The sequence below is a fragment of the Acinetobacter sp. 24-47-64 genome (assembly GCF_057737055.1).
Genome location: NZ_CM173215.1, coordinates 691,093 through 748,763 on the forward strand (window position 1 = coordinate 691,093; position 57,671 = coordinate 748,763).

At 39.3% G+C, this 57,671-nt stretch carries 55 protein-coding genes (1 of these 55 running past the window's edge); 38 read left to right on the plus strand and 17 right to left on the minus strand.

The features are described 5' to 3' along the window. Positions 1-104 precede the first annotated feature (104 nt). Entirely contained in the window at positions 105-1,196 is a 1,092-nt protein-coding gene (gene hisC / locus AC1M85_RS03355) for a histidinol-phosphate transaminase (RefSeq protein WP_035268929.1), read from the plus strand. A gap of 48 nt (positions 1,197-1,244) precedes the next feature. On the opposite strand, the gene pabB is transcribed toward hisC, so the two are convergent. Beyond that, complete coding sequence (pabB, locus tag AC1M85_RS03360) at positions 1,245-2,591, minus strand: aminodeoxychorismate synthase component I (protein ID WP_488213550.1); 1,347 nt, start codon at positions 2,589-2,591, stop codon at positions 1,245-1,247. Between the two features lie 246 nt (positions 2,592-2,837). On the opposite strand from pabB, the gene filA reads away from it, so the two are divergent. The 6 genes from filA (at position 2,838) to filF (ending at position 10,854) form a co-directional block, all read left to right on the plus strand. After that, complete coding sequence (gene filA, locus AC1M85_RS03365; protein WP_092768589.1) at positions 2,838-3,707, plus strand: putative pilus system protein FilA; 870 nt, start codon at positions 2,838-2,840, stop codon at positions 3,705-3,707. 183 nt (positions 3,708-3,890) lie between these two features. Continuing rightward, on the plus strand, positions 3,891-4,724 hold the full coding sequence (gene filB, locus AC1M85_RS03370) for a putative pilus system C39 family peptidase FilB (RefSeq protein WP_481588027.1): 834 nt from the start codon (positions 3,891-3,893) through the stop codon (positions 4,722-4,724). A 65-nt stretch (positions 4,725-4,789) separates the two neighbouring features. Further along, on the plus strand, positions 4,790-5,998 hold the full coding sequence (gene filC / locus AC1M85_RS03375) for a putative pilus system protein FilC (protein WP_488213551.1): 1,209 nt from the start codon (positions 4,790-4,792) through the stop codon (positions 5,996-5,998). A 12-nt stretch (positions 5,999-6,010) separates the two neighbouring features. Next, entirely contained in the window at positions 6,011-7,678 is a 1,668-nt protein-coding gene (gene filD, locus AC1M85_RS03380) for a putative pilus system OmpP1/FadL family transporter FilD (RefSeq protein ID WP_180000164.1), read from the plus strand. Next, positions 7,678-8,934 (plus strand): putative pilus assembly protein FilE, encoded by a 1,257-nt coding sequence (filE, locus tag AC1M85_RS03385; RefSeq protein ID WP_488213552.1) that lies wholly within the window; start codon positions 7,678-7,680, stop codon positions 8,932-8,934. The genes filD and filE overlap by 1 nt, the downstream gene beginning before the upstream one ends. A gap of 12 nt (positions 8,935-8,946) precedes the next feature. Next, a complete protein-coding gene (gene filF, locus AC1M85_RS03390) occupies positions 8,947-10,854 on the plus strand; it encodes a putative pilus system protein FilF (protein ID WP_180000168.1) in 1,908 nt (635 codons plus the stop codon). A gap of 35 nt (positions 10,855-10,889) precedes the next feature. Here filF and AC1M85_RS03395 read toward each other — a convergent pair whose 3' ends face one another. Next, on the minus strand, positions 10,890-11,438 hold the full coding sequence (locus AC1M85_RS03395) for an NUDIX hydrolase (protein WP_035268253.1): 549 nt from the start codon (positions 11,436-11,438) through the stop codon (positions 10,890-10,892). Positions 11,439-11,568: 130 nt separating this feature from the next. Here AC1M85_RS03395 and AC1M85_RS03400 point away from each other — a divergent pair, with 130 nt between their 5' ends. From AC1M85_RS03400 to AC1M85_RS03440, 9 genes are all read left to right on the plus strand, one after another. Next, a complete protein-coding gene (locus tag AC1M85_RS03400; protein WP_035268255.1) occupies positions 11,569-12,183 on the plus strand; it encodes a CoA pyrophosphatase in 615 nt (204 codons plus the stop codon). A gap of 27 nt (positions 12,184-12,210) precedes the next feature. Beyond that, a complete protein-coding gene (locus AC1M85_RS03405; protein WP_035268256.1) occupies positions 12,211-12,741 on the plus strand; it encodes a gamma carbonic anhydrase family protein in 531 nt (176 codons plus the stop codon). 122 nt (positions 12,742-12,863) lie between these two features. Further along, positions 12,864-13,529 carry a tRNA (adenosine(37)-N6)-threonylcarbamoyltransferase complex dimerization subunit type 1 TsaB gene (gene tsaB / locus AC1M85_RS03410; protein ID WP_092768604.1) on the plus strand — a complete coding sequence of 222 codons (666 nt, stop codon included), beginning with the start codon at positions 12,864-12,866 and terminating at the stop codon, positions 13,527-13,529. A 12-nt stretch (positions 13,530-13,541) separates the two neighbouring features. Beyond that, positions 13,542-14,366: an undecaprenyl-diphosphate phosphatase gene (locus tag AC1M85_RS03415; protein WP_035268259.1), complete on the plus strand. Its 825-nt coding sequence runs from the start codon at positions 13,542-13,544 to the stop codon at positions 14,364-14,366. Continuing rightward, entirely contained in the window at positions 14,360-15,178 is an 819-nt protein-coding gene (locus tag AC1M85_RS03420) for a class I SAM-dependent methyltransferase (RefSeq protein WP_481595143.1), read from the plus strand. Before AC1M85_RS03415 ends, AC1M85_RS03420 begins: the two co-directional genes overlap by 7 nt. A gap of 118 nt (positions 15,179-15,296) precedes the next feature. Then, the gene (locus tag AC1M85_RS03425; RefSeq protein ID WP_180028728.1) at positions 15,297-16,721 is read left to right on the plus strand and encodes a C13 family peptidase; all 1,425 of its coding nucleotides are present in this window, start codon (positions 15,297-15,299) and stop codon (positions 16,719-16,721) included. Positions 16,722-16,752: 31 nt separating this feature from the next. Continuing rightward, positions 16,753-17,589 (plus strand): S-formylglutathione hydrolase, encoded by an 837-nt coding sequence (gene fghA / locus AC1M85_RS03430; RefSeq protein ID WP_180028727.1) that lies wholly within the window; start codon positions 16,753-16,755, stop codon positions 17,587-17,589. A gap of 219 nt (positions 17,590-17,808) precedes the next feature. Next, positions 17,809-18,819 carry a YjgN family protein gene (locus AC1M85_RS03435; RefSeq protein WP_228133269.1) on the plus strand — a complete coding sequence of 337 codons (1,011 nt, stop codon included), beginning with the start codon at positions 17,809-17,811 and terminating at the stop codon, positions 18,817-18,819. 11 nt (positions 18,820-18,830) lie between these two features. Further along, the gene (locus tag AC1M85_RS03440) at positions 18,831-19,856 is read left to right on the plus strand and encodes a M48 family metallopeptidase (RefSeq protein ID WP_481588035.1); all 1,026 of its coding nucleotides are present in this window, start codon (positions 18,831-18,833) and stop codon (positions 19,854-19,856) included. Between the two features lie 29 nt (positions 19,857-19,885). Here the strand turns inward: AC1M85_RS03440 and AC1M85_RS03445 are convergent, their stop codons facing one another. Continuing rightward, positions 19,886-20,176, minus strand: coding sequence for a DUF2218 domain-containing protein (locus AC1M85_RS03445; protein ID WP_481594038.1), 291 nt, complete (start codon positions 20,174-20,176; stop codon positions 19,886-19,888). A gap of 229 nt (positions 20,177-20,405) precedes the next feature. Here AC1M85_RS03445 and rpe point away from each other — a divergent pair, with 229 nt between their 5' ends. From rpe to AC1M85_RS03470, 5 genes are all read left to right on the plus strand, one after another. After that, a complete protein-coding gene (gene rpe, locus AC1M85_RS03450) occupies positions 20,406-21,092 on the plus strand; it encodes a ribulose-phosphate 3-epimerase (RefSeq protein WP_481610419.1) in 687 nt (228 codons plus the stop codon). A gap of 606 nt (positions 21,093-21,698) precedes the next feature. Further along, positions 21,699-22,016 (plus strand): DMT family transporter, encoded by a 318-nt coding sequence (locus AC1M85_RS03455; protein WP_481588038.1) that lies wholly within the window; start codon positions 21,699-21,701, stop codon positions 22,014-22,016. A gap of 54 nt (positions 22,017-22,070) precedes the next feature. After that, a complete protein-coding gene (sugE, locus tag AC1M85_RS03460) occupies positions 22,071-22,388 on the plus strand; it encodes a quaternary ammonium compound efflux SMR transporter SugE (protein WP_180000188.1) in 318 nt (105 codons plus the stop codon). A 31-nt stretch (positions 22,389-22,419) separates the two neighbouring features. Next, positions 22,420-22,908, plus strand: a complete 489-nt coding sequence (locus tag AC1M85_RS03465; protein WP_180028722.1) for a methylated-DNA--[protein]-cysteine S-methyltransferase — start codon at positions 22,420-22,422, stop codon at positions 22,906-22,908. Positions 22,909-22,944: 36 nt separating this feature from the next. Continuing rightward, complete coding sequence (locus AC1M85_RS03470) at positions 22,945-23,613, plus strand: nuclease-related domain-containing protein (protein WP_488213553.1); 669 nt, start codon at positions 22,945-22,947, stop codon at positions 23,611-23,613. A 33-nt stretch (positions 23,614-23,646) separates the two neighbouring features. Here AC1M85_RS03470 and AC1M85_RS03475 read toward each other — a convergent pair whose 3' ends face one another. After that, the gene (locus AC1M85_RS03475) at positions 23,647-24,414 is read right to left on the minus strand and encodes a hydroxymethylpyrimidine/phosphomethylpyrimidine kinase (RefSeq protein WP_035268321.1); all 768 of its coding nucleotides are present in this window, start codon (positions 24,412-24,414) and stop codon (positions 23,647-23,649) included. An 83-nt stretch (positions 24,415-24,497) separates the two neighbouring features. Between AC1M85_RS03475 and AC1M85_RS03480 the strand changes: the two genes are divergently transcribed. After that, positions 24,498-25,145: an HAD-IA family hydrolase gene (locus AC1M85_RS03480; RefSeq protein WP_180028720.1), complete on the plus strand. Its 648-nt coding sequence runs from the start codon at positions 24,498-24,500 to the stop codon at positions 25,143-25,145. Between the two features lie 54 nt (positions 25,146-25,199). Here the strand turns inward: AC1M85_RS03480 and AC1M85_RS03485 are convergent, their stop codons facing one another. Further along, positions 25,200-25,664, minus strand: a complete 465-nt coding sequence (locus AC1M85_RS03485; protein WP_035268295.1) for an Lrp/AsnC ligand binding domain-containing protein — start codon at positions 25,662-25,664, stop codon at positions 25,200-25,202. 138 nt (positions 25,665-25,802) lie between these two features. Between AC1M85_RS03485 and AC1M85_RS03490 the strand changes: the two genes are divergently transcribed. The 4 genes from AC1M85_RS03490 to AC1M85_RS03505 all read left to right on the plus strand — a co-directional run bounded on the left by AC1M85_RS03490 (position 25,803) and on the right by AC1M85_RS03505 (position 30,184). After that, the gene (locus tag AC1M85_RS03490) at positions 25,803-27,062 is read left to right on the plus strand and encodes a D-amino acid dehydrogenase (RefSeq protein ID WP_035268298.1); all 1,260 of its coding nucleotides are present in this window, start codon (positions 25,803-25,805) and stop codon (positions 27,060-27,062) included. Between the two features lie 46 nt (positions 27,063-27,108). Beyond that, positions 27,109-28,212: an alanine racemase gene (gene alr, locus AC1M85_RS03495; protein WP_180028719.1), complete on the plus strand. Its 1,104-nt coding sequence runs from the start codon at positions 27,109-27,111 to the stop codon at positions 28,210-28,212. A gap of 56 nt (positions 28,213-28,268) precedes the next feature. Continuing rightward, positions 28,269-28,628, plus strand: coding sequence for a RidA family protein (locus AC1M85_RS03500; RefSeq protein WP_035268302.1), 360 nt, complete (start codon positions 28,269-28,271; stop codon positions 28,626-28,628). Between the two features lie 134 nt (positions 28,629-28,762). Then, complete coding sequence (locus AC1M85_RS03505; protein WP_092768649.1) at positions 28,763-30,184, plus strand: amino acid permease; 1,422 nt, start codon at positions 28,763-28,765, stop codon at positions 30,182-30,184. Positions 30,185-30,237: 53 nt separating this feature from the next. Here the strand turns inward: AC1M85_RS03505 and AC1M85_RS03510 are convergent, their stop codons facing one another. Continuing rightward, on the minus strand, positions 30,238-30,690 hold the full coding sequence (locus AC1M85_RS03510; RefSeq protein WP_481588043.1) for a CopD family protein: 453 nt from the start codon (positions 30,688-30,690) through the stop codon (positions 30,238-30,240). Positions 30,691-30,718: 28 nt separating this feature from the next. Then, entirely contained in the window at positions 30,719-31,948 is a 1,230-nt protein-coding gene (locus tag AC1M85_RS03515) for a beta-ketoacyl synthase N-terminal-like domain-containing protein (protein WP_035268310.1), read from the minus strand. Between the two features lie 275 nt (positions 31,949-32,223). Here AC1M85_RS03515 and AC1M85_RS03520 point away from each other — a divergent pair, with 275 nt between their 5' ends. The 7 genes from AC1M85_RS03520 (at position 32,224) to rimI (ending at position 40,047) form a co-directional block, all read left to right on the plus strand. After that, positions 32,224-33,651, plus strand: a complete 1,428-nt coding sequence (locus tag AC1M85_RS03520) for an EcsC family protein (RefSeq protein WP_488213554.1) — start codon at positions 32,224-32,226, stop codon at positions 33,649-33,651. Between the two features lie 171 nt (positions 33,652-33,822). Beyond that, positions 33,823-34,197, plus strand: a complete 375-nt coding sequence (rpsL, locus tag AC1M85_RS03525; RefSeq protein ID WP_004648013.1) for a 30S ribosomal protein S12 — start codon at positions 33,823-33,825, stop codon at positions 34,195-34,197. Positions 34,198-34,377: 180 nt separating this feature from the next. Next, positions 34,378-34,848, plus strand: a complete 471-nt coding sequence (gene rpsG / locus AC1M85_RS03530; protein ID WP_004648014.1) for a 30S ribosomal protein S7 — start codon at positions 34,378-34,380, stop codon at positions 34,846-34,848. Between the two features lie 131 nt (positions 34,849-34,979). Next, positions 34,980-37,115, plus strand: a complete 2,136-nt coding sequence (gene fusA / locus AC1M85_RS03535; RefSeq protein ID WP_035268315.1) for an elongation factor G — start codon at positions 34,980-34,982, stop codon at positions 37,113-37,115. Positions 37,116-37,207: 92 nt separating this feature from the next. Continuing rightward, on the plus strand, positions 37,208-38,398 hold the full coding sequence (gene tuf, locus AC1M85_RS03540; RefSeq protein WP_481592547.1) for an elongation factor Tu: 1,191 nt from the start codon (positions 37,208-37,210) through the stop codon (positions 38,396-38,398). Between the two features lie 204 nt (positions 38,399-38,602). Then, on the plus strand, positions 38,603-39,484 hold the full coding sequence (locus AC1M85_RS03545; protein WP_481597976.1) for a metal-dependent hydrolase: 882 nt from the start codon (positions 38,603-38,605) through the stop codon (positions 39,482-39,484). Positions 39,485-39,588: 104 nt separating this feature from the next. Further along, positions 39,589-40,047: a ribosomal protein S18-alanine N-acetyltransferase gene (gene rimI, locus AC1M85_RS03550; protein WP_481597975.1), complete on the plus strand. Its 459-nt coding sequence runs from the start codon at positions 39,589-39,591 to the stop codon at positions 40,045-40,047. A 14-nt stretch (positions 40,048-40,061) separates the two neighbouring features. Here rimI and AC1M85_RS03555 read toward each other — a convergent pair whose 3' ends face one another. From AC1M85_RS03555 to trxB, 3 genes are all read right to left on the minus strand, one after another. Continuing rightward, positions 40,062-40,877 carry an arginyltransferase gene (locus AC1M85_RS03555; RefSeq protein WP_481610353.1) on the minus strand — a complete coding sequence of 272 codons (816 nt, stop codon included), beginning with the start codon at positions 40,875-40,877 and terminating at the stop codon, positions 40,062-40,064. Between the two features lie 17 nt (positions 40,878-40,894). Next, positions 40,895-41,626, minus strand: coding sequence for a leucyl/phenylalanyl-tRNA--protein transferase (aat, locus tag AC1M85_RS03560; protein WP_488213846.1), 732 nt, complete (start codon positions 41,624-41,626; stop codon positions 40,895-40,897). Between the two features lie 115 nt (positions 41,627-41,741). After that, on the minus strand, positions 41,742-42,689 hold the full coding sequence (gene trxB / locus AC1M85_RS03565; RefSeq protein ID WP_035267378.1) for a thioredoxin-disulfide reductase: 948 nt from the start codon (positions 42,687-42,689) through the stop codon (positions 41,742-41,744). Positions 42,690-42,950: 261 nt separating this feature from the next. On the opposite strand from trxB, the gene AC1M85_RS03570 reads away from it, so the two are divergent. Further along, a complete protein-coding gene (locus tag AC1M85_RS03570) occupies positions 42,951-46,103 on the plus strand; it encodes a DNA translocase FtsK 4TM domain-containing protein (protein ID WP_488213555.1) in 3,153 nt (1,050 codons plus the stop codon). Positions 46,104-46,148: 45 nt separating this feature from the next. Here AC1M85_RS03570 and AC1M85_RS03575 read toward each other — a convergent pair whose 3' ends face one another. Continuing rightward, positions 46,149-47,018 carry a helix-turn-helix transcriptional regulator gene (locus tag AC1M85_RS03575; RefSeq protein ID WP_035267383.1) on the minus strand — a complete coding sequence of 290 codons (870 nt, stop codon included), beginning with the start codon at positions 47,016-47,018 and terminating at the stop codon, positions 46,149-46,151. A 467-nt stretch (positions 47,019-47,485) separates the two neighbouring features. Between AC1M85_RS03575 and AC1M85_RS03580 the strand changes: the two genes are divergently transcribed. Continuing rightward, complete coding sequence (locus AC1M85_RS03580; RefSeq protein ID WP_488213556.1) at positions 47,486-49,897, plus strand: YadA-like family protein; 2,412 nt, start codon at positions 47,486-47,488, stop codon at positions 49,895-49,897. Between the two features lie 111 nt (positions 49,898-50,008). On the opposite strand, the gene AC1M85_RS03585 is transcribed toward AC1M85_RS03580, so the two are convergent. The 6 genes from AC1M85_RS03585 to yihG all read right to left on the minus strand — a co-directional run bounded on the left by AC1M85_RS03585 (position 50,009) and on the right by yihG (position 54,466). Beyond that, positions 50,009-50,296: a PA4642 family protein gene (locus tag AC1M85_RS03585; RefSeq protein ID WP_035267385.1), complete on the minus strand. Its 288-nt coding sequence runs from the start codon at positions 50,294-50,296 to the stop codon at positions 50,009-50,011. A 188-nt stretch (positions 50,297-50,484) separates the two neighbouring features. Further along, on the minus strand, positions 50,485-50,757 hold the full coding sequence (gene minE, locus AC1M85_RS03590) for a cell division topological specificity factor MinE (protein WP_035267388.1): 273 nt from the start codon (positions 50,755-50,757) through the stop codon (positions 50,485-50,487). Between the two features lie 2 nt (positions 50,758-50,759). Then, positions 50,760-51,572 (minus strand): septum site-determining protein MinD, encoded by an 813-nt coding sequence (minD, locus tag AC1M85_RS03595; protein ID WP_035267390.1) that lies wholly within the window; start codon positions 51,570-51,572, stop codon positions 50,760-50,762. Positions 51,573-51,633: 61 nt separating this feature from the next. Continuing rightward, complete coding sequence (gene minC, locus AC1M85_RS03600) at positions 51,634-52,347, minus strand: septum site-determining protein MinC (RefSeq protein WP_180000266.1); 714 nt, start codon at positions 52,345-52,347, stop codon at positions 51,634-51,636. A 116-nt stretch (positions 52,348-52,463) separates the two neighbouring features. Beyond that, positions 52,464-53,501 (minus strand): preprotein translocase subunit SecA, encoded by a 1,038-nt coding sequence (locus AC1M85_RS03605; RefSeq protein WP_488213557.1) that lies wholly within the window; start codon positions 53,499-53,501, stop codon positions 52,464-52,466. Positions 53,502-53,536: 35 nt separating this feature from the next. Further along, positions 53,537-54,466, minus strand: coding sequence for a 1-acylglycerol-3-phosphate O-acyltransferase, YihG family (gene yihG, locus AC1M85_RS03610; protein ID WP_488213558.1), 930 nt, complete (start codon positions 54,464-54,466; stop codon positions 53,537-53,539). 244 nt (positions 54,467-54,710) lie between these two features. On the opposite strand from yihG, the gene AC1M85_RS03615 reads away from it, so the two are divergent. The 3 genes from AC1M85_RS03615 to dut form a co-directional block, all read left to right on the plus strand. Next, positions 54,711-55,364 carry a YiaD family glycine zipper/OmpA-like lipoprotein gene (locus AC1M85_RS03615; RefSeq protein WP_092768184.1) on the plus strand — a complete coding sequence of 218 codons (654 nt, stop codon included), beginning with the start codon at positions 54,711-54,713 and terminating at the stop codon, positions 55,362-55,364. Between the two features lie 139 nt (positions 55,365-55,503). Further along, positions 55,504-57,543, plus strand: a complete 2,040-nt coding sequence (locus tag AC1M85_RS03620; protein ID WP_035267404.1) for a UvrD-helicase domain-containing protein — start codon at positions 55,504-55,506, stop codon at positions 57,541-57,543. Between the two features lie 24 nt (positions 57,544-57,567). Further along, on the plus strand, positions 57,568-57,671 hold the beginning of the coding sequence (gene dut / locus AC1M85_RS03625) for a dUTP diphosphatase (protein WP_035267418.1). 349 nt of this gene lie beyond the right edge of the window; only the first 104 of its 453 coding nucleotides appear in the window; it begins with the start codon at positions 57,568-57,570; its stop codon lies off the right edge, out of view.

The window sequence follows — 57,671 nt, forward strand, 5'->3', positions numbered from 1 at the left end:
TAAGCATTGCTTGAAATCGAAATGCAAGTGAGGTTAGGTGAAGGTAATTAAAAAATCTCTCCCTAACCTCCTTAGTCAGTGAGGGGAATTTAGAGAATTTAAAAATGAATATTACAGTAGAGCAAATGCGTTTTTGGAGTCCCGAAGTACGTGAACTAGAGCCTTATGTGCCTGGTGAACAACCCAAGATCCAAAATCTTTTAAAATTGAATACCAACGAGAACCCGTATCCACCATCTCCAAAAGTTGTAGAAGCGGTACAACAAGTTTTAGCAAATGGCGCGGATGTTTTACGTTTGTATCCTGACCCTGACGCATCGGAATTAAAGCAAGCAATTGCGAAACAGCAACATGTTCCAGTGGGACACGTGTTTGTTGGTAATGGTTCTGATGAGGTTTTAGCTCATATTTTTAAGGCATTTTTTGTTCAAGATTTGCCAATTCTTTATCCAGATATTACCTACAGTTTCTATCCTGTTTATAGCCAATTTTTTGGTGTGAAAACTCAAATTTTGCCTTTAAACGAAAAATTTGAAATTGTTGTGGATGACTATAAGCAACCAAATGGCGGCATCATTATCACCAATCCAAATGCCCCTACCAGTATTGCACTTGGTTTGTCTGCAATTGAGGAAGTACTTCAATCGAACCCAAATTCAGTGGTTGTGATTGATGAAGCATATGTAGACTTTGGTGCTGAATCTGCAGTGGCTCTCGTAGAAAAATATGACAACTTGGTGGTCTGTCAAACAACTTCGAAATCACGTTCGCTTGCGGGATTACGGGTCGGGTTTGCGATTGCACAGCCGCATTTAATTGCAGCGTTAGAAGCGGTAAAAAATAGCTTCAATTCATATCCAATGGACCGTTTTGCGATTGCCGCTGCAGTGGCGTCTTTCGAGGATCAAGCCTATTTCGAAGCGCAAAATGCCAAAGTGATTGCTAGTCGTATAAAGTTAGTTGAGCAACTGAAATCCTTAGGGTTTGATGTGTTGCCTTCTGCCGCAAATTTTATATTTGCAACACTGCCTAGCAAAGATGCAGGTCAGCTTGCAAATGAATTGCGAGAGCGTGGCATTATCGTGAGATATTTTAATAAACCACGTATTAATCAGTATTTGCGTATCACCATTGGTACAGATGAGCAAAATCAACGTTTAGTAGACACCTTGAAGAATGACATTTTAAAAGTGTGAGTGCTGCAAATTTTTGTTGTTGAAAAAGCGACCAGATAGGTCGCTTTTTTATGATTCGTACCATTGATTCATCAGTTTTAGCATGGCTTCAACCTTATCAAAGCATTCTTGATATTCTGCATCGCAATCTGAACTGATTGTGACACCACCACCAGCCCAAATAGACACATCTTGCTGATATTTTTGAATTGTTCGGATCAAAATATTCCAAGAACCAGTACCATCAAAATTGAAATAACCAATAGAGCCACAGTATGCACCGCGTGGGGACTCTTCAAGTTCTTCAATAATTTCCATCGCTCGAATTTTGGGTGCCCCCGTTATTGAACCGCCGGGGAGCGCTGCGTGTAAAACATCTAATTGATGAACATCGGATTTTAACGTCGCTTCAATTTCACTGACCATGTGGTGGACTTGATTAAAGCTTTCAATGTTAAATAATTTTGGTGTCTTGACAGTGCCAGTTTCTGCATAAATGCTTAAATCATTTCTGAGAAGGTCAACAATCATTAGATTTTCGGCTTTATCTTTCTCAGAGTTGATGAGTGTTTGTTTTGATTCTTGGTCTTTTTGAGGATCTTTAAAGCGTGGCATGGTGCCTTTGATCGGTTTAGTGATCATTTTTTTATTGGGTCTAAACTCGATAAATAACTCAGGTGAACAGCTCAAAAGTTCAAGGTTATCAATTTTAAGATAAGCAGCATAAGGAGCATTTGTGAGTGCCCAAAAAGGTTTAACTATACTCAGTAGCTCACCTTCAGCTTGTGCTACAAATTCTTGAGTTAGGTTAATTTGGTAACAATCCCCAGCAACAATGTAATCTTGTACTCGTTGAAATGCAGTTCGATATTGTTGTTTAGTCCAACGTGCTTGCATGGGTGAACTGAGTTGAAATGATGATGGACTAGATTGCTGAAAACAGTCTAATAATCGTGTATAAAGGCACTCGGCATTATGTTCAGTGCTATAGAAAACCCAATCATTATTTTCATAAATCAAATAGCTTTCATACAAGCCAAAAAACAATTGTGGTTGTTTTTTTACCTTGGTGTTGATTTGAAAATTTGCTGCAAAATTATAATCATAGTAACCAATGTAACCGCCTCTGAAATAATGGCTTGCAGAATCTGGAAGTGAATTTTCGCTACATTGAACAAAATCTTTGAGTGAAGAAAATTGGCTTTCATACTGATAATTAAAATCAGAGCAACGCACAAATTGACTGAATCCGCCGTTTATATAAACGCAATATTTTTTTGGCAAAAATCCGATAATCGGTAAATCCTGATTTTCAAGATATACCAATCCTGTCAATGAACCAATTTTTTGCAAAAAATCAGCTTTACTTAGTCCTGAAATTTTTAAGTTTTGTTTAAAAAATGAAGCACTTACCATTTGTGACTTGTTACACTCTTTTTAGAAAATTTGCATCACCCATTTAATACTAGTTCACACTTATGCCATTTATCGGGAATAGGTCGAATTTTCTTAACAGATATTGATCATAAGATAACATAAGGTTAACTTAATACTGCAAAGCGAACTGCTCAAGGATGAAGTTTCAGTCGTTAAATTATAAAAACTTCAGAAACACGGAGAGCAGTCAAAAAAATGAAAAAAATGCTCTTGGGAGAGTACATAATGAAATTATTCACAAAATTGGCTTTAGTTTCTTCAATGGCGGTGAGCGTGAATGCTATGGCGATGCAGGCAATGGATGATGCATCACTCAGCGCAACGACTGGTCAAGATGGTATTACTATTGCCATTGATACAACTGCTGGTATCGAAATCGATAAGTTATATATTCATGATAATGATGGTTTTACAAATAGCGCTTTGACATTCGGTGATACGACCATTAATACAGCTGGCACTGCTGATCCAACAATTGGTGCTGGTGCAATCACGGTTAACGGTTTAACGATTTCAAAGGGTACTGGAAATACTCAAAACTTAGCAACGTTGAAAGTTGATGCCGCAGATGTTGGTGGTCAAGCGGTACTTAATGTTCTTGCTGAAACTGGTGCTTTAGACATCAATGTTGGTTCTATTGGGGTTGCAAGCTCTGGCACTTACAGTTCTGATGACAATGTTCGTGGTGTTGTTGAAGGTTCTGAAAAACAAATTATTACAGGTTTAACATTATCATTGGGTGCAACCAAAGCAAACGTTCAATTAGGTAATGCACCTCAAGGCGCTATGATTGTCGTTGATTCTGAAATCACTGGTGGTTTATCTACAAGCTTAACTATTAATGATACATCTACATCGGGTGGTGGTAGCATTGGAATCGAGGGCTTGAAAGTTACAAGTTCAGGCAGTAAAAACCTGAATGCTGATGCCAAAATTGGTGTAACAAAAGATGGATTATATATCAGCCCAGCTCAATCACCATTGAATGCTTACATCCAAAAAGTTTCTTTAGGTGAAGCTAATAAGAGTATCGGTTCAATCGAAGTTCAAGGTTTGAATTTGGGTAGCACTTCAATCAAAATTTCTGGTCACTAAGTTTTTATACAAAAAACGCGTGTTGATCACGCGTTTTTTAAATTTTGCGAATTTGAAATTAAAAAGTAAAAGTACTGTATTTTTAGGATGAAAAAGGTATTCTGAATATAAGAATAAATGTGAGTGCAAACTCCAACTACAGAATCATAAAGGCAAGTACGCCGAACTAGAACAGTTAACATTATGATAGAAATTACTTTAGGCTCTGCAATCATGTATTTTTTTGCGAGTCATGCTCTCGAAATTAAAGAAAAACCACGCGAAGCAGTTTATTACAGTGAGATTGCAGACTCACGACATCTATCTTATACAAAAAATCACCGTGAACCTGTAGCTATCAAGCCGGCTATCGAAAATCAGTTTAGAGGAATAGTCCGTCAAGCGTATGACTATAGTTGTGGTTCTGCGGCGTTGACGACAGTTCTTAATGGTCACGCTGGTCTAAATTTGACAGAACAACAAACCATGGAGGGATTGTTGCGATTTGGCGAGTATGATCGAATCATTGAGCGTAGAAGCTTTTCATTATTGGATATGAAGCGCTTCGTCACTGCTTTAGGTTATGAAAGTGGGGGTTACCGTGGTGAATTCAAAGACCTGATTAAACAGACACAACCTGCTATTGTTCCAATTCACTATGCAGGTTTTAAGCACTTTGTTGTATACAAAGCATATAAAGATGGAAGGGTTTATGTTGCTGACCCTGCATTAGGAAATATCAGTTTTGATGAAGCACGATTTAAAGAAATTTGGGAAAACAATACCTTATTTTTAGTGAACGTTCCTGAATCTCAACAGAAAGATCTATTGGCATTACAAGAAACAGATTTAAGACATGTCGATGATGCAACAATTAACCGTTACGCCTTAGTTGATGCACAATTTTCGTCAGATTATATGAATAAAATCGCAGATAAAGCCTCAACTATGCGTAAAGTATTAGATCTTGATCCCAAATCTCCAACGTATAATCAACCCATTACAACATATATGCGGCTTTACTATAAACGTAAGTAATTTAAATGCAATTAAATTGAATTGAAACAAAATCCAAATAATGAAGAATTGTGGTAGGAAGTAAAATGAATAATCAATGGACGAAAAGAACGCTACTCGCAATCAGTATTCAAATGATTGTCACAGGCGTCTATGCAGCACCCGAAACAGTTGAAGCTCCATCAGAAGAGAATATTTCTCAAGATACTCAAAATAATACTGAAAATAGTTCGGCGACCCAGCTTGAACAAGCACAATCAAGTTATACGGCAGAATCTACTGAAAATGTTGATGCAACACCTTCTCTTAAGCCAGGTGTTGAAGGGCAGGCTGCAAATGCGCTCCAACAAAAAGAAGGTGATGCGACGCAAGAGACTAACTTGCAGGAAGTTTTTTCCTCTAATGAGCGACAATATTCACTGATTAAGCGTGGTGAGTTTTCAACGTTCTATGATCTTGATTATTCGTACTATCGGGATTCACAAATAAATGCTTCGATCGATGAAGGACAGTTGTATCAACTTCGTATTGATGAAGATGCAAATCATACGATTACCAATACCATCACAGCGCAATATGGTTTAAGAGATAACATCACGCTAAACGCTTCAATTCCATTGGTTGCAAAGTCTGATAGTGTCAAAGATACGACCACTGCTGGTTTGGGTGATATTAGTTTAGGGGCGCGTTGGGAGCCATTTCCACTGAAAGAAGGTCGTTTGCCACTTATTTTGTTTGGTAATCTATCGACAAAAACAGGTGATAGCCCCTATGAAATTAATCCTTTGACGGATCTCTCAACAGGTAAGGGGTATTATTCAGTTGGTGTTGGTGCAAGTACAAGAAAATATATTGATCCAGTTGTATTGTTTGCGTCAGTATCAACAAATTATGGTTTTAAAGAATCTGGCTTAAATCAAATCCGAGGGGGAGGAAATACTCAAGGTGAAGGTTTAACTGGGCGTAACCGTGTTTTAGATACTTTTGAACCCGGTGTTACGGCTGGATTCTCGTTCGGGTTTGCATATTCATTTAACTATGATGTCTCCTTGACCATGTCTTATCAGCAATCGATGAACATGGGTACCAAATTTACATATGATACAGGTGAATATTACGAGCCTGTGACTCAGACCAGCTCTATGTTTGCGGTGGCACTCGGTGTACGTGTTAGTCCGAAGACGATTGTCAATGGAACGATAGGTATCGGTTTAACTGAAGACTCTCCAGATGTTTCTCTCGGCCTATCGTTCCCATTAGATATACTTGGCTTCGGTAAGAAAAAAGCAAGCTAAAGGAGTTCGGAAATGAGTCAATTCCGTTTGCATCCTTTAGTTACAGCAATTGTTCTGAGTGGATGTAGTACGCAAGTCTTTGCACACCTTGGGCAGAATTTATCTGTAGATGTACGCTCATTATCAATGGGTAATGCTGTCACTGCAGATCCACCCGGGATTAGTGCAATTCACTTTAACCCTGCGGGTTTAACCAAACTCAAAGGGTTACAAACCGACGTTCAAGGCTTAGTTGCTAATTTTGATATTCAGCGTGAATTTTCCGCGCCATCAGGTTATGACGTCTTTGGATATTCTGATGATCCATTAATCTGTAATGATGCGCTTGATAATCCATCAAACCTCTGTACTGATTTTAAGGATTCTGTGAGAGGTGATGTCGAGTACGCATCCTTATATATTCCTATATTGAAAAAAATGGTGGATTTAGGAGAAGGATGGCCAGTAGCAGCTCCAACTGGAGGGATCTCCTACAACCCACCAGGATCTAAGTTTACTTTCGCTACAGCAGTTTATGCACCAATGGTTGCAGGTTTCGGTGCAGAAGATGGTAATCCGGGTAACTTCATGGGGCAGCAAGTTGCCATGGAGCGTATTACATATTTATCACCATCGATTGCATATCAAGTAAATGATGAACTTTCAATTGGTGCTTCAGTGGGCATGTCTTATCAAGCCATTGCCATGAAAACAGATTTACGTTTTCCAAATGAAATGATTGGTCTTCTTCGGATGGTGGATGAGTCTGTCTGTGCCCCTTTCCGTGGAGGGAATGACAATATTGTCACGAATATTTTGTTATTCGGCTTATGTAATACCAATGAGGGCATGAATCCATTTTCAACTTTCGGGAAAATCAATGTTGAAATGGAGCAGAGTTTATCACCAAGCTACAACTTAGGTGTCTTGTGGGAACCCACTGAAGAGTTTGGTTTGGGGCTGGTTTACCAAAGCGGTGCTAAAATGCGCTTGAAGGGTAAATATATTGTAGAAAATGGAAACGCATCCCGAGAATTAATCAAAGGACTAAACTCCTCACCTACGGGGCAAGTTTTGGCAACCATACTTGGTTTTCCGAACTATGTACCTGCGATTGAAACTGGTCTAATGTCTATGGATTTAGAATATCCAGCACATTTCCAAGCAGGGATTAAGTACAAAGTATTCCCGGACTTACAGGTAAATTTCGATGTGGGATGGACTGACTATGCGGCTTGGGATAAGTTTAAATTTGAGTTCGATCGTCAAATTTCTGCTCTGAAAATTGCAAAACTGTTATCTAATGATGTAACAGACTCATCTTTATCTCTGCCTCTAGGTTTTCAATCTCCATGGAGTTGGGGCGTTGGCGTTGAATATTCTGCCAATGACCGTTTGAAATTCCGTGCTGGTTATGAACCTAGAACAAGTGCGATCCCAGATGGAAAGCGGAATACAATGGTACCGATCAATAATGCACAATTGTTTGGATTGGGTATTGGTTACCGTTTTGATGAAGATACAGATATTGATTTATCAGTCGGGTTCCTTCGTAGCCGCGATAGAATTCCAGCGGGATCAAGTAGCCTAGCCAATCTAGACGCCGTGGATAATTTATTACTTAATCCATATGCTGGCTTAAATGTATCGACGAATACCAAAGTTACGATTTTAGGTATAAATTATAGAACGAGATGGTAATGGACTTAAATCTTGAGCAATTTAAACAAATAAAGACAAGAGTAAGCCAGTCTCTCGGTTATGTCTTATGCGCAGGTTCTTTTTTAATATGTCCTACATTGAATGCCCAAGACTTTTACACAATTATAGGTCCAGATGGTAGACCGATTGTCATCGAAAGATCTGCATCTAGTGCTCAAAAAAACGAATCTATTAAAAATCGAAAATCAATTCAAAGAGAAAATGTTCAGCCAAAAATCATTCAAAAAAAACCAGCAGATGAGCCTAAAAAAATACTGGTTGAAATCGCTCAGCCGAGTATTAAAGCTCCTACAGCGAGCAAATCAGTTGGGCGCAGTCAAAATGACAATGTTGAACAATCAACAGTGAGTGTTGAAATAAAGACTCAAGATCAAATGACGAAAATTGATCTTGCACAGACTAAAGTCAATACGAAACATGAGCAGTCATTAACAAAAAATAAATCTACACACGATCAAAATTCTAAAGAAAAAGTTCAACGTGTTGAGCAGATTTCAGATAGCAAAAAAGCAGGTGGTTTACTGAAAGTTGAAACAGGAAGTCCTGTAACTCTGATTGATGGTGTTGAATACATTGATCATGAATATCTTGAGGATCATGAGTTTAATCTGGAAGGAAGAAAACGGTTTTATGTAGTTCCTGATACGCAGGGTGTAGGTGCAGCTCGTTTTGAAACGATTGAGCGTCAAAAAGGGATTGCCAAAGCCGTTTTATCTCAGTTCCTACAGCCGACAGAGCCTGCAGCGAAAGAAGCAATGGCTTTATCGAGTACGTACATGCGTATTGAAGCAAAAGATCTTGCAGAATCTCTGGAACATACATGTTTTCAAGATAAAAAAATTCAGAAAGCTAAGCGATTGAAGGGCGCTCAAAGTGAAATTGGTTTATGGCCAGTTGCGCCATTGAAAGAACGTTTTGCTTACGAGGTGGTGGAGTTAGATGAATCAATTGATCAGATTCAAATTCAATCATTTGCTTCATCTCAAAATAACCCAACTTTTTATTGGCCGATTGCAGTATTTTTGGATCAGCAAGGTTGCATTTTAGAGGGAGCGACTGGTTTTAAAAGTACAAATACTCAAGCCAACGTCACGACCTATTCTGCACTCGAAGGTATATTAAAAAAACCACCTCAAACACGATATTTATTACTCACCCCTTTAGTCGAATCAATTGATATTCAAAATCAAAAACTCGTGAATACTGGTCAGCTAAAGCTCAAGGCCATCAAATAAAAGAGAACTATAATGAAAAAGTCTAATATTATCCCATTCACGTTTTCCACGCTTTTTTTAGCATTGACTGGATGTGGTGGAGAGAGTGCTAAAATAAATGAAGATCCTAACCGTGGTTCCGTTACAACCTCTAATGGTTGTTTAACCTCAAATGATGCTAATTGTCTGGGATTTGTCTTGGACTATCCTGTAGAGGGACTAAAGTTCGATTGTAGTACTGACAAATTGAATCACTATCGAACTGAACTCGATCCTAATGTTGCGATTGGTTCATGCAAAGTGGGAGACAAAGTTACATTTTATATTCAGGGTGAAGCCAGTGCTCGAAAAATTGAGTTAGGGACGGTCGATTTAGGTTCAATTGTGCCTAAGAAAATGAGCGATGTTTATATTCAGATTGGTGTGCAAGATATGGCTCAAGGGCTAACTGGTAAGCCAATTGAAAATTTTAATATGTCCGATCCTACCTATAACGCAATGGTCGGAATTACACGAATTTTGCAAACATTAGGTGTAGATCAAATCAGTAATGTGCCTGGTGATATACAGCAAGTTGTGCTGTCAAAAGACAATTTGGATGGGCTTCAAGTGATCAGCCAAAATATAACGGCAAATGAGTTCAAAAATGGCAGTTATGTTCAGATCCTGAAACCATGGTTAGATGTCGATAAGGTATCAATTGATGATGCGGAAAAAGTAGCACAACAGATCATAAGAATGAGAAGTGTGGGTATTTATCAGGCCAATCACTTACTCTTTATTGGACAAAATACTAATTTCGCAGGGTTTCACGGCTCAAGCCTAAACAATAATCAAGCAATTGCTGATATGAGCGTAATTACTACGCGCGAAGGTTATGCGAGTGGTTATCTCTCACAGTGGAGAGGGAAACCAATTGTTACGGGTAGTAATACTTCAGAAGAGTTAGCACGAGTATTATTAATCAATCAAGTACCACCTGAAAAATTAGATGTCGTTTCTAATTCAAAAGATTGGTTGAATAATATCTCACAAAAAATACAAAAACCTTTAGTTTTTAAAAGTATTGAATCTTCAAATGACAAATTAGAAATCTATAAAGGAACTCTGTTTGGTCAATCCATTATTCCTGGTAATCAGTATGCTTATCAAGGATTCTTAGGCAGCAAGGATACACCTACAAGCACTGAGGTATATGGGGAGTGGCGTCAAGATGTCAATTCTGAGCGCTATACAGGTAAGCTTGATATTCTAAAATACAGTCCAGTGAGCTATTTAGATCGTAAAGTGTTCAAAACACGTAAAAATGTTGAAGCTGGGGATCAAATTATTTTCCCATTATACGCAGATTTAGTGTTTAACTTTAATGATAAAACGATTCCATCACAAACAGTGAGTATCGTCATTGATGAAAATGGAGATATACGAACCAATCGTACTGCATCGAGTTTAAAATCTACCACTTGTCCAAGCATTAAGAATACTTCAACCATGACCGATGAATTGGATGTTCAACAATTCATTATTGGTACGACAGGCACAACATATTCAACTGCAAATGATAAATCTCTGACAATACGTATGATTCTAGCGAATCCAATTTTTGGGAACCTAAATGGGGTCAGAGCTGGACTAAATAACAGACCAGACTTTGGAGTCGATTCTAATAGTGAACTTGTGTCATCTGGAGGTGTACGTTTAAATTTACAAAACTTAATCGTAAATAATGACATAAGAGCGGGTATTAATATCACGAGTTGGGATACTAAGGGCTCTACAGCCGCAGCTGAATGGGTGAATACGCATGCGACATACCAACACACGTACAATTCGATTCCAGAGAATAAACCAACGACTGAACAACTTAATCTAGCAAAGCTTAGAACAGGAACAATTGAAATTGCTTTAACACCTTGTTATCAAATAGGTCGAAAAGCTTAACCAAAAAAACTCCATCTTATGAGATGGAGTTTTTTTTAACCTGTTTGATCAAGTCGAGTACCTAAGGTCTCTAAGTGTGTAGGAAAATGATTCGATTTTCGGTCTTCAAAATAATGACGAAGCGTTCGTTCAACACTTGGGAAAGCTAAACTATCCCATGGAATCTCGTGTTCTTCAAATAAACGACTTTCGATGGTTTCTTCACCAGCTCCAAATTTACCTTCAACAAGGTGAGATTTAAATAATACGTAAATTTGACCAATACGAGGGATATTGTACATACAGTACAATTGCTCAATTTCCACTTCAGCTTCAGCTTCTTCACGAGTTTCACGAGCTGCACCTTGCTCCATTGTCTCGAAGAGTTCCATATATCCTGCTGGTAGCGTCCAAAGACCATAGCGCGGTTCAATCGCTCTACGACATAAGAGTACTTTATCTTCCCAAATCGCTAAGGCTCCACAAATGACCTTCGGATTCACATAGTGAATGGTCTTACAATGCGTACAGACTTGGCGTACTTTATGATCACCTAAAGGAATCTGTTCGGTCGTCGGTTGCCCACAGGCCGTGCAAAAAGGCATATGCTGTCAAGTAAAAATGAGATGATTCAGCATACCCCAAAAAAATAACTTTCGCATCATTTATAGCCTTATGCACAAAATTTCATATATGATGGGATGAGAATAAAAAAGAGAGATCGAGCTATTCAAGATGATGGATCATTCATTAACATTGCAACTGCAACAACACCTTAGGTTTTCTAAACGCATTCAAAAAGCTGATGCTGCAGTATTACTTGCAATCACTAATGAAGATGATCCTAAAATTCTGCTGACGCGTCGCTCTATTTATATGAATAATCATGCGGGTGAAGTGTCATTCCCAGGAGGAAAAAGAGATCCGAACGACACCAGTAATATTGTTGTTGCACTCCGAGAAGCGTGGGAAGAAACGGCTTTGAATCCGTTCGATGTAAAGTTGCTAGGTGATCTGCCTTCAGAGCGCTCGAAAGCGGGTGTTTTAGTAAAACCTGTGGTTGGATTGATACCGCCTAATGTGAAGCTTGTCCCACAACCTACAGAAATCGATCGTATTTTTTTTGCTTCAATCCGCGAAATGATGGATGCTCGCCCAACACCTTATGAAGTTCGATTGGCTAAGCAATCAATCTATTTTCCAAGTTTAAGAGTTGAGAATGAGGTGATATGGGGTCTTACAGCAAGGATCCTGATTTCGTTGTTTCAGTATGGCTTAAATTATAAAAAAAACTGGCCCTTTTTGCTCAATTCCCCAAGTTTTAAATCTTCAATTTTCAAACAACATTAAAATATTAAATGCATAGGATTGCTGCATATGATGTACAAATTTCAAGACAAAACCCCTTCAACGACGATTCAACCATGGAATGGATGGATTGCAGAAAATGCCACTGTGATTGGCGATGTTGAACTTGGACAAGAGGTGAGTGTTTGGTTTGGTGCGGTAATACGCGGGGATAACTGCAAAATTCGTATTGGTGATTTCAGTAATATTCAAGAAAATGCCGTCTTACACACTGATCCCGGCATTGAATTGAATGTTGGGCAATATGTCACCATTGGTCATCAAGCAATGTTACATGGTTGTACGATTGGAGATAATAGTTTGATTGGTATCAACGCCGTCATATTAAATAATGCTGTAATCGGTAAAAATTGCATTATTGGCGCGAATGCGTTGATTCCAGAAGGTAAAATCATCCCAGATAATTCATTGGTGATGGGCTCTCCTGGCAAAGTAATTAAAACATTAGATGAGTTTGCAGAAGCTAAACTCAAAATGAGTGCGATGCATTATGCGCATCATTTCAAAAATTTCACTCAGCTTGAAAAATTTGAATTTTAAATATAAGTGTTGAGATTGATACCAGCGTTCAATAATCACTAAATCTGAACAGATCTGCTCTCGCAGGAATAATTCGAGTGGAGTATGATTAGCACCATTTTTAACGATTTATAGGGGCATGCATGAAATTGCTTGCATTAGAAACTGCCAATGAGCAGTGCTCAGTTTCGTTAATTGATGAGAATCAAGTACTTTTTTATAAACTAGATGATCGTGCAAAAGCGCAGACCCAATCTATCCTCCCAATGATTGAAGCAGCTTTTCAGCAAGCTGAAGTACACGTTTCAGATTTGGATGCGATCGCTTTTAGTCGTGGTCCTGGCTCATTCAGCGGTGTGCGTATTAATGCAGCAGTCACTCAGGCACTTGCATGGTCACATGACGTGCCTGTGATTCCTGTTTCATCCCTTCAAGCTCTGGCACAGGCTGCTTATCGAATGTATCAACTGACAGAAGTTACGGCTGTACTTGATGCAAGAATGAGTGAGGTCTACATCGCAAGTTTTCAGTTAAATGCTCAAGGTTTAATGCAGTTGGTGGATGAAGAGCAATTATTAAATTATGAAAATGCTGCAGCCTATCAAAAGTTTCAAATGATTGGTTCGGGAACAAAATGTATTCATCCCGAATTAAATGATTATTCAAATGTCCAAGCAACTGCTGAGGATATAGCGACGATTGCACGTGAACATGCTTTAAAAAAACACTGGCTCAGTGCCGATCTCGCACTACCCGTTTATTTACGTGACAATGCGTGGAAAAAAATTCCAGAACAAGGCAAAGCATAATTAGGAATTTCTATGGATCTTTTACTGCTGCTTAAAGCGGCAATTATGGGTATCGTTGAAGGTATTACTGAGTTTTTACCCATTTCTAGTACAGGCCATTTAATTTTAGCCGCTGAACTCATGAATTTCTGGACCAAGGAAAAAAGTGATGTCTTTGTGATTGCCATTCAAATGGGGGCAATCGCAGCGGTTATTTATGAATATTGGTCGCGCTTATGGGGTGCTGCAACGGGTATGGTCACTGGCGAAGCACAAGGTAGAAGACTCGGATTTGGTTTAATCTTGGCTTCAATCCCAATTGTTGCAATAGGTTTGACCTTTGGGCAAACAGTAAAAGAGCTATTATTTAATAACTACGCGATTGCAATTGGCCTGATTGTGGGTGGTTTAATTATCATTTGGGTAGAAAAAAATCCCCCAAGAATACGTGTCAAAGAAGTTGAAGAGCTCAGTTATAAAGATGCAATTTGGATTGGTTTAATTCAAGTGCTCTCTTTGATCCCAGGTACATCACGTTCTGGTGCTACGATCATCGGGGCAATGTTTTTAGGCGTTTCCCGCAAAGCAGCGACCGAATTTTCATTCTTTCTTGGAATTCCAGTCATTATTGGTGCTGGATTATTAGATTTATATCAAAGCTATGATGTGTTCCAGACTGCTGAAGATTGGGCAGTGTTGACAACTGGGTTGATTGTTTCATTTGTCTCAGCTTTATTACTCATTCGAGCTTTGGTTGCCTATGTCGCAAAACGTGATTTTATGATTTTTGCTTGGTATCGAATTGCTTCAGGTTTAGTGATCCTTCTCTTTGCATTTACAGGTTGGAAATTATGGTAAGCGAAATACGCTTATTTGCTGAACGAGATTTTCTTGAGAAAGCACAGCATTTTAATGCTGTGCTTTCTTCTCGTGGGGTGCAGTCAACAATCGAAGAGGTTGAAAAATTGAATGCTCGATTTTTCAGACATCATCCTGAACTTGCGCTTTGTGTTGATCAAGATGGGTTGTGGCTGTGCGCACAGGGCATGCGTATGCAACCTGATTGGAAAGCCGAAGTCGGTCGCTTAAAACGTGCTAGCTTGAAATCTGAAATGATTGCAAGGGCATGCCAGTTATCTGAAAAACCTCAGCTCATTGATGCCACCGCAGGGCTTGGACATGACAGTTTATTGATGGCACATTTAGGGGCAAATGTTACATTAGTTGAACGACATCCAATTTTATATACTTTGTTAGAATCTACTCATCAACAAGCGAGTCTTGACCCATTTTTAAAGAGTGTTGTTGCGCGTATTCAGCTGGTTTTTTCAGATTCCGCTGATTATCTTAAGCAATGTGCGAACCAATTCGTCAATGCCGATGTGGTGTATTTAGATCCAATGTTTCCACAGCGCGACCAAAATCAAAATGCCATTAAAAAACAAGCGCAAGTTAAAAAACAAATGCAGCTGTTACATCTTCTGTTACCAGAAGATGGAGAGATGGATTTAGGTGATGAATTATTGGCATTGGCTCAAAGCGTTGCTAAGCGAGTTATTGTAAAGCGACCAAGGCATGCTGTTTATCTCAATGCACAAAAACCTGATCATCAATGGTTAGGTGATGCATGTCGCTTTGATGCCTATTTTCAAACGATTGTTTCTGAGTAGTTTGGTAAATGACTCAAAAATAATCGAAAAATTGTTATATAGTTAAAAGTAGCATTGATAATTATTTAACCGAGCATAAACTTAAAAAAGCTGATCCAAGCACCTACACAGTAATCTTATGATAGACCTTAAACCTTCAATTAACTTTTGGCATGATTTAAAAAGTAACCAGCTTGCAGGGATTTGGTTATTTTTAGGTTCAAGGAAATCACTACAGATTGTAAGGCCATCAATTCTTCAACTTATTTTTTGGGGAATTCTTGGAGGTTCAGCGAGCTCTTTATTTAGCTGGTTGTTATCGAATGGTGCTGGAGAATTTAATTCTCAAGGATTAGTGAGTTATGCGCTCTGGCCATTTATTGCTTTAATTGTTGGGATTTTCCTTTCACAGCGTACTAATAATCCACGTTTGATGTTAGTGCCAGCATTACTTTGGTTAGTACTAGACACACATATTGTTTTGATTCAGTGTCTTATCCAATATTATTTTAATAACTTTGACTATCAACCTAATTTCCTTGTTGATCATTTACAGCACATATTTTCTTTATTGTTTGTTTGGCAAAGTTTAGCTGTTGTTTGGGTTTTTTCGCGTGAATTAAAATGGCCTTGGTGGGAGCGACTGCTCATCATGATCGCCACGTTTTTTACACTTTTTGTGTGGCAGATTTCGTCACAAAGTCAACCAATTTGGAAGGTAGATGAGGCGCCTCCAAGTATTTCAGAACAATCATTTTACGCGCAAAGCAGATTATTAAATCAGGCGCTTGAACAGATCCAATTTGGAGAGTTCGCGAACTCGCATTGGTATTTTATGGGCGTAGCTGGTGCAAGTTATCAAGATGTATTCAAATTGGAAATTCAAAGATTTAAAGATCAATTTGATACGCGTTTCGGAACCTTTGGTCGTTCAATTGCGTTAATTAATAATCCTGCAACTCGCGAAGAATATCCAATTGCGTCAAAGACCAGTATTGATTTGGCATTGCAACGTATTGGCGCTCAGATGAATCGTGAAAGTGATGTCCTGTTTCTTTATATGACTTCCCATGGATTGAGTAACCAATTTCAAATGGAAAATACGCCAATTGATTTGGAAGACATAGATCCAAAATGGTTGCGCCAAACGCTTGATAAATCAGGGATCAGATGGAGAGTCATTGTGATTTCATCATGTTTCTCTGGTAGTTTTATTCCAGCGTTGCAATCGCCAGATACATTAGTCATTACTGCAGCTGCAGCAGATCGAGAGTCTTTTGGTTGTTCAAATGATGCAGACTCGACTTATTTTGGACGTGCTTTCTTTGATTTAGCGATGCGTGAAAAAAATAGCTTACGTGAAGCCTTTGAAGATGCATCAGTTAATATTGCACATTGGGAAAATGCACAAGGGTTTATGCCATCAGAGCCACAATGGGTCATTGGTAAGAATATGGAAATTATGTTGCCGCAACTTGAAAAGAGATTATTTCCTCAGGTGGGATTATCAACCGTAAGTAGTGAACACCAGAGTGATAGTGCTCAGTTTACGAATATGCGATGATGTTTAAAAATTAAATGTGTGAGGCAGTGCAATGGAATTGGTTCAAAAGAATAAATGTTTTGACGGTGAACAACGTGTTTATCAGATCAATTCAAAGTTTTTGAAAAATCCCACTAAATTTTCTGTATTTTTACCTTCACAGGCACTCGAAGGTCAAAAATGTATTGCGTTGTACTATCTTGCAGGTTTGACTTGTACTGAAGAAACTTTTGTCATCAAAGCACACGCACAACGTTTAGCTGCGCAATTGGGAATTATCTTGATTGCTCCAGATACATCGCCTCGTGGTGACGACGTGGCTGTCGGGGATTCTTGGGATATAGGGCAAGGTGCTGGATTCTATTTAAACGCAACTCAAGCACCTTGGGCTGAGCATTATCAGATGGAGTCGTATCTTATACAGGAGTTGTATCCTTTAGTTCTTACATCGTTTCCTGTACAGGATGATGGGATTGGTATTTTTGGTCACAGCATGGGAGGGCACGGTACACTCACGCTTGCTTGGAAGTATCCAGACTTATTCAAGTCAGTCTCAGCATTTGCACCGATTTGTGCGCCCTCAATTTGCCCATGGGGTGAAAAGGCATTTTCAGCTTACCTCGGAGAAGATCGTGAGTTATGGAAAGCACATGATGCGAATGAGCTCGTGAAAGCTAAGGGTGCTCTATATCACGAAGTTTTAATTGATCAGGGTGTTGCAGATCAGTTTTATGCTCAACTTAATCCAGCACTATTTGCTGAATCATGTAAAGCCGTAGGGCAAAAGCTCACATTGCGTGAGCACGAGGGTTATGATCATGGATACTTCTTTATCCAAAGTTTTATTGATGATCATCTGCAATTCCATGCTTTACAATTGCAAAATTAATCTCATTTGAATTTTAAGATATTCATACTTAAGTTCGTTATAATGTGTGCGATATCACATTTAAACCATGTTGAATGATGACATCTCTCGGGATGTCATTTTTTATAATCAGAGAAAATAATAATGAATTCATCAGAACACTCCGCTGAACAAGCACCCTTACCATTGATCAACGATCCATTTCCATTATCTGATGCAGATGAAAATCGACCGATTTATATGGGGAAAGTATTTAAATTTAAATTTCATGGCAATGCGATGGAGTACTTTGGCATATGGATCGTCAACATTCTGTTGACGATTGCGACATTGAGCCTATATGCGCCATGGGCGAAAGTACGTCGTTTAAGATATTTTTATAACAATACCGAATTTTTTCATCGCTTTTTTGATTTTACTGGTTTACCGACTAAAATTTTGATTGGTCGACTGATAGCCATTGGCATTTGGGCAATATTTGCGATTGCCTCATATATGGATATGACGATAGCAGCATTTGGTGGTCTGATTATTTATATCGCTCTTCCATGGTTGGTTCGTGCCACAGTACGATTTAATGCGCGCAACAGTAAATTTGGGAACAGTCGTTTTTATTTTTCTGGCACGAATAAAGAAGCCTATAAGCAATTTTTACTTGCACTTGCTATCACCATTTTCACATTAGGTATATTTAGCCCTGTCGCAATTTGGATTTATAAAAAATATACGCTTAATCATTTATATGTTGGACAACTCAAATTTCAATTAAACAATGACTGGCCCAGTTATATGCGAGCAGTATATGTTCCCATGATTCTCTTTGTATTGATTCTTATGCTCATTGGATTTGGTGGTTCGACATTATCAATACTCAGTGGTCATGGAATGGATATGATGCTGATGATGATCTTTGCCGTTTATGCGATTGGAATGTTGTTTATTGGTCCGTTAATACAGGCACGAATTTTTATTACTACGTGGAATAGCACAACACTCAACAGCAGTCAGTTTAAGACCAGTTGTAATCAATGGCGCTATGCATGGATTGTTGCGAGTAATTGGATCGCTAGAATCTTAAGTTTAGGATTATTGTCAGCATGGGCTGCTATTCGCATTTATCGATACCAAGTTGAGTCGATGAGCTTAGAATTAAATGATGATCCAAACCTGATGATGAATATTGCGCAAAGTGATCATAGTGCCATCGCGGAAGAAATTAGTGATATTTTTGATATTGATATTTCACTTTAGGAGTTAATTCAATGAATCAACCTCTCACAGTGACATATTATGATGGTGTTCTTTCTAAGCCTTTTACAGCACAGATTCGCCCTGCTAATCAAGACAGTATCGCTGTCAGTTATACAGATAAAGGCGAAGTGAAAACAGTCTACTATCATGCAGATGAAATGGTATTGCTTGGTAAAATTGGTCGACGTAATCCAGCTTTAGAGTTAACACATGACGCTAGGATTGAATTTCATGAGCGTCAGCTTCCTGAATGGTTGCCTGTTGAGCATAAAAATTTTCATCAAAAAGTATGGAAACTTGAACGTACACCATCGTTGATTATTTTTAGTGTTATTTTCGTGGTCGCACTTGGTTTCTCCGTCATTAAATGGGGAATACCGACGGCATCGCACATTGTTGCTTTCCAGCTGCCAGAAAATACGCTGAATCGTTTGGGTGGACAGGCAGAAGTTTATTTAGCCGAATACACTAAACCTTCTCAGTTATCACAGCAAAGACAGGATCGGATTCTCGCGGATTATCTGAAATATGTTGCTGAGGGTCGTCCCGCTCAGTTGAAATTTAGGGAAGGTACCTCGCTTGGAGCCAATGCACTCGCATTGCCAAACAATACAATTTATCTCACCGATGAATTAGTGAAGCTTGCCAAGAATGATCAGGAAATTATCGGCGTTTTGGCACATGAACAAGCACATTTATTAAAACGTCACAGCTTACAACAAGGTCTTTCGAGCCTAGGATTCAGTGTACTTTATATTGCTATCACTGGTGATGGATCGGATTTAATTGCGACTTTGCCAGTTGCCATGATTGGTGCAGGATATTCACGGAAGTTTGAGTTAGAATCAGATCAGTATGCGCTAGAACTCATGCATAAACATGAAATGGATACAGTGCATTTTGCAAACTTTTTAAAACGTATGAGTGATGATATGGGAGAAGACGAAGATCAATCAAAAATTCTTGATCTCTTTGCAAGTCATCCTGCCACTGAAGAACGAATTCGCCGTGTTACTGAATTTAAACAGCAACAATAATGAAAAGCCGACTTTATGTCGGTTTTTCTTTAACTTTCTCTAGACCATATAACTTGATAGTCAGCTTGAACCATGCGATTGATATGATCAAGCACGACATTTTCTAGTCGTATTAATTCTTCTAAAGATATTTCTTCTTTATTCACAATACTGACATGAAGTTGATCAGGTTGTATTGATAATTCAACTGTCACTTTTGGCATAAAAATTTGATATTGGTCATCGGTATTGGTGACATCAAATTTATGTTTCCAATGATTGCTTAATCGTTTAGCGATACGTAATGCTTCGGAGCTGTCTATCGTTGTGGTTGTTTTCATTATTTACCGTAATGCTTGAAATTTATTGTATCTTAACATTCATCTCACCATAAGGTTGTTCCGAATATGCAACATAGCTTTGCATAAGTCATATTCCGTCCTTGAAGATTTTTTTATCAACGATTTGCATTTTGAGTTGAAATTTAAATAGCAGTAATTTCGAAGGAATGAATAAACGAAGTTTTGCTATAATCAACTTTTGAATTCTAATTTCCCGCCAGGTCCTGACATGTCCAAGCCATTCTTAATTGCTCCATCGATTTTATCTGCTGATTTCGCTCGCTTAGGTGAAGAAGTCGAAAACGTACTTGAAGCAGGTGCAGATGTGGTCCATTTCGATGTAATGGACAATCATTATGTACCAAATTTAACTTTTGGTGCTGGTGTATGTAAGGCACTTAAAAAATATGGTATTCAGGCCCCAATTGACGTTCATCTTATGGTGAAACCAGTCGATCGTATGATCGGAGATTTCTTAGAAGCGGGTGCAGATATCATCACTTTTCATCCAGAAGCATCAGACCATATCGACCGTTCATTGCAGCTGATTAAAGCTGGTGGTGCTAAAGCAGGTTTAGTTTTTAACCCTGCAACGCCTTTACATTACCTTGATTATGTACTGGATAAAGTGGATCAAGTCTTATTAATGAGCGTCAACCCTGGCTTCGGTGGACAAAAATTTATCCCAATGACGCTAGATAAACTTCGTAAAGCACGCAAAATTATTGATGCATCTGGTAAAGATATTCGCTTAGAAGTTGATGGTGGTGTTGGTCCAGCAAATATTCGTGAAATCGCTGAAGCTGGTGCAGATATGTTTGTAGCTGGTTCTGCCATTTTTGGAAAGCCAGATTATAAAGCTGTAATTGATGAAATGCGTGCAGAGTTGGCGAAAGTAGGTTCAATTAACGTTTGATCCGAAACATGTATAACACTACACACATCTGTGGATAAGTCTATGGATAACGTGGTGGATATCTGTGTTGATAACAGTCTGGATAATTTGATTAGATTATAATCATATTTAGTTCAATGGTTTGTTTATTAGACAATAAATGTATAAAAAGGACTCATTTGAGTCCTTTTTTACAAAAAATGGATCTTCTTATCTTTTCTGTTGTATTGTTTGGGGGAGAAATTTTCGTTGCTCATTATTTGGCTTATCTTCGTGAATAAGTCTTAAAAGAGCGAGATAAAAAATCAATTTAAACATCCCAGACCAGTGATTCTATAGTGCAGTAAAGTGTTTTAATTTAGTGCGGATTTAGTCTTCTATCTGCCAATAGCGATCGCCTTTGTAATGCAATAGCCTAAAAATGCAGAAATAATCTAGAAAAGCTAGTCCGATAATGACCTATTTTTTGTAGGTGTATTTTGGGTCAAAAATTGTAAAATTGCGCCTATTTTGTGCGTGTGTTGATATAATTCAACCATCATTTGGAGGAACGACCTCCCTCATTTCTCTGAGAAAAATCGTCAGGACGGCCTGACTCTTAAATTATTTTAATTGGGAGCAGGCATCATGGCTTGGTTTATTCTTATTCTCGCGGGTTTATTTGAGATCGTTTGGGCATATAGTATGAAAATGTCTGAAGGATTTACTAAATTCACACCGACTGCAATTACTCTATTTTTTATGGTTCTCAGTTTTGGGTTGTTGGCACATGCCATGAAAACATTCCCTCTGGGAACTGCCTATACGATTTGGACGGGGATTGGTGCAGTAGGGTCTTTTTTAGTCGGCATTTTTATTCTGGGTGAGCCTGCGACAGCAATGCGGATGATTGCGGCTATTCTGATTATTTCAGGTTTAGTCATGATGAAATTAGCTTCAGCGTAAGATTTAAGGCAGCGTATCCATACGCTGCTTTTTTTAATTGAGAGAGGGTTTATTTTGGCTTGGTTAGTCTTGATTGTTGCAGGGTTGTTGGAAGTGGTCTGGGCCTATTTTATGAAAGTTTCAGATGGATTCACCAAATTGACACCCAGTATTTTGACGATCGTTTTCATGATCGCAAGTTTTGCTTTACTTTCCCATGCGATGAAAACTTTGCCACTCGGGACAGCTTATACCGTATGGACAGGCATAGGCGCTGTAGGTTCATTTGTGGTTGGGATTTTTATTCTTGGAGAACCTGCAAATGCAATGAGAATGATCGCTGCAGTATTGATTATTTCGGGTTTGGTCTTGATGAAGTTATCATCAACATAGTTAGATGATTCAACTTTCAGGCGATTAAAAAATGACTCAATTTTATTTAAAAAAAATAATGACACCTGTCGGTGAACTTCAATTGGTTGCTCATGATCGAGCATTGATTGTTGTCGCTTGGGAGAATGCACTTCCTCAGTTTATCCGAAATCAAATCGTAATTCAGCGGGATGATCACGAGATTTTATGCATTGCTGAAACACAGCTTCGCGAATATTTTTTAAAACAACGTCAGGTATTTGATTTGCCTATAGAGCTTTATGGGACAGAATTCCAACGCTCGGTATGGAATGCGCTGTTAAAAATTCCTTTTGGAGAGTCTAGAACGTATAAGCAAATTGCTGAGGATGTTGGGAATGTAAAAGCGGTTCGAGCGGTAGGCTTGGCCAATGGGAAAAATCCTATCGCGATCATTGTACCTTGTCATCGTGTAATAGGTGTCAATGGCAAGCTGGTCGGATTTTCAGGAGGTGTGGAAAATAAGCTTAAGCTGCTGCAGCTTGAAGATGATAAGTGGTGATGTTATAACAGCATAAACATATGAAATACAAAAATTATGTCTAATGAAAATCCTATAATTACAATTGTTTTTAATCTCATATCGCAGTTATGGTGGTTGATCTTAATTCTAGCAATCATCCCTGTATTCAAAATGTTTGTACCTTATATCAAAGGAAAATTGGGTGAATACATTGTCCAATATCATGCAAAAAATTTTTTGAATGAGGACTATATTTTACTGAATGATCTAACATTTTTGGATCAGGACAATCAGACCACACAGATTGACCATATTTTATTGAGTCCTTATGGAATATTTGTGATTGAGACCAAAAACTATAAAGGTTGGATTTTTGGCTCATCACATCAAAAAATGTGGACTCAAAAAATTTATAAATCTAGCCATAAATTTCAAAATCCATTGCACCAAAACTACAAGCATATAAAGGTTTTAGAGGGATTGTTAAAAGATTTAATCGATTCAAATCTGTCGATACATGGGTTAATAGTTTTCGTGCCTAATTGTGAGTTTAAAACACCAATTCCTGTACATGTTCATTGGGGTAAAAGTTGGATTGAAGAAGTTAAAAGCTACCAAATGAAAGTGATTGATGATCGTAGACTACAGAGAATTAAATATCGTATTGAAAAAGCAGCGCTTCAAAAATCGTGGAAAACCAATAGAGAACATATCCGATCAGTCAAAGAAAGACTAAAAGATTAATAAAAAAAAGCCCACAGTCAGTGGGCTTTTTATTTAGAAGCGTTTTGGAATTCTTTGGCCACCTTCAACTGGGATTTCAGCACGTTTTAATACACCAAATAGCCATGTTTCCGCATGGTGAACTGCATTTTTAATTTGATCACCTTGTGCCAACCTCCCTGCAATAAAACTAGCAAGAGAACAGCCTGAACCATGATACTCACCTTCAAGACGAGGACATTTTGTTTCAGAGACCATATCACCGTTGATGTAGAGTGCATTTCTAATATAAGTCGGTGTGTCTTCGTGACCACCTTTGACTAATACAGCTTTAGCACCCATTTCAAATAACTTCTGTGTAGCTTGATCTAAATCTTCACAGCCTGTTAATGCGCGAAGTTCAACGGTATTCGGTGTAAGAATCGTAGCAAGAGGAATCAATTCAACAAAAGCCTTGACCAATGTTGCTTGATTTCCTAATGAGCCACCACTATTGGCAACCAAAACTGGATCGAGTACGTATTGGAAATCAGGATGTGCTCTTAGGAATTCTGCCAAAGCGGCGATATTGTCGGTAGTGCCGAGCATGCCAGATTTCACTACTTTGATAGGAAGATCGTTCACTACAGCATTCGCTTGAGCCAGCAGTAAATCTTTTGAGGTTGCTTCAAATCCAAAAACTTGTTGAGAGTTTTGAATGGTTAACGCTGTACATGCGATTGCTGCATGAGCACCACTTTGGCCGATCGCTTCAATATCTGCTTGTAAGCCAGCACCACCAGATGGATCTAAACCAGAAAAGCACAATACAGTAGGGCGCACAACAATGTCCTTCATCGATCAATTTGGAGTAGTATAGGCAAGTTTCTGAGAAGTCTCGATAGCATTTCTAAAAAAGGTACAGCATGATTAAAAATATTCTCATTGATTTAGATGGAACGCTAACTGATCCTAAAGTGGGTATTACGACTTCTGCACGTTATGGTTTAGAAAAAGTAGGTCATCTTATCGCGGAGGATGAGAATATTGATTGGATTATTGGACCACCTTTAAAAGCCTCGTTGGCCAAAATTTTGAAGGTTGATGTGAATGATGATTTGGCGGAACAGGCTTTACTTGGTTATCGTGAACGCTTTGCTGTAAAAGGTTTATTTGAAAATTTATTATTTGAAGATGTAGCAGAGACATTGGCAACACTTAAGAACAAAGGTTACAGATTGTTTTTAGCTACTGCAAAGCCTGAGGTGTATGCCCAGAAAATTCTTGAACATTTCAATCTCATACCGTATTTTGATTATGCCTATGGCAGTGAGTTAAATGGTGACCGCACCAATAAAGCTGAACTTATTGCATATATTTTAGAGCGAGAAAAAATTAAGCCAGAAACCTGTTTAATGGTAGGGGACCGAGAGCATGACATTATCGGTGCTCGAAAAAATGGGATTGAAACGATTGCGGTGGAATACGGTTATGGCAGTGATGCAGAGTTAGCCGCTGCTGCACCCAAAGCCAGAATTCAAGCTTTCCATCAAATTTTAAATTACGTTGATTAATCTAAGCCGAAATTTGGGCTCAAGAGCAACTCTCAAGAGATTGCTCTTCGTAGCTTAGCTTAGATCCAAGTACAAGGACTCTTTGACCTCTTCCATCACGATGTAACTATGGGAGGATGCAGAGGAGGGAAGCATTTTAAGCAGGTCACCCAGTAGTTGGCGATAAGCACTCATTTCTTTTAGTCTCGCTTTCACCAAGTAATCGAATTCACCTGAAATTAAATGACACTCTAATACCTCAGGTATCTCAACTAAATTCTTGGCGACTTGATCAAAAACATCTCCAGATTTCGCCGATAACTTAATTTCTAGAAAGACGAGTAAATTACGCTCCAATAACTCCGGATTTAATCGGGCGTAATAGCCCATAATAATGCTATCTCGTTCTAGTCTTTTCACTCTTTCCGAGCATGGGGTTGTAGAAAGATTTACTTTTGCAGCCAGTTCACTAATGGCAATACGACCGTCCTTTTGCAGAATATCTAAAATCATACGATCAGTGCGATCTAATTTCCGCATGAATAATTTCCTTATTTTTTAATTTTTTCAGGATAAAACCCTTAAATTACCTAAATTATAACGATTAAAAGAGTGAAAAAAACTATTAAAGCAAAAATATACTAGTGAAATAAACTACACAGTGCTGAGGGATAGTTCATGCGCGTTATTGTATTAGGTAGTGGTGTCATTGGTGTTGCAAGTGCGTATTACCTAGCGCAACAAGGAGCAAGCGTCACTGTATTAGATCGTCAATCAGGTCCTGCCGAAGAAACGAGTTTTGGCAATGCAGGACAGATTTCTCCTGGGTATTCTACACCATGGGCCGCACCAGGAATTCCATTTAAAGCGGTTAAATGGATGTTTCAACATCATGCACCATTAGCAATTAATGTAGATGGAAGCTTGTGGCAGCTGAAATGGATGGCTCAAATGTTGAAGAACTGCAATGCGGCACATTACGCCATCAATAAAGAGCGTATGGTACGTGTTGCTGAATACAGTCGAGATTGTTTAAGAGAATTACGCGAAAATATTGGCATATCTTATGAGAATCGTTCAAAAGGAACATTACAAATTTTTCGTAAGGATGCGCAATTAGACGCAGTTCAACGAGACATTGAAGTTTTAAAAGAAACAGGTGTCGAATTTGAGTTATTAGATCGTGAAGGTCTAGGTCGAGTTGAACCTGCATTAGCGGAAGTTAAAGACAAATTAGTCGGTGGCTTACATCTTCCAAATGATGAGACTGGTGATTGCTATATCTTTACCAACGCGCTTGCTGAATATGCAAAAGGTATTGGTGTTGAGTTTAAATTTAATCAAAATGTTGAAAAACTCGTAGTTGAGGGCGACGAAATTAAAGGCGTTATTGTAGACGGTCAGGTACTCACGGCAGATCGTTATGTACTTGCCTTCGGTAGCTATTCACGAGATTTTATTAAACCATTAGGTCTAGATTTGCCCATTTATCCTGTAAAGGGATATTCATTAACTATACCTATCGTGGATGCGCAATATGCTCCTCAATCAACTGTCTTAGATGAAACTTACAAGATTGCAATAACTCGTTTTGATCAACGAATTCGTGTTGGTGGGATGGCTGAGTTAAGTGGTTTTAATAAAGAGTTAAATGAGGATCGCCGTGGCACCTTAGAGATGGTAACACGTGATTTGTTCCCAGGTGGAGATATGGCACAAGCCAGTTTCTGGACGGGACTACGACCGATGACACCAGACAGTACGCCTATTATCGGTGCGACGAAATATAAGAATCTATTTTTAAATACTGGACATGGCACGCTCGGCTGGACCATGGCATGTGGTTCTGGAAAGCTGATTAGTGATTTAGTGCTGAATCGGACTCCAGAGATTAGTACCGATGGACTTTCAATTCAACGTTATAACCACGCAGCTTAAAGGCTGCGTGGTTTGCTATTAAAAAATAAATAATAGGACAAGGAATATGTCTCGCCCAATACAGGCTGTTATTCACTTAAACGCGATCAAGCATAATTTGAAAGTTGCTAAGCAACATGTACCGAATGCCCAAGTTTTTGCTGTTGTTAAAGCTAATGCTTATGGTCATGGGATCGAGCGCATTTATTCAGCCTTAGTGGATGCAGATGGAATTGCACTTCTAGAGCTGAGTGAAGCACAACGAGTTCGAGATTTAGGTTGGAAAGGCCCAATTTTGCTTTTGGAAGGTATCTTTCAAGAAGCGGACTTACAGTTGTGTCACGATTTGGATCTTCAATTTACCGTTCATAACGAGATTCAAGTCGAATGGATTAAGCGGTTTAGTCTTGATGCTCATTTTAATATTTTTTTGAAAATGAACAGTGGTATGAACCGTTTAGGATTCCAACCTCAACGTTACCCTGAAATTTGGAGTCTGTTAACTGAATTGCCACAAGTGGCATCAATCACTCACATGACACATTTTTCTGATGCTGATGGCGAGCGCTTGAATAAGGTTGGGGTTGACTATCAAATTTCAGTATTCAATCAAATCATCAGCGTTTTAGGTGGTCCTTGTTCACTAAGTAATAGCGCAGCCATTCTTAGACATGCCAATCATGTCCACTCTAACATTGTACGTAGTGGCATTATGTTGTATGGGAGTTCACCGGATTATCCAACCCATACTATTCAAGATTGGGACTTAAAACCAACAATGTCTTTAAGAAGTGAATTGATTGCAATTCAAGAAATTAATCCTCAGCAAAGTATTGGCTATGGATCGACATTTTTTGCAGAACAAGCTATGAAAATTGGCATTGTCGCTTGTGGATATGCAGATGGATATCAACGGATTACTCAATCTGACACAACAGTGCTTGTGAATGGACAAAAAACTTCTTTGATTGGTCGTGTAAGTATGGACATGCTAGCTGTTGATATCACGCATATTGAAGATGCAAAAATTGGCAGTGAAGTCGTACTGTGGGGCGTCTCAAAGTACGGAAGTTTGTTACCGATTGATGAGGTCGCTGCAGGAGCGAGTACTGTGGGATATGAGTTAATGTGTGGCGTAACGACGCGGGTTCCATTTGTTCTAGAAATTTAATGTTAAAAATTCAACGATCAACACTAGGATCGATACTGAGTAATCAAGGAATTAATATGCAAAATCAGGATATTCAAAAATTCAATAGTAATGGCGTGATGAGTGCAGTTACAGTCTTTAATCAAGTGGCTTATCTTTCTGGTCAAGTACCTAAGATTACGACGCCTGATATCGCCTTACAAACGAAAGATGTGCTGAATACGATCGACGCTCTTTTGGCTCAAGTAGGCACAGATAAATCTCGTTTATTGTCAGCACAAGTTTTCGTGAAGAATTTGGAAGATTTTCAAATCTTCAATCAAATTTGGATTGAATGGATGGAGGATTCAATACCACCATCACGAGCAACCATTCAGGCTGACCTCGTTAATCCAGAATGGTTAATTGAAATCGCAGTGATTGCTGCATTGAAATAACTGAATATAAGTAAGAATTCACGAGGAAGAGTCATTTATGGCTCCTCTCATAATAACAAAATCTCTCGAATCTCAGTTTGAAGCGGAATTTAGGCTGATCGATTAGATTAGATGGTGTAAAAGGATGTTGAATAATGACAACCACAAATATTGATGAACAATCATCTCCCAATGAATTACAGCGTAAGCTTTCAAATCGACATTTACAACTCATCGCCATCGGTGGAGCGATTGGTACAGGGTTGTTTATGGGCTCAGGAAAAACGATTTCACTTGCAGGACCTTCAATCATCATCATTTATATGATTATTGGTGCTATGTTTTTTTTCTTGATGCGTGCCCTTGGTGAAATTCTTTTATCTAATCTGCACTACAAATCATTTATTGATATGGCACATGATCTCATTGGACCAGGTGCAGGGTATTATATTGGTTGGTCCTATTGGCTGGGATGGATTTTGGTCGGTATTGCTGATTTAGCAGCAATTATCAATTATCTCAGTTTTTGGTTACCTCCAGATCAAATGTTTACCCCAATGGGGCAAGCAGCGATTAGTGCAGGATGTGTCTTATTCATACTCGCAATTAACTTAGTCACTGTAAAACTTTTTGGTGAAATTGAGTTTTGGTTTGCATTAATCAAAATTCTAGCCATTATTGGATTGATCTTGGTGGGTGCCTTCATGGTGTTTACGAGTTTTCAGTCACCAAGTGGTGCTGTTGCAAGCTTCAGTAACATTTGGTCTCATGGTGGAATGTTCCCGAAAGGAACCATGGGCTTTTTGGCAGGCTTTCAAATCGCAATGTTTGCCTTTGTTGGTGTAGAGTTACTCGGGACGATGGCTGCGGAAACCAAAGATCCTGAAAAAAATTTACCAAAAGCGGTTAATGCTATTCCGACACGTATTATTATTTTCTATGTGCTTTCGTTGATCATGATTATGTCTGTGACACCTTGGATCAATATCCCAGCAGATCAAAGTCCATTTGTCACATTATTCTTATTTGCGGGTATTGGTTCAGCTGCTGTGATTATGAACCTAGTGGTTTTGTCTTCTGTGATGTCTTCCATGAACAGTGGTGTCTTTTCTACCAGTCGAATGTTATTTGGATTGGCCCGTGACGGCCAAGCCCCTCAAAAGCTAGCAGAACTTTCAAGTCGTGCCGTACCTGCTAAGGGATTAATCTTTTCATGTACATTTATTATGGCCGGTGCAGCATTTCAGTATTTTGTGCCAAATACGATGGAAGCTTTTACATTAGCAAGTTCGCTGTGTGTGATTCTTTTCATTAGTATTTGGGCGATTATCATGGTGTGCTATATACGCTACCGTAAATTGCGACCTGAGCTACATGAAAAGTCGAATTTTAAAATGCCGGGTGGAGTGGCAATGTCATACGTTGTATTGGCATTTTTGCTATTTGCATTAATCATTTTAAGTTTAGAGCCAGACACGCTTAAAGCTTTGATGATTAGCCCAATCTGGTTGATTCTGTTAGCTGTAACATACCGTGTTCTTTATAAACCACGTATGCGTAAGCGTAACCATAATTAATTTTTAGAGAAAGAAAAAACCTCCACGAATGGAGGTTTTTTTATATTCTTTAGTTAGAATGTAGGTTTGACCACAACTAAAATTACAACTGCGAATAAGATCAATGTGGGCATTTCGTTGAAATAGCGCCAGAACTTATGACTTTTATAGTGTGCATTATCAATGAGTTTTTTACGGTAATATCCACACACTAGGTGGTATATGACCAGTAATCCGACTAAACCAACTTTTAAATAAAACCATAAAGCTTCATGATAATGTCGAGTTGCATCACCCCAGTCCACTAAAAAATGTGCAGTGATCAATGTTGCGATCATCGCAGGCCACATAATGCCACGATAAAGCTTACGTTCCATGACTTCAAAGCGTTGATGACTTATGGCATCGTCACTCATCGCATGATAAACATAAAGCCGTGGTAGATAGAACAAAGCAGCGAACCAACATACCACAGCAATAATATGTAATGCTTTTACCCATAGGAAAGCATCTGAAGGAGCATCCATCTAATCACCCATTATGGGCGGAATTAAATTAGCCTTCCCATTTCTTGAAAATGAGGCAGGCATTTACGCCGCCGAAACCAAAACTGTTACTCATTACAGTATTCAGTTTTGTATCGCGTTTTTCAAGTACGATATCAAATGGTTTTGCACCTTCATCAAGCTCAGTAACGTTGATATTTGGTGCAATAAAGTCATTCTGCATCATGAGAATAGAGTAAATCGCTTCTTGTACACCTGCAGCGCCTAAGCTATGACCTGTCATAGATTTTGTTGAACTTAAAGGTGGTACTTGACCTTCACCGAATGCGCGTTCCATTGCTTTCAATTCAGTCACATCACCAGCTGGTGTAGATGTGCCGTGTGTATTTACATAATCAATTTTTTCAACACCATGCTGTTTTGCTTCATCAAGTGCCATCAAGATGCAACGTGTTGCACCTTCACCTGATGGTGCGACCATATCAGCACCATCAGAGTTGGCTGCATATGCAACGACTTCAGCAAGAATATTTGCACCGCGCGCTTGAGCATGCTCAAGAGATTCAAGTACCACGAAACCACCGCCGCCAGCAATGACAAAACCATCACGATCAGCAGAGTAAGGGCGAGAAGCGGTTTCTGGTGAGTCATTATATTTTGAGCATAAAGCACCCATTGCATCAAATAATAGACTTTGTGACCAATGGTCTTCTTCACCACCACCAGCGAGCATTAGATCCTGTTTGCCAAGTTGAATCAGGTTGTATGCGTAACCAATGGCATCAGCTGAGGTTGCACAAGCACTTGTAATAGAGTGAGCGATACCTTGTAATTTGAATGCCACACCAACGTTAGCTGTAATAGTATTTGACATATTGCGTGGAACAAAGAAAGGGCCAATTTTACGTGCGCCTTTCTCTTCAAGAAGTTCAATCATTTCAGCGACAGAAGCTGTAGAGTTGCCGCCTGAACCACCCGCAATACCATAACGAGGATTGCCCGCAAGATCTTCAGCGGTTAGACCCGCATTTTCAACCGCAGCGACTGCAGCGTTATAGGCATACATCGCACATACACCCATAAAGCGTTTCAGTTTACGGTCAATACCGTCAAAATTTTGTTCTGCTGCAGCACTAACATGACTTTTAAAATTAAGTTCAGCATAAGTTGGGTTAAAACGTGTGCCTGAAATACCATTTTGTAAGGCATGATTTACATCTTCTAATGTATTACCAATGCATGAGTTAATGCCCATACCAGTGATTACAACACGTTTCATTTACAATTCCCTATTATGGTGAAGTCATTTTATGGAAAAATTCACATCGATGATTTGATTGGATGTAAAAGTCCATAAGATCTTGTCAAAAATTCGTATCATGATATCAGAATCTATTTTAAATTCTTATGGCAAATCAATATCGCAGCGTTAAAACGCTTATTGGCAGATATGTTCACTATATTGCAACCGAATAAAACACGATAAAGTTGAGATAACTCTTGACTGCGCATAGAATTTTAAACATAAGTGATAAATGCGAAGGAGGGTTGTAAATGGCAAATTCTAATAATAAGCAATCTAGCGGACTGGTATTAAAAGCATTTGGAGTGGCTAAAAAGCTCAGTGCTACTGGATTTGAACTGGCACAACATGTTGCACCAGGATCAATTGCGAAATTGACGCAACAACCTGATCCACAAAAAATTATTGACATAACTTTAGATGAGAGAAAAATGACTGAACAAAAAAAGTACGAAACCCCTCAACAATTATTTCGTGATCATGTCCCTCAAGTTTCTCAAAAAATTTTTGGTCGTCATTACAGTAAATTAAATAATGTTGCTTCTTTTATCTCTCCGGACTTAAACAACAAAGTTGCAGATTATTTTTTTGATAAATTGAATGATTTTGTTTCTGAGTTAAGTTCAGTTGAGCATGTATTAAAGGAAGTTGGTGCAAAAAGCTTGGATGAACTTAAATCAAGCCCTGATCGTGCGAATCGTATCGGTGAAGCATTAGCCAATCAAAATAAGTTGATTGCAGCGGTTCAGGGGGCAGTGTCTGGTGCGACAGGCGTAGTTGGTACGGCCATCGATATTCCTTTCTCGTTGGCATTTACGTTGCGTAGTATTTACCAAGAAGGGCGCGCGCACGGTTTTGAACTTAATCATCGTCAAGAGCAAGAGATCGTTGAGTATGTATTCAAACAAGTCGATTTAGGTGTTATTGCGGAAAAGCAAACACTTTTAGTGGCATTAAGAACAGTCGCAAATTTATTGGAAACACAAGATACTCATCAGCTACAAACCCTATTGGGCTCTAGTAACGACTTCACGGCTTTAAAAAATTGGCTGAGTAATCCTGAAGGTGGTTATAAATGGAATTGGTTGAATCAGATTCCTCAAATTTCAATTTTATCTAAATTAGCACCTGTGGCTGGTGCTGGTATTGGTGCAGTATATAGCTGGCGTTTGGTGGAAGAGGCTCATACTAAAGCTAGAGCTGTTTTTTCAGGAGCACAGCAGTACATTCTCCAACATCCAGATGAGCAGGTATCTGTTCAGGAGGCCTTTGAGCGCGGTACAGAATTATTAAAGCAATCTTCACTCGCATTGAATTCCGCAGTGTCAATCAATAATGAGTTAGTGGTTGAGGTTGAAGAGTTTGCAAAAAAACTTGAAGGAGAAGAGTCTATTCAAGTTGATGAGTCTGCAGTTCATAATGATTCAATTTCAGCAATTAAAATTGAAGCAAAATCTACCGAGTCTGAAAAAGAAGAAGTGGTCAGTGTTGAGGATGGTCTTAAGGCCTTAGCTGAAAAACATGTGGAATTGGCTTCTAATGAAAGTGTTCAAGACGCTGATAAAGACCAGCCTCAAGGCGAACCTATTGTGCAGGTAAAAGCGCCCCCTAAGCGTCGTAATTCAAAAAAGAAAGACGAAGCAGCAAACTCACTACCTACGTCACAGAAAAAACAATAAATTTAGTTATGAATGGTTGATCAAATCATTCTGAAAATTTCGTTGTAAGCACACAATGGTCAATATTTGATGTCATGTTGAATGTTGACCATTTTTACTTCTTGGCTTACAATTGCATGCCCTCAAAAAGTAGTATTTTTTGGGGCTTTTTATTAACGGGAGAATTGCCACATGGCAACAACAAATCAGTTGATCCGTAAGGGTCGTACGACTTTGATTGAAAAATCAAAAGTTCCTGCGTTGAAGGCTTGTCCACAACGTCGTGGTGTTTGTACACGTGTTTACACAACTACACCTAAAAAACCTAACTCAGCAATGCGTAAAGTTTGCCGTGTTCGCTTAACTTCAGGTTTTGAAGTATCTAGCTATATCGGTGGTGAAGGCCATAACCTACAAGAGCACAGTGTTGTTCTTATCCGTGGTGGTCGTGTTAAAGACTTACCAGGTGTACGTTACCATACCGTTCGTGGTTCTTTAGACTGTGCTGGTGTTAAAGATCGTAACCAGTCTCGTTCTAAATACGGTACTAAGCGTCCTAAGAAATAATCTAACTAGATCATTTTCTTAAACGTATAGAACTGCAATCCTTTATCGTCTCGCTTGTCTGATTTCTGCATTTAATTTTGTGAAATTCAAGCGACGTGTAGTAAGGCCAGCGAATAGTACATGACACTTTGTACTGCTGCTGGATAAACCTGAAGTGTCATATTTATAGGTAGTATTAAAATGCCAAGACGTCGCGTAGTCGCTGCTCGTGAAATCCTTCCGGATCCTAAGTTCGGCAGCCAAACAATCGCTAAGTTCATGAACCACGTAATGCAAGATGGTAAAAAATCTATTGCTGAAAGTATCGTTTACGGTGCTTTAGACCGCGTTCAAGAAAAATCTAAAGTAGACCCAGTTGAATTTTTCGAGACTACTCTTGAAAAAGTTCGTCCTATGGTCGAAGTAAAAGCACGCCGTGTTGGTGGTGCTACATACCAAGTTCCTATGGAAGTACGCCCATCCCGTCGTACTGCTCTAGCGATGCGTTGGTTAGTAGATGCTGCTGCTAAGCGTTCTGAAAAAACTATGGCGTTACGCCTTGCTGGTGAGTTGCTTGACGCAGCTGAAGGTAAAGGTTCAGCGATCAAGAAACGTGAAGATGTGCATCGTATGGCTGAAGCCAACAAAGCCTTCTCTCACTACCGTTTCTAAGCGGATAAAACAGCCCCTATTCAGGAGGGTGGTAAGTCGGGTTTCACTGATTTGTCATCGAATCGCTTTAAGCTGCTCAGCAGCTTAAAGCGTCCTGTTTTAAACAACAAAATTTAGGAATGCAAGAAATCATGGCTCGTCAAACCCCAATTTCTCGTTACCGTAACATTGGTATCTCAGCACACATTGATGCTGGTAAAACAACGACTTCTGAACGTATTTTGTTCTACACAGGTGAGAGCCACAAACTAGGTGAAACTCACGAAGGTTCAGCAACAACTGACTGGATGGAACAAGAGCAAGAACGTGGTATTACTATTACTTCAGCAGCAGTAACTTGCTTCTGGAAAGGTATGGGTAACCAGTTCGAACAACACCGTATTAACGTAATTGACACACCGGGACACGTTGACTTCACGATCGAAGTTGAGCGTTCTATGCGTGTTCTTGACGGCGCGTGCATGGTTTACTGTGCTGTAGGTGGTGTACAACCTCAGTCAGAAACTGTATGGCGTCAAGCAAATAAATATAAAGTACCTCGTATTGCGTTCGTTAACAAAATGGACCGCACTGGTGCAAACTTCTTCCGTGCTGTTGAACAAGTAAAAACACGTCTTGGTGGTAATCCAGTGCCAATCGTGATTCCTGTTGGCGCAGAAGAAAACTTCCAAGGTGTAGTAGACCTTATCGAAATGAAAGCGATTATCTGGGATGAAGCATCTCAAGGTATGAAGTTTGAATACGGTGAAATTCCTGCTGACCTTGTTGAGCTTGCTCAAGAATGGCGTACGAACATGGTTGAAGCTGCTGCAGAAGCATCAGAAGAACTCATGGATAAGTACCTAGAAGAAGGTGATTTGACTAAAGAAGAAATCATCGGTGGTCTTCGTGCACGTACATTGTTGAATGAAATTCAACCAATGCTTTGTGGTTCAGCGTTCAAAAACAAAGGTGTTCAACGTATGTTGGATGCTGTTATTGAATTCTTACCAGCACCTACTGACGTTGAAGCAATTAAAGGTATCTTAGACGACAAAGATGAGACAGAAGGTTCTCGTGAAGCGTCTGATGAAGCACCGTTTGCTGCGCTTGCGTTCAAAATTATGAACGACAAATTCGTTGGTAACTTGACATTCGTTCGTGTTTACTCAGGTGTTCTAAAAGCTGGTAGTGCAGTTTATAACCCTGTTAAATCTAAACGTGAACGTGTTGGTCGTATTGTACAGATGCACGCTAATGACCGTCATGACATCGAAGAAATTCGTGCGGGCGATATCGCGGCATGTGTAGGTCTTAAAGATACGACTACAGGTGATACACTTTGTGATGAAAACAACGTGATCACATTGGAGCGTATGGAATTCCCAGAGCCAGTAATTGCACTTGCAGTTGAACCTAAAACTAAAGCTGACCAAGAAAAAATGTCAGTTGCTTTGGGCCGCTTGGCGAAAGAAGATCCATCATTCCGCGTTCGTACTGATGAAGAATCTGGTCAGACTATTATTGCTGGTATGGGTGAGCTTCACCTTGACATCATCGTTGACCGTATGAAGCGTGAATTCGGTGTTGAAGCGAACATTGGTAAACCAATGGTTGCTTACCGCGAAACGATTAAAAAATCTGTTGAGCAAGAAGGTAAGTTTGTTCGTCAAACTGGTGGTAAAGGTAAATTCGGTCACGTATATGTACGTTTAGAGCCAATGGATCCTGAAGCTGGTAAAGACTACGAGTTCGCTGAAGAAGTTGTTGGTGGTGTTGTACCTAAAGAATTCTTTGGTGCTGTAGACAAAGGTATTCAAGAACGTATGAAGAATGGTGTCCTAGCTGGTTACCCAGTTGTTGGCATCAAAGCGACATTGTTCGATGGTTCTTACCATGATGTCGACTCTGACGAATTATCGTTCAAAATGGCGGGTTCTTACGCATTCCGTGATGGTTTCATGAAAGCAGATCCTGTTCTTCTTGAACCTATCATGAAAGTTGAAGTAGAAACTCCAGAAGACTACATGGGCGATATCATGGGTGACTTAAACCGTCGTCGTGGTATGGTTCAAGGTATGGACGATTTACCTGGCGGTACTAAAGCAATCCGTGCTGAAGTTCCACTTTCTGAGATGTTCGGTTACGCAACACACATGCGTTCTATGTCTCAAGGTCGTGCGACTTACTCTATGGAATTTGCTAAATATGCTGAAACTCCACGTAACGTGGCTGAAGGCATCATTGCTAAGTTCCAAGCTGGTGGTAAAAAAGGTGACGACGAGTAATCTTTCGATTACTATAAGCCCAACTAATTCATAGTTTAAAACCAAGTGCTCATGGAGTGATCCTCCATGAGTAGTTTAAAAAGGAAGATCTCATGGCTAAGGCTAAGTTTGAACGTAATAAGCCACACGTTAACGTGGGCACAATCGGTCACGTTGACCACGGTAAAACAACTTTAACTGCTGCTATCGCAACTGTATGTGCGAAGAAATTCGGTGGTGAAGCTAAAGACTACGCTGCAATCGACTCTGCACCAGAAGAAAAAGCACGTGGTATTACAATTAATACATCACACGTAGAATACGATTCTCCAACTCGTCACTACGCTCACGTAGACTGCCCGGGCCACGCCGATTATGTTAAAAACATGATTACTGGTGCTGCTCAAATGGACGGCGCGATCCTTGTATGTGCTGCGACTGATGGTCCAATGCCACAAACTCGTGAACACATCCTTCTTTCTCGCCAAGTAGGTGTTCCATACATCGTTGTATTCTTAAACAAATGTGACCTTGTAGACGACGAAGAGCTTCTTGAGCTAGTTGAAATGGAAGTTCGTGAACTTCTTTCTACTTATGACTTCCCAGGTGATGACACTCCAGTTATCCGTGGTTCTGCTCTTGCTGCACTTAACGGTGAGGCTGGTCAGTTCGGTGAAGATGCAGTTGTTGCTCTTGTTGAAGCGCTTGACACTTACATCCCAGAGCCAGAGCGTGCTATTGATAAAGCATTCTTAATGCCAATCGAAGACGTATTCTCTATTTCTGGTCGTGGTACAGTAGTAACTGGCCGTGTAGAAGCTGGTATCGTGAAAGTAGGCGAAGAAGTTGAAATCGTAGGTATCAAAGACACAGTTAAAACTACAGTAACTGGCGTTGAAATGTTCCGTAAACTTCTAGACGAAGGTCGTGCGGGCGAGAACTGTGGTATCTTATTACGTGGTACTAAGCGTGAAGACGTACAACGTGGTCAAGTACTTTCTAAACCAGGTGCGATCAAGCCACACACTAAATTCGATGCAGAAGTATACGTACTTTCTAAAGAAGAAGGTGGTCGTCACACTCCATTCCTTAACGGTTACCGTCCACAGTTCTACTTCCGTACAACTGACGTAACTGGCGCGATTCAATTGCAAGAAGGCGTTGAAATGGTTATGCCTGGTGACAACGTAGAAATGTCAGTAGAATTAATCCACCCAATCGCAATGGACCCAGGTCTACGTTTTGCGATCCGTGAAGGTGGTCGTACAGTTGGTGCTGGTGTTGTTGCTAAAGTAACTGCATAAGTATTGATTGTGTGAAAAAACGCCCCATTGGGGCGTTTTTTATGTAATCTAAAAATTGTTAGACAATAAGAATTGTAAGCTGTCCTTAACTGATAATGATGTGACCTATAAGGCATTTATCATAAAAATAATAAATCACTAAGATGAAGTAATGAAAAGAATCATAAAACTAGATTTGGATAGATCCCGAATAGGAGTCCAGCAATGAATGCTAAAGTAAATATTACAAATCGTGCCGGTGCATCATTTCCAGTACGTCGTATGCAATTTGATTTTGATCACGTACCAGAATATTGGATGAATGGTTCAGCAGGATTAACTCATTTCATGACAGCGTTATCTGCATTATTTCCTGCAGGTGAAAAATTCTTTATCGATTCAGTGCGTGCAGTTCGCCAACATCCAGCCATTAAAGATAATGAAGATCTCCAAAAAGAGATTTCAGCATTTATTGGTCAGGAAGCAATGCATACACATGAGCATGCTGGCTTTAATGCATCAGCACAAAAATTTGGACATGATGTTGCTGCACTTGAAAAAGCCACAGATACGGTCATTCAAACTTTTCGTAAGTCAGCTAGCACCGTTATGAAACCATTTGGTATTTCACAAGAAATGATCGATCTGATGGGAACGACTGCGCTAGAACATTTTACAGCAACCATTGCCTCAGAATTATTGCGTAACGAACATATTCAAGCATTAATGACTGATGAAACAATGGCGACGATGTGGGCTTGGCATGCCATTGAAGAAAATGAGCATAAGGCTGTTGCATATGATGTATTTGAAGGTGTGTTCGGTAAAGGAATCAAATCTTATCTTGCTCGAACATCTTCTTTAGTGGCAGCAATGGTTGTGCTATTCATGGTGCAGACTTATTTTGTAGCGCGTTTATTGAAAGACGATAAACAGTTAAATATTGCATCTTTGAAAGATATCTATACCTATGGATATAGTCCATCTAAAGGCATTATTTCTGGTATGGGTAAGGAAATGTTGGCTTATTTTAAACCAGGCTTCCATCCGAATGATTTGGATACCGTGGGTTTATTGGCAACATGGAAAGTAAAACTCGGTTTTTAAGTATTTACTTTTGTGCATTCGGGCAGCGTAAGCTGCCTTTTTTTATTTCATTTATTTTCGAACTTTCTATAATGTACTCACTTAAAAAATGTAATGTAGTGATTATGATTCGACCGATGCTGACATCAGATGTTGAGGTGGTATATGAAATTGAAAGTTTGGGGCAAACGCATCCTTGGACAAAAAAACAATTTTTAGAAGCGGTTGATTCATATCAATCTACAGTGATTGAATACCAGAATCGTGTTGTTGGTTTCTGTATTTTACAGCCTGTATTGGATGAAGCGAATTTGCTGTTGATGGCAGTTCATCCGAAGATGCGTGGAAAAGGGTTGGGATATCAATTGCTTGCAGCTTCAATGGCTCAACTCAATAATGATCCTGTACAAATCTTTTTAGAGGTCCGAGAAAGTAATAAGGCTGCGATTGCGCTATATGAGAAATCCGGATTTCATCAAATTGATATGCGTAAAAACTATTATCCAACATTAGATGGTGGAAAAGAGCATGCCATCATTATGGTAAAGGCATGCAGTGATAATTTTGCAGATTTATTCAAGTGACAAAATTCAATACCTTACTTTACAATAAAGTTATTCCATTCAGAGGGAAGTGTCGTCATCAGCATATGACCTAATTGATCGATTTCTTCGTTGCTGAGCATTTTATTAACACGTCGCCATTGACCATCCAGTAATAATTCAAAAGGCGCATATTGGGACTTATAGTTCATTTTGAATGAATGGGGTACCCAATATCCTAAATATACAAACTCTTGATTGTGCTGCTTTACATATTCAATTTGCTTAAGGACTGCAAAAACACCTAAAGAACGTTTGGATTCATCTGGATCAAAAAATGTATAGACGGCGGATACTCCATCATCTAATACATCGCAGGTTGAGACACAAATGAGTCGATTATCTTTCCAAAGTTCTATAAAGAAACTATTGCTACAACTGTGAATCAAAAACTTCTCGAATTGATCATAGCTAGGGGGGAACATATCTCCATCTGAATGACGCTCATTGATGTAACGTTCATAGAGTTGATAGTGTAAATCAGTAGCATCTTGAGTTTGGGTTATTCTAACTTCTAAGTCTTGATTACGTTTCCAAGCTTTCTTTTGTTGACTGTTCATTTTAAAATCATAAACAGGTACACGACATGAAAGGCATTGTCGACACAAATGACATTCAGGTCGATAGACAAAATCTCCGCTTCTTCGAAATCCTACACGAGACAATTCTGATAAAGTTACAACGTCGATTTTATGAGCAGGATCTAAAAAGACCATCCGTGCTGATTTCTCGGGAAGATAACTGCAGTCATGCGGTGGTGTAATGTAATACTGCAGTTCATTTAATAGGGACTGGGGTTGATAAGAATTCATATTGTCCCTCCTATTTCTCAATCCATGAGTCGTTGATCAAATGCTATTGTTTTACTTGAAAATACACCGTCTTTATACTTTTGCCAATCAATCTGAGGCTGTTTTATCACATCTTGTAACGAATTAAGGTAGTCTTGGCGAGAAATTGTGCAAGCACCTAAGCTCATGAGATGATCATTCACCAATTGACAGTCAACCCAGGGTGCCTGGTTTTCAAGGCTGATCAACATGAGGGTATAAAAAGCCATTTTTGAAACATCAGTCTCTCGACTAAACATGGATTCACCAAAAATACCCTGACCTATAGAGACACCATACAGCCCGCCGACAATCGAATTTTCTCTGCGTACTTCGACACTATATGCATAGCCTGACTCAAATAATGAACAGTAACCCTGAATGATATCTTCATTAATCCATGTTTCATTGGCATAACTTCGTGGTAATGAGCAAGAACGTATCACATGTTCAAAATCACGGTTAATGGTAATCGTATAATCATGTTTTTTCATGTTACGAATGAGTGATTTACTTGGATGGTATGACGAAGGGTAGATAATGCAGCGAGGTTCTGGACTCCACCAGCAGATCGGCTCACCTTTGGAAAACCAAGGAAATAAACCATGTGTATAAGCTTCAAATAATGTAGAAGGGGAGAGGTCAGCACCTATACAGATTAGTCCTTGACCTTCGGGATCGGATTCAATTGGATTAGGGAAAATAAATTCAGAAGGAGGGAGCATAGGGATTAAGTTCTAAAAATAATAATGAAAAACCGAAGATAAAAATGTTTAAAATGATTATGCCAAGTTGAAAGAATAAAAAAACCACCCGAAGGTGGTTTTTTGGGTTTTTAAATAAATATTAGTTGTCTAAATATTTCTCAGCGTCTAAAGCAGCCATACAACCTGAACCTGCTGATGTAATTGCTTGGCGGTAGATATTGTCTGCAACATCACCTGCAGCAAATACGCCTTCAACAGAAGTCGCAGTTGCATTACCACGTGTACCACTTTGAACTTGGATATAACCATCACGTAGTTCAAGCTGACCTTCAAACATTGCAGTATTAGGTTTGTGACCTATAGCGACGAACAATCCAGTCACTTCAACGTTTTGTGTTGTAGTATCAGTTGTAGATTTCAAACGAACACTAGTAACGCCATCTTGAGGGTTACCAAGTACTTCTTCAACTTCATGGTTCCAGATGATGCTGATTTTGCCTTCTTTCTCTTTTGCAAAAAGATGATCTTGAAGGATTTTTTCAGAACGTAATTTATCGCGACGATGTACAAGTGTTACATGTGAAGCAATGTTTGATAAATAAAGCGCTTCTTCAACCGCAGTGTTACCACCACCGACAACCATGACTTTTTGATTTTTATAGAAGAAACCATCACAAGTTGCACACGCACTCACACCTTGACCCATATAAGCAGCTTCGGATTCTAATCCTAAGTATTGAGCCGTAGCGCCTGTTGCAATGATCAAAGCATCACACGTGTATTCTTCCATATCACCTTTTAAAACGAATGGACGTACATTTAAGTCAACTTCGTTAATGTGATCGTAAACCAATTCAGTACCAAAACGTTCTGCGTGAGCTTGCATACGCTCCATTAAAGCAGGACCTGTTAAGCCTTCAGGATCACCTGGCCAGTTATCAACTTCTGTAGTTGTGGTGAGCTGACCACCCAATTGCATACCAGCGATCAAAGTTGGTTTTAAATTTGCTCGTGCAGCATATACAGCTGCGCTATAACCTGCAGGACCAGAACCTAAAATAATCAATCTTGAGTGACGAGCGCTCATGTATAAGCATCCTTTTAATTTGATATATCGATTTACTGAAAATTATACGTGAAACTTCACCACAGTTGTGTGGAATGAATGTGGATTATATTGATCAACTAAATCGAATTGAGCTATATAGTTAAAAGTGTTAACAAGGAAACCTTAGAAAGCTGCACCTTTTTTTAATGAACAGGTGCATAATAGTAAGTTTTCTATAATGAAGAAATTGTTCCATTTCAACATTAGAACATTAATGAATAATCGTTTACAGGACAGTATATGACTGCGGTGTCGAGTGTATATGCACAGCGCTTAGTTTTAACATTCTTCTTAATATCATTTGGTATTTATCTGTTTTTAGCAACAGTGACTTATACGCCATTTGATCCGGGTTGGATGCATATTTCGAGTGATACTCAACAAGTTTCAAATGCAAGTGGTGTCGCAGGTGCTTGGATTGCAGATCTCTTATTTGGATTTCTGGGCTGGGCAAGTTTACTGATCCCAATTTATTTATTCATTGAAGCGATTCAAGTGTGGTGGCCAAGAAGTTTTTTGAGTCGTCCATTTCGTTTTGCTGCTCAATTTTTCATTCTACTTACCGTCGCGAGTTTGTTTTATTTACTTTGGTCAGTGCCTGCAGATACGCTTGCTAACGCTTCAGGTGGAATCATTGGTTACGAATTGGGTGAGAGTTTAAAACAGCTTTTGACGATTTATGGCGCCGTTTTTTTTCTGATCGTACTTAGCATCGTTCTAATCACACTGGCTTTTGGTATTCAGTGGAACAAGACATGGTCTACTTTGAAGGCGACACCCGCTTATTTGCAAGATTTATTCTATAAAAATGTACCTGAGACTGAATCAGCTTATGATTTGACGACTCAGCCAAAAGCGAAAAAAGAAATTGAACCTCCTGTAAAAGATTCAGCTCCAGTCCCTCATCAAGCTGAGCTCAATGATGTCAGTCATTTAGAAGAAATAGATCAATTACAAGCGCGTCATGAACGTACTGCTGAAAAACTATTTGAAGATATGCGTTTCCAAGAGTCTCAACAAAATCATCGTTTTGATGAAGATGATGAGGCAGAGCTCGAGCGTACCATCGCGAAAGCGCATGAGTTAGAGCGTGAGAGTCAACGTATTGTTCCAACGGGTGAAGTTTGGAAAGCCTTGCATAGCGATGAAGATCATAAAAGAGAAATTGATGAGCTTTTGCGCGCAGCAGAGGAGGATCAGCTTGATCAACGTACTTCAGAAATTAATGAATTAAGTAAAAACGTTCGAGTAGAGCAGCGCTCAACTGTTCAAGATACTGCTTTGGACTGGAATGATGATCAAATCTTTGATGAATTGCTTGAAGTTGTTCCACAAGGACAGCACGCCAAAGATATTCATACTCCTTTTCATCATCAAACAAATCCTTCAGGTCAATCTGCTGATGATCAAAATACAGCATCCCTAATCCAAAATACCTCAGCTATTGGTGCAAGTGCTGTATACGCAAGTCAATCGAGCGCAGCGGCGGAAGCGATCACTAAAGCAGATCTGTTAGCTTCTGAGCTTGATGGTCTTGCATCACTTGCGGATGAAGCAGAAGCTTTGTCTAATCCAGAGGTCAAGCGTCCAAATTTGGTGACGCCAAATATTAAATTTATGACTTCACCTAAGTCAGATACAGTCGCAGAATATGAATCAGAGCAAGACACTATTGCCCCATCACCACAAAACATTGTTGAGCAAGAGGGATCATCAATTCCTGTTACTAAAGTGAGTGATGAGGAAAAACAACGTATATCTTCAGATAAAGATGCTTTTAGAGAAGCTTGGCAAGAAACGGTAGGTAAGCCTGAAGTTGAAGAGGATGAGTTTGATTTCGATGCGCCATTAACAGATGCTGCTGGTCGTCCAATGTCTCGTGCAATGCAAGTTGCGGAGCGCCGTAAAGATTTATCACCACTTCCTGGTTTGGATTTACTTGATGAAGTAGACCCAAACAAAAAAGTAAACTTCACTGCAGAACAATTATCAAGATTATCAGAACTGTTAGAAATTAAATTACAAGAATTTAATGTCAAAGCGAAAGTGATTGAAGCTCAACCGGGTCCAGTCGTGACCAGATTTGAACTGGATCTTGCGCCTGGTGTGAAAGCCTCGAAAGTAACTAATATTTCTCGTGACTTAGCACGATCAATGTCGATGGCATCAGTACGTGTTGTTGAGGTGATCCCTGGAAAACCTTACATTGGCATTGAAGTTCCGAATAGTACACGTGAGATGGTGCGCCTGATTGAATTGGTACAAATTCCAAAATTTAAGGATCCAGATGGAATCTTATCCATGGCCATGGGTAAAGACATTTCTGGTAACCCAGTCATTACTGAGTTGGGCAAGGCACCACATATGTTGGTTGCGGGTACCACAGGTTCAGGTAAATCTGTTGCTGTAAACTCGATGATTCTATCGATGCTTTTAAAATATACGCCAGATCAATTGCGCCTTATTTTGATTGATCCTAAACAACTTGAATTGGCGAACTATAACGATATTCCGCATTTACTCACGCCTGTTGTGACTGACATGAAAGATGCAGTCAGTGCTTTAAATTGGTGTGTGAATGAGATGGAGCGTCGTTATAAGCTGATGTCGTTCTTAAAAATACGTAAATTGAGTGACTATAACCGTAAAGTTGAAGAAGCAATTGCCAATGGTGAAGATCTATTTGATCCAACTTGGAAAGCCAGTGAGTCAGTTGCTGGAGAACGTGCACCTAGACTTACACCATTGCCTTCGATTGTGATTGTTGCAGATGAATTCGCAGATATGATCATGCAGGTGGGTAAGAAAGCGGAAGAAATGATCACTCGTTTAGCTCAAAAATCACGTGCTGCTGGCATTCATTTATTACTTGCGACACAGCGTCCATCCGTCGATGTAATCACGGGCTTAATTAAGGCGAATATACCGACGCGTGTTGCGCTACGTGTAAACTCTAAAATTGACTCGCGTACGATTTTGGATGCGGGTGGTGCAGAAGATTTGCTTGGACATGGTGATATGCTGTTCTTAGGACCAGGTAAAATTGAGCCTGAGCGTGTGCATGGTGCATTTATTGCCGATGACGAAGTGAACCGTATTTGTGATGCATGGCGTGAGCGTGGTGCACCAAACTATGTGGATGAAATTCTCACCCCATTTGATGAAGAGCCAGCATCACGTGGCTTTGAGGATGGTGATGGTGCTTCTGACCGTGACGCACTTTATGATCAATGTGTTGCTTTTGTTTTAGAAACCCGCAAAGCATCCACTTCATCTTTACAGCGTAAGTTTAGTCTGGGTTATAATCGTGCCGCACGTATTATTGACCAAATGGAAGAAAACGGTATCGTGAGTGCAATGGGCGCAAATGGTAAACGTGAAATTTTAGTTTAACGAAGACTGACTCAGAAAAAGCAACCATAGGTTGCTTTTTTTTATTTAACTCAAAAAAGTGTTGTTTTTGGGGGTAGTCCATTGGCTGGCAAATGTGATCAGTTCACTCACAGAGTGAACATTCAAGCTTTGATAAACTGACTTGACACAATCTTTAAATACCGCAGGGCTAATGGATAATTTTTGTAAAATTTCACTTTTATTCATGCCTGTAATTAACGAAAAAGCCACTTGGCATTCTCGGGGGGATAGATCAAGTGCTTCTAGTTTTTTTAAAATAATGAGGGAGCGTGGTAATGAGCGCTTTAAGTATAAGGCGATATTTGTATCGGTTGTATTTTGACTACTTAACCATTCAGCACGAAGGGTTAATATTCCATTAGGAATGGTCAAACTAAGCTTGGGGATTTGTTGCCCATATTTAAGCTCATTGATGACTTGATAGCATGATTTTGGCAACGCTTTATATGGTTCCCAAAATTCATAATGTATCGGGAAGAGATTCAGTAAATCCTTTGCAGCATCAGTCATCATGACTAAATCATTTTGAGAATTCACGATTAACAACGCTTGATCTGATTCAATTACATCGTCGCCATCCTCCATTTGATTGTTAAGCGCATATTCGATATAGACACCAGCTTGTTCTAATAAACGATGATCTTGTAATTGGAAGGGGTGTGACATACGCCTATAGAGGGTAATACCTCCTGCAGGAATATGATTGCGTTCTAATCTTAAATCTAGTGTATGGTGAAGACCGCTTTGGCGCACAATCATCTGGTAGGTTAAGCTATGAAAATACGGATCATCTGGGCGTAAAAGATTTCCGACTTTGGGTAACATAGGGCAGTTGAGCCAGCGGATATGGCTTTCGGTTTTTAAGTTTAAGAATAATTCAGTATTTTCTTGCACATACCTCATCGACCGAGGGTTAAGATTTTTGTAATACAGTATATAAGGTTCACCATTTGGATAGGTCAGTGCCATACCGTAGGCATCATGTGGAATCAAAAAATTCAAATAGTCAAAAATACTGGGCGCAATGGTAAGGAGCGGAAGTTGAGTACAGCAAAGATTTCTCAGGCGATGGAGGGTGCCGAGCCTTGTTCGATCACTTTTACGAAAACCTATTGAATTCATCTTCGATTGAACTGTTTTGATTATAACAAATTCAAATTATAGATTTTTTTAAAAAAATTGAGATAAAAAAGTAAATATTAATCATTTTTTCACAAAAATATTTTTTTCATCCCCCCTTAAAGGGGGGCTTCTAGATTATCAGCTTTATGGTTTGATTTTCCTCATTATAAAAGGTCTTTCTTGCAAACTATGGAAAACCTGCAAGTGACATGACCATGTCAAAAACTAAGGGGAATTACATGAACCATATATACCGAGTTATCCGTAATCGTAATGGAAAATTAGTCGTAACAGGGGAACTTGGACGTACACGTTTTACACAATCTTTAAAAAATATTGGAATGACGACAGGTTATCTGATTTTAATTGGGGCATTAACCGCAATGACGAGTCAGGTGCAAGCTGATGAATGTGAGGGTTCAACAGGCACAGCGACGAATTCAGACACTACATCTTTCATCTGTGGTGAAAATAACTCAGTGGTTGCACCGAACAGTGTGGTTATGGGACAAAGCAATAACGTCAATATTGGGATGAATCATACTGTTTTTGGTTTGAATAATACGGTGACACCAAACGCTGTAACGACAACGCAAAATAATGTGGTCATTGGAAATCAAAACACAACGCATCATACAAGTAATATTGCCATTGGTAATAATCAAGTGGTTAAGGGGGAAGGGAGTATTGCGATCGGTAGTTCAAATACTGCTGAAGGGGGTATCTCTATAGGTATTTCAAATTTAAACTCGTCTGTAAAATCTGTTGTTGTTGGTATGAATAATATTCACGACGTCAACACTAATGGCTCGATGATTTTTGGTGGATTTAATGAGGTTGGTGCGACGAGTTCTCATATATTTGCCTCCAACAGTAATGTGCAAGGTCACACTAATGTGGCTGTCGGTGGTTCTATTATTATTCGACCAGGACCAAATTATACATCCGTAAGAGAGTCAGTCGCGATTGGTGAGCTGAGTCAGGTTTATGCGAGCAACTCTGTTGCTTTAGGAAGTGCATCGGTTGCAGATCGAGAGAATGTTATTTCAGTCGGTAGTGATCAATTAAAACGCCGAATCATGAACTTAGCATGGGGATTAGATACTCATGATGCTATTAATGTTGATCAATTGACAGCCAGTTTACAAAGAATTCTGGGTACTGGGGTGACTATGTTTCAGGGGAGTGTGATGCCCCTTTCATTTGAAATGCAAGGCTCTACATACCAAAACGTAAATCAAACAATTAGAGGGATTGATATTGAATTTACAGCGTTAAAAGACCGAGTGTCTGCACTCGAAAATAATGGTGTTGGTGGTGAAACAGGTACAGGTACCACTGGACCAGCTGGACCAAGTGCGTACGAGGTTGCTGTGAGTAATGGATTTGAGGGCTCTGAAACAGATTGGCTTACATCATTAAAAGGTGAAAAAGGCGATAAGGGAGATAAAGGTGATCAAGGTCCACAAGGGTTGAAAGGTGACAAAGGGGATCAAGGTATACCAGGTGCAAGCGGTGGACCTGGTGGCGGTGTAGGACCACAAGGTGATAGTGCTTACCAAGTGGCGGTGAATAATGGATTTGTAGGAACAGAGCAAGATTGGCTGACGTCACTCAAAGGAGATAAAGGTAACCAAGGTCCTCAAGGATTGAAAGGTGATAAGGGAGATCAAGGTGATCAAGGACTTCAAGGCTTAAAAGGCGACAAGGGCGATAAAGGTGATCAAGGACTTCAAGGCTTAAAAGGTGACAAAGGTGACAAAGGTGACAAAGGTGATCAAGGTTTTAGTGCTTTTGAGATTGCTGTACAAAATGGCTTTAATGGCACCGAACAACAGTGGCTAACGTCTTTGGCTAGTGGTGGAACTGTCGCAATATCTGTTGGAACAAATCCTAGTGAAAATGCAATATTACCAAATGCAACAGGTGAAGATGCTCTTGCAATCGGAAGTTCATCAGTAGCATCGGGTCGTGAGAGTATTGTCATTGGGGCTGAATCACAAGTCGCTGGTGAACATGCAACAGCTTTAGGAAATCACAATACGGTTACGGGTGAAAATACGCATTCAGTTGGTAATTTCAACAATATTTCAGGAAATAGTACTGTAGCTCTTGGGAATAATATAACGTCTGACGCAAATAATGCTGTTCTTTTAGGAAATGCTTCGTCTACCGATCGGGACAATACGGTTTCAGTGGGTTCCTCTACGCAACAGCGCCAAATTGTTAATGTGGCAGCAGGTACAGCGGATACCGACGCAGTCAATGTAAAACAAATGCGTCAAGCAGATCAGCAAGTTTTGAGCGATGCACAGGAATATACGAATATACGAACCAATGAAATATTGAATCAGGCCAATGAGTATACTAGTCGACGTGTAAATGCTTTAGAACAGAGTTTTGCCGATGAACGACGTGACACTCGAGCAGCTATTGCAGCGTCTTTGGCTGTCGCTTCATTACCCCAGCCAACTTATGCTGGTGCAAGTATGTTCAGTGCAGCTGCTGGTACATGGGATGGTGAGCAAGGTATTGCCATTGGATTTAGTGGGGTTTCTGAAACGAATCGCTTTGTCTATAAAGCATCTGGAACCGCAAGTTCACAAGGTGATGTTGGTGGTGCTATTGCATTGGGTTGGCAATGGAAATAATCTAAGTTTCACCCAAACGTATAAGTAACCTTAATACGAAACTATTTTTTAACAGGTATAAGATAGATTTAAATCAAAAAAGCCTGCTCAAGCAGGCTTTTTTATCTGTTTTTAGGCAAATTTTGCTAAAACAGCAAGGAATTCTGCACTTTGGCGTGGGAATTCTGCGATCACATCATGAATACGTTTGCCTTCAGGATTTTGAGCGTTAAGATCTCGACCATCTGCTATAAATTTAGTGAGTAAACGCTCATAGTCATTAGCACGCATATGTTTAAAAGCATGATAGAGAACATGAAAATCAGCGTTTACACCTTCAGGAGGTAACTGATTTAAATAGGCAAAAACACGCTCGTCTGACCATTCTTCATTGAACGTGGCTGGCTGTGATAATGCCATCACAATCTCCTTGGTATTTTTAATCAATAAAAAAGGGCAAAATATGAGACTAGATGAGCGAAGCACTGCTTTGTCTAGTCGCAAGACTTGAAGCTCTGCTTCAAGTGGGCGGAATATAGCTAATAGCCTATTTCTGCCACTCTCATATTTTGCCCTGATTCAATTTGCTTGACTAATCAAAAATCAGATTAACGTTCTTCAGGCAAATTGATATTCATTTCTAGCATTTCGATATTTGCTTCTGAGCGAACCGACATTTGTATATGCTGTTCATCTACACCACGCACATAACGATTCACAACTTGCATGATTTCTTTTTTCATTAAATCAATTTTATCTTGGCTTAAACGCTTACCTAGACCATTTTCAGATGCCACGATAACTTTTAAGCGATCTTTAGCTGTTTGTGCACTTGATGGTTTGTCATCACTACTAAAAAGTTTACTCCAGAATCCTGCCATCTTTATGCTCCAAATAAACGTGCTAACCAGCCTTTCGGCTTCACAGAGATGTGACGATATGGACGTTCTTCACCAAGGAAGCGTGCAACAAGATCGTCATAAGCTTGTCCAGCTGCTTCTTCAGTATAAAGAATAACAGGCTTACCTTCATTCGAAGCTTGTAACACGCTTTTACATTCAGGAATTACACCGAGCGTTGGCACGCGAAGGATATCTTTAGAAATATCATCGACTGTTAACATTTCTTGCTTATCAGCACGTTCAGGGTTGAAGCGTGTGATACAAAGATGCTTACGAATACGACCTTCGTTATTTTCTACTTTCTTCGTTTTACTGTCCAACATACCAATAATACGGTCGGAATCTCGGACAGATGAAATTTCAGGGTTCGTTACAATGATTGCTTCATCAGCATGGTACATTGCTAAAATCGCACCACGTTCAATACCTGCAGGAGAGTCACAAATGATGTAGTCGAACTCTTGAGAAAGTTCGTCCATAACACGTGCAACACCTTCATCGGTTAACGCATCTTTATCACGGGTTTGTGATGCAGGTAAAATATATAGATTTTCGATTTCTTTATCGCGAATAAGTGCTTGTTGTAATCTCGCTTCGTTATTTAATACATTCACAAAATCATAAACAACACGACGCTCACAACCCATGATAAGGTCGAGGTTACGTAAACCTACGTCAAAATCGATTACAACAGTTTTGTGGCCACGAAGGGCTAAACCTGTTGCAAAAGATGCACTGGTAGTTGTTTTACCTACGCCACCTTTACCTGATGTTACGACAACAATTTTCGCCACCGAATCCACTCCTGTTATGTTTATCCCCAATACTATAGGGGTTCTCATGTTTAGTTATACATTAAAATTCGAGTGCTTCAAAGACAAGCTCTTGAGCATCATTTAAATAGATATGTACTGACTTTTTTAGCATATGTGGTGGAATATCATCTGCAACACAATATGTTCCTGCGATAGATACTAATTCAGCTTCTAAAACATGACAGAAAATTCGTGCTGCTGTATTGCCACCGGCGCCGGCGATGACTCTACCACGAGCAGAGCCATAAATATGTATATTTCCTGAAGCGATGATTTCAGAGCCACTATTAATTCCAGCAGTTAAAATAATATCGCCGTGATCTTGTACCAGACATTGTCCTGTTCTAAGCACTTCATCGTGATACGAAGTTTTATGTGTGGTTGCAGGAGCTATGTGTGTTGGAGCCTTCTCAGCTTCAGGGGTATTTGCTGGGGCTTCTACCACTTGTTCTTTTGTTGCTTTGATGCGCTGCAAAGGACGATCAGCCGCAAGAACTGGGAATTGGATCGCACGTGCTTCATCACCCATTAAACCATCAACGACAGCCATTGGCTGTAACCCTAAACTGATGACCAATTGAATGAGTCCAATGAGTTCTTGTTCAACGGTTGTGTCTAGAATGACAAGCGCACCTTCATAAGAGGTTTCACTCATCATGGCACTTAATTGTTGGCGGATAACATTATGATCATTGGTGTCAAAGGTAATTCGGGTAAAATTCACCATTCTACCGGTAATCCGAATATCTGCCATATTCATTCCTTGCTTGCTTCGCGCTTTATAATCGAAGTAAAAATTGTTAATTGTGCAAATGCTAGTTCAATTCTCAAGAATTCTCTAGCGGATATATTAAATTAATAGAGAAATGATCATTCCTTGACTTGATTGTTTTTTGATAACTCTATTTGCCATTGTTTTACTGCCACCTGTTTTCTTAAAGACTCAAGACTTTCATAAACGACAGATTCAACGAGGTGTTCTAATGCATGATTATCAATATTGAGCTGGCTAATTTTTTCAGCAATGAGTTGATAATGCGCATTCGGTTTATCAATGGTTCCAGAAATAAAAGGTTCAACTAAACCGTCGGTAATATTTTCACCTAATCGTTGACCAATGTTGTGGATTTGCTGTTCTATACGACCACCCACCAATGGAATCAGCTTTAAGAGCTGTGTTAGCTCTGGTGTGTCTTCAATTGCTTTAATGACAATGTGACCAACCCCTTGCGAGATATTATCTTTTTGAAGTTTTAATTCGGTTGCTAAAGATTCTTGTAAGACTTGCGCTAATGTCGTGGCAAACATGTCTCGATGGTGATTCACCAGATCATGAATTATTTTTTTATGGGTTGAGCTAGTGTCTAACTCTTTTTTTACACTATCAATGACAGTAATCACCACACGATCAGAGAGCTCTTCCATGATCACGTTATAGTAAAAATTAAGACGTCTGAACCATTTATTAGGTATGACTTTATAGCCTAGCTCATGCAGTCTATAGGCAATCACTCCGACGCGAATTAAACGTAAAAAGCGAAGGTAAGGGATAATAGCTAATATTTCATACCAATGAATGAAGGGAAAGAAAAACCAACGCTGATGATGTTTATTGACGATTGCAATCAGCCATCTTACAGCGAGTTCAACAATTAAAAATGTGATAAACCAACTTTCAGTAATGATGACCCATGGGTGAAGCTCGGATTTATAAAACTCCAGAATTTGAGGTAATTGAACCGTGTCAAATACCCATGAGCCAAAATTACTCATTAAAAATGCATTGGCACATAGACAAAACAAATTGACTAAAATAATGAGCATCATAAAGATGTCATAAATCAGGAACATCTTCCAAAATAACGTGTCATGACGCTGTGGACGGAAAGTTTTTCGAGAATTAGTCATGCGATCTGTCATATGCAATACATTCTGAGGACAGCTTAATTTACAGATTCAGCTTGAAGCTGTTGTTTTAACTGTGTAATTAACTGATCTTTTTCTGTCCAAAGCTCATCAACCCATTTTTGGAAACGAGCGCGATAGTCGGCATCATCCTCATAATTGCCGCCATGCACCCAAGCAGGAATTTCAATTTTTCTTAAATTGACGGCAATTTGAGAAACTTCTCCTAACCAAAAATCTCCATAACCTGGCACACCATCTGGATAGACAATGGTCATATCGACTAGCGCATCAATTTCACTTCCTAGAATATTTAGGGCAAGTGCTAAACCACCTGCTTTGGGCTTGAGTAAATTTTTATATGGAGATTTTTGTTGAGCATGTTTTTCGGGCGTATAGCGCGTACCTTCTAAATAATTTAATAAGGTAAAAGGTTGGCTGAGCAGTTGTTCACACGATTTACGCGCTTCTTCCATATCACGATATTTCAGCGCAGGATTTTTTTCGATTTGCGCTTTGGTATGACGTTTCATCATAGGAAAACCAAGGATCTTGAATGCTTGCCCAACAAAAGGAATAAAAATGAGTTCCCATTTCGTAAAAAAACGTGTGAGCGGCATACGTTTAAGACCAAAATACTGAGTAACAGTTGTATCCACCCAGCTTTGGTGATTACAGGTCATGATGTAACGACCTAGTAGATTGAGATCTAGATCTTCATCAATCGTAATGTGCCATTTAAGCTCAGGGAGAACTTTTTCAATGAGCCAGTTATTCGTACCAATCCAACCATTGGCGATATTGATATTGGTTTCATCGATTTTTGATGATTTTTTTACGAGTTTAGTCAAACCTAATGCAAGAATAGGTGGGCCACGAAAAAATGTACTTCCTGTGATTACAGAACCTACGGTTAAACCCTTAGAAATTTTTTTTAAAATAGGTTGTTTCTGCTTCTCTGCTGCCATTGCACAGTCCTAAAAAGTGATTGCATGTGATTGAAATTTTTAAAACACTATAAATCGAGTCGCTCAAATCACAAAGCCCGTTTTCTTAACTATGTATAAAATATGATGAAGCATTAACGAAAGATGCTACAAAAGATTACATATTGTTAATAAACTGTTTATTATTAACAAAATAGTAATGGTTAAATTGTTTCTAACAAATCATTATTCATCACATACAAAAACATATAAAAGGAGTCATCCCATGCGTGCATTAGCTATTTCAGCTGCAGTGGTTGGGGCAATGGTACTTTCTGGTTGTCAAACAACTGGTAACAATATTGGTGGCGTCGAGTATGACAAAACTGCATTGGGTGCTTTAATTGGTGCAGCAGCTGGTTACGGTGTTTCTAAAGGTAATGCGAACACTAGCCGTCAAAATAACCGTGCAGCAGCCATTGGTGCTGTATTAGGTGGTGCTGCAGGCGTATATCTCGACAATAAAGAGAAAAAATTACGCCAAGCAACTGCTGGTACAGGTATTGATGTAAACCGTAATCCAGATGGCTCTATTAACTTAGTAATGCCAGGTGCTATCACGTTTGATACAAATAAATCAAATATCAAGCCAAACTTCTATGACACTTTAAACCGTGTTGCACAAGTTTTAACTGAAGACAACAAGAGCGGTATCCTTGTAACTGGTTATACTGATAGTTCAGGTAATGATGCGATTAACATCCCATTGTCACAAGCACGTGCTCAATCTGTTGCTAGCTATTTAGCATCTAAGGGTGTTTCTACAGCACGTATTAATGCTCAAGGTTTAGGTTCTTCAAACCCAATTGCTGATAACACAACTGCAGCAGGTAAAGAACAAAACCGTCGTGTAGAGATTGCTGTTTACGCAGTTCAATAATACATGATCTTAAAAAAGCCACCTTCGGGTGGTTTTTTTATGTCTGAAATTTATTCAAATATACCTTCATTAAATTTAACGTTAGTCATATTCGAAGCAGATGACTATAATCGAGCGCTGAAGGAAAAGAGGAAAGAATATGTCATCAGCCAGTCATTTGAACGACAAGCAACTTGAAGCCATGAAATACACTCAAGGACCCTTGTTAGTACTTGCTGGGGCAGGCTCAGGTAAGACCTCTGTAATCACACAGAAAATTGCATATTTAGTCAAAAAATGCGGTATACCAGCACATCGTATTACGGCGATGACTTTTACCAACAAAGCTGCACGAGAGATGAAAGAGCGTGTCGGTAAATTGCTTGGTAAAGAGGATGGAAAGGGTTTATCTGTTTCTACCTTTCACACCTTTGGTTTGAATTTATTAAGACTAGAATTAAAACATACGCCACTTAAAGCAAACTTTTCCATTTTAGATGCTGATGACTGTAAGCGTATTTTAATGGATTTAATGCACCGAGATAATTTGTCTGGTGCAGAAAGTAAAGAGCTGATCGCAAAAGCGATGAAGATGATCTCAGATTGGAAAAACGATCTAATTTTGCCTGAGCAAGCACATACGACTTGTGAAACGGCTGAAGATGTTCAATTTGCGCATCTCTATCAACTTTATGAGCGTAATTTACGTGCCTATAATGCGGTCGATTTTGACGATTTAATCGTAATGCCGACACGCCTTCTTCAAGAAAATGCTGAAGTCCGTGATAAATGGCAAAACCGTGTACGTTATTTATTGGTTGATGAATATCAAGATACCAATACCGCCCAATATATCTTGGTCAAACTGCTTGTTGGTGTCATGGGACAATTTACGGCTGTAGGGGATGATGACCAATCAATTTATGCTTGGCGGGGGGCAAAGCCAGAAAACATGGCCTTATTGAAGGAAGATTTCCCCAATTTAAAAGTCATTAAGCTTGAGCAAAACTATCGTTCAACCAGTCGTATTTTAAAAGCTGCAAACCATGTGATTGAGAATAACCCACATATTTTTGATAAAAAATTGTGGAGTGATAAAGGACATGGTGAGGTGATCCGTATTATTACTTGTCGTAATGATGATGATGAAGCGGAACGTGTTGTTAAAGATTTGCTGACTCATAAATTGATGAATGGCAAAAATTGGAAAGATTACGCCGTGTTATACCGTGGAAATTTCCAAGCACGTGTTTTAGAAACACAACTTCGTCAGATGCAGATTCCTTACAAACTTTCTGGTGGTCAGTCGTTCTTTGGTCGTGCTGAAATCAAGGATATTATGAGCTATCTACGTCTCATTATTAATCCTGAAGATGACAGTGCTTTCTTACGGATTATCAACACACCTAAACGCGCCATAGGACCTGTGACTTTAGAAAAACTAGGTTTATTTGCGCAAGAGAATAATCTTTCTCTACTAGGTGCCGCGAATGATCAGCGCCTAAGTATGGTATTACCGAAGAAGGCGACATCTCAATTGGCTGAGTTTGCTGATTTTATCGAAGGTTTTACGCGTGAACTGTTAGATGATGATGAACCTGTGCCTAAAGTCCGCCAAATGATGGTTGAGGCAGGATATATCGACTACATCAAAGAAACGGCAGCGACGCCAGCACAAGAAAAAACTAAAATTGACAATATTGAAGTGCTTTATAGCAGTATTCAAAGTTTGATCAATCGTGCTGAAGATGTCGATGAAAAAAATATCGAAAGTGTCATTCGTAAGATGGTGTTGCTGGATATGTTGGAGCAACAGCAAGAAGATGAAGATATCGATAAAGTAAACTTACTGACTTTGCATGCTTCTAAAGGCCTGGAATTCCCATTCGTTTATATTATGGGGCTTGAGGAAGAGTTGCTTCCGCACAAGAATTCAATTGTGGCTGATACCATCGAAGAAGAACGTCGACTGATGTACGTTGGTATTACCCGTGCCAAACAAGGTCTGACTTTGACGCTTGCAGAACAGCGTAAAAATGGCGGTCAGATGAAACAAATGACACCAAGTCGCTTCTTGGATGAGTTGCCACAAGATGAAGTCGATTGGCTAGGTCGAAAAAAGAAATTGGCTGAAAATATCGATCCAAAATTACAGGCACAGCATTATCTGCAAAATCTGAAAGCTTTACTCAAACGTTAATTACATTTTAAAACAGGATTGAATATGAAAGTTCAAGTGAAAGTACTCGACCAACGACTTGGTCAAGAATGGCCATTACCTACTTATGCAACAACAGGATCGGCAGGTTTAGATTTACGTGCATGTGT

What these genes read in the sequence shown, in the direction of transcription:
- hisC (WP_035268929.1), top strand. Translation starts at nt 105, where the DNA reads ATGAATATTACAGTAGAGCAAATGCGTTTTTGGAGTCCCGAAGTACGT.
- pabB (WP_488213550.1), bottom strand. Translation starts at nt 2,591, where the DNA reads ATGGTAAGTGCTTCATTTTTTAAACAAAACTTAAAAATTTCAGGACTA.
- filA (WP_092768589.1), top strand. Translation starts at nt 2,838, where the DNA reads ATGAAATTATTCACAAAATTGGCTTTAGTTTCTTCAATGGCGGTGAGC.
- filB (WP_481588027.1), top strand. Translation starts at nt 3,891, where the DNA reads ATGATAGAAATTACTTTAGGCTCTGCAATCATGTATTTTTTTGCGAGT.
- filC (WP_488213551.1), top strand. Translation starts at nt 4,790, where the DNA reads ATGAATAATCAATGGACGAAAAGAACGCTACTCGCAATCAGTATTCAA.
- filD (WP_180000164.1), top strand. Translation starts at nt 6,011, where the DNA reads ATGAGTCAATTCCGTTTGCATCCTTTAGTTACAGCAATTGTTCTGAGT.
- filE (WP_488213552.1), top strand. Translation starts at nt 7,678, where the DNA reads ATGGACTTAAATCTTGAGCAATTTAAACAAATAAAGACAAGAGTAAGC.
- filF (WP_180000168.1), top strand. Translation starts at nt 8,947, where the DNA reads ATGAAAAAGTCTAATATTATCCCATTCACGTTTTCCACGCTTTTTTTA.
- AC1M85_RS03395 (WP_035268253.1), bottom strand. Translation starts at nt 11,438, where the DNA reads ATGCCTTTTTGCACGGCCTGTGGGCAACCGACGACCGAACAGATTCCT.
- AC1M85_RS03400 (WP_035268255.1), top strand. Translation starts at nt 11,569, where the DNA reads ATGATGGATCATTCATTAACATTGCAACTGCAACAACACCTTAGGTTT.
- AC1M85_RS03405 (WP_035268256.1), top strand. Translation starts at nt 12,211, where the DNA reads ATGATGTACAAATTTCAAGACAAAACCCCTTCAACGACGATTCAACCA.
- tsaB (WP_092768604.1), top strand. Translation starts at nt 12,864, where the DNA reads ATGAAATTGCTTGCATTAGAAACTGCCAATGAGCAGTGCTCAGTTTCG.
- AC1M85_RS03415 (WP_035268259.1), top strand. Translation starts at nt 13,542, where the DNA reads ATGGATCTTTTACTGCTGCTTAAAGCGGCAATTATGGGTATCGTTGAA.
- AC1M85_RS03420 (WP_481595143.1), top strand. Translation starts at nt 14,360, where the DNA reads ATGGTAAGCGAAATACGCTTATTTGCTGAACGAGATTTTCTTGAGAAA.
- AC1M85_RS03425 (WP_180028728.1), top strand. Translation starts at nt 15,297, where the DNA reads ATGATAGACCTTAAACCTTCAATTAACTTTTGGCATGATTTAAAAAGT.
- fghA (WP_180028727.1), top strand. Translation starts at nt 16,753, where the DNA reads ATGGAATTGGTTCAAAAGAATAAATGTTTTGACGGTGAACAACGTGTT.
- AC1M85_RS03435 (WP_228133269.1), top strand. Translation starts at nt 17,809, where the DNA reads ATGGGGAAAGTATTTAAATTTAAATTTCATGGCAATGCGATGGAGTAC.
- AC1M85_RS03440 (WP_481588035.1), top strand. Translation starts at nt 18,831, where the DNA reads ATGAATCAACCTCTCACAGTGACATATTATGATGGTGTTCTTTCTAAG.
- AC1M85_RS03445 (WP_481594038.1), bottom strand. Translation starts at nt 20,176, where the DNA reads ATGAAAACAACCACAACGATAGACAGCTCCGAAGCATTACGTATCGCT.
- rpe (WP_481610419.1), top strand. Translation starts at nt 20,406, where the DNA reads ATGTCCAAGCCATTCTTAATTGCTCCATCGATTTTATCTGCTGATTTC.
- AC1M85_RS03455 (WP_481588038.1), top strand. Translation starts at nt 21,699, where the DNA reads ATGGCTTGGTTTATTCTTATTCTCGCGGGTTTATTTGAGATCGTTTGG.
- AC1M85_RS03465 (WP_180028722.1), top strand. Translation starts at nt 22,420, where the DNA reads ATGACTCAATTTTATTTAAAAAAAATAATGACACCTGTCGGTGAACTT.
- AC1M85_RS03470 (WP_488213553.1), top strand. Translation starts at nt 22,945, where the DNA reads ATGTCTAATGAAAATCCTATAATTACAATTGTTTTTAATCTCATATCG.
- AC1M85_RS03480 (WP_180028720.1), top strand. Translation starts at nt 24,498, where the DNA reads ATGATTAAAAATATTCTCATTGATTTAGATGGAACGCTAACTGATCCT.
- AC1M85_RS03485 (WP_035268295.1), bottom strand. Translation starts at nt 25,664, where the DNA reads ATGCGGAAATTAGATCGCACTGATCGTATGATTTTAGATATTCTGCAA.
- AC1M85_RS03490 (WP_035268298.1), top strand. Translation starts at nt 25,803, where the DNA reads ATGCGCGTTATTGTATTAGGTAGTGGTGTCATTGGTGTTGCAAGTGCG.
- alr (WP_180028719.1), top strand. Translation starts at nt 27,109, where the DNA reads ATGTCTCGCCCAATACAGGCTGTTATTCACTTAAACGCGATCAAGCAT.
- AC1M85_RS03500 (WP_035268302.1), top strand. Translation starts at nt 28,269, where the DNA reads ATGCAAAATCAGGATATTCAAAAATTCAATAGTAATGGCGTGATGAGT.
- AC1M85_RS03505 (WP_092768649.1), top strand. Translation starts at nt 28,763, where the DNA reads ATGACAACCACAAATATTGATGAACAATCATCTCCCAATGAATTACAG.
- AC1M85_RS03510 (WP_481588043.1), bottom strand. Translation starts at nt 30,690, where the DNA reads ATGGATGCTCCTTCAGATGCTTTCCTATGGGTAAAAGCATTACATATT.
- AC1M85_RS03515 (WP_035268310.1), bottom strand. Translation starts at nt 31,948, where the DNA reads ATGAAACGTGTTGTAATCACTGGTATGGGCATTAACTCATGCATTGGT.
- AC1M85_RS03520 (WP_488213554.1), top strand. Translation starts at nt 32,224, where the DNA reads ATGGCAAATTCTAATAATAAGCAATCTAGCGGACTGGTATTAAAAGCA.
- rpsL (WP_004648013.1), top strand. Translation starts at nt 33,823, where the DNA reads ATGGCAACAACAAATCAGTTGATCCGTAAGGGTCGTACGACTTTGATT.
- rpsG (WP_004648014.1), top strand. Translation starts at nt 34,378, where the DNA reads ATGCCAAGACGTCGCGTAGTCGCTGCTCGTGAAATCCTTCCGGATCCT.
- fusA (WP_035268315.1), top strand. Translation starts at nt 34,980, where the DNA reads ATGGCTCGTCAAACCCCAATTTCTCGTTACCGTAACATTGGTATCTCA.
- tuf (WP_481592547.1), top strand. Translation starts at nt 37,208, where the DNA reads ATGGCTAAGGCTAAGTTTGAACGTAATAAGCCACACGTTAACGTGGGC.
- AC1M85_RS03545 (WP_481597976.1), top strand. Translation starts at nt 38,603, where the DNA reads ATGAATGCTAAAGTAAATATTACAAATCGTGCCGGTGCATCATTTCCA.
- rimI (WP_481597975.1), top strand. Translation starts at nt 39,589, where the DNA reads ATGATTCGACCGATGCTGACATCAGATGTTGAGGTGGTATATGAAATT.
- AC1M85_RS03555 (WP_481610353.1), bottom strand. Translation starts at nt 40,877, where the DNA reads ATGAATTCTTATCAACCCCAGTCCCTATTAAATGAACTGCAGTATTAC.
- trxB (WP_035267378.1), bottom strand. Translation starts at nt 42,689, where the DNA reads ATGAGCGCTCGTCACTCAAGATTGATTATTTTAGGTTCTGGTCCTGCA.
- AC1M85_RS03570 (WP_488213555.1), top strand. Translation starts at nt 42,951, where the DNA reads ATGACTGCGGTGTCGAGTGTATATGCACAGCGCTTAGTTTTAACATTC.
- AC1M85_RS03580 (WP_488213556.1), top strand. Translation starts at nt 47,486, where the DNA reads ATGAACCATATATACCGAGTTATCCGTAATCGTAATGGAAAATTAGTC.
- AC1M85_RS03585 (WP_035267385.1), bottom strand. Translation starts at nt 50,296, where the DNA reads ATGGCATTATCACAGCCAGCCACGTTCAATGAAGAATGGTCAGACGAG.
- minE (WP_035267388.1), bottom strand. Translation starts at nt 50,757, where the DNA reads ATGGCAGGATTCTGGAGTAAACTTTTTAGTAGTGATGACAAACCATCA.
- minC (WP_180000266.1), bottom strand. Translation starts at nt 52,347, where the DNA reads ATGGCAGATATTCGGATTACCGGTAGAATGGTGAATTTTACCCGAATT.
- AC1M85_RS03605 (WP_488213557.1), bottom strand. Translation starts at nt 53,501, where the DNA reads ATGACTAATTCTCGAAAAACTTTCCGTCCACAGCGTCATGACACGTTA.
- yihG (WP_488213558.1), bottom strand. Translation starts at nt 54,466, where the DNA reads ATGGCAGCAGAGAAGCAGAAACAACCTATTTTAAAAAAAATTTCTAAG.
- AC1M85_RS03615 (WP_092768184.1), top strand. Translation starts at nt 54,711, where the DNA reads ATGCGTGCATTAGCTATTTCAGCTGCAGTGGTTGGGGCAATGGTACTT.
- AC1M85_RS03620 (WP_035267404.1), top strand. Translation starts at nt 55,504, where the DNA reads ATGTCATCAGCCAGTCATTTGAACGACAAGCAACTTGAAGCCATGAAA.